This window comes from Intestinimonas sp., assembly GCF_026169115.1.
GTDB lineage: Bacteria > Bacillota > Clostridia > Oscillospirales > Oscillospiraceae > Intestinimonas.
In genome coordinates this window covers 1-40,991 of sequence record NZ_JAPFEA010000031.1, presented here as the reverse complement: position 1 = coordinate 40,991, position 40,991 = coordinate 1, and the positions used below count along the sequence as shown (strand labels likewise).

46 protein-coding genes, 1 tRNA gene, 1 other RNA gene and 1 other annotated feature are annotated in these 40,991 nt (G+C 64.2%); of the genes, 19 read left to right on the top strand and 29 right to left on the bottom strand.

All coding sequences use genetic code 11. The features are described 5' to 3' along the window. Positions 1-1,194: glycosyltransferase (locus tag Q0Y09_RS03180; protein WP_297717511.1), on the bottom strand; the 1,194-nt coding region annotated here is incomplete at its 3' end. 139 nt (positions 1,195-1,333) lie between these two features. Here Q0Y09_RS03180 and Q0Y09_RS03175 point away from each other — a divergent pair. The 3 genes from Q0Y09_RS03175 (at position 1,334) to Q0Y09_RS03165 (ending at position 3,216) form a co-directional block, all read left to right on the top strand. Continuing rightward, a complete protein-coding gene (locus tag Q0Y09_RS03175; protein WP_297717509.1) occupies positions 1,334-1,867 on the top strand; it encodes a DUF4330 family protein in 534 nt (177 codons plus the stop codon). A gap of 81 nt (positions 1,868-1,948) precedes the next feature. Next, positions 1,949-2,497: a phosphatase PAP2 family protein gene (locus tag Q0Y09_RS03170; RefSeq protein ID WP_297717506.1), complete on the top strand. Its 549-nt coding sequence runs from the start codon at positions 1,949-1,951 to the stop codon at positions 2,495-2,497. Then, the gene (locus Q0Y09_RS03165) at positions 2,494-3,216 is read left to right on the top strand and encodes a 5'-methylthioadenosine/S-adenosylhomocysteine nucleosidase (RefSeq protein ID WP_297717503.1); all 723 of its coding nucleotides are present in this window, start codon (positions 2,494-2,496) and stop codon (positions 3,214-3,216) included. The genes Q0Y09_RS03170 and Q0Y09_RS03165 overlap by 4 nt, the downstream gene beginning before the upstream one ends. A 76-nt stretch (positions 3,217-3,292) precedes the next feature. On the opposite strand, the gene Q0Y09_RS03160 is transcribed toward Q0Y09_RS03165, so the two are convergent. From Q0Y09_RS03160 to rplJ, 3 genes are all read right to left on the bottom strand, one after another. Further along, positions 3,293-3,790, bottom strand: coding sequence for a GNAT family protein (locus Q0Y09_RS03160; RefSeq protein WP_297717499.1), 498 nt, complete (start codon positions 3,788-3,790; stop codon positions 3,293-3,295). Positions 3,791-3,871: 81 nt separating this feature from the next. Then, positions 3,872-4,246, bottom strand: coding sequence for a 50S ribosomal protein L7/L12 (gene rplL / locus Q0Y09_RS03155; RefSeq protein ID WP_297717495.1), 375 nt, complete (start codon positions 4,244-4,246; stop codon positions 3,872-3,874). Positions 4,247-4,303: 57 nt separating this feature from the next. After that, a complete protein-coding gene (gene rplJ / locus Q0Y09_RS03150) occupies positions 4,304-4,840 on the bottom strand; it encodes a 50S ribosomal protein L10 (RefSeq protein WP_297717491.1) in 537 nt (178 codons plus the stop codon). A 40-nt stretch (positions 4,841-4,880) separates the two neighbouring features. Between rplJ and Q0Y09_RS03145 the strand changes: the two genes are divergently transcribed. Then, positions 4,881-5,249 (top strand): hypothetical protein, encoded by a 369-nt coding sequence (locus Q0Y09_RS03145; RefSeq protein ID WP_297717488.1) that lies wholly within the window; start codon positions 4,881-4,883, stop codon positions 5,247-5,249. Further along, positions 4,887-5,022 (bottom strand) — a sequence feature (ribosomal protein L10 leader region). (Overlaps the previous gene by 136 nt.) Positions 5,250-5,353: 104 nt before the next feature. Here the strand turns inward: Q0Y09_RS03145 and rplA are convergent. From rplA to rpmG, 5 genes are all read right to left on the bottom strand, one after another. Beyond that, entirely contained in the window at positions 5,354-6,046 is a 693-nt protein-coding gene (gene rplA / locus Q0Y09_RS03140) for a 50S ribosomal protein L1 (protein WP_297717467.1), read from the bottom strand. 18 nt (positions 6,047-6,064) lie between these two features. Beyond that, positions 6,065-6,490 carry a 50S ribosomal protein L11 gene (gene rplK / locus Q0Y09_RS03135; RefSeq protein WP_297717463.1) on the bottom strand — a complete coding sequence of 142 codons (426 nt, stop codon included), beginning with the start codon at positions 6,488-6,490 and terminating at the stop codon, positions 6,065-6,067. Between the two features lie 100 nt (positions 6,491-6,590). Continuing rightward, the gene (nusG, locus tag Q0Y09_RS03130; protein ID WP_297717460.1) at positions 6,591-7,115 is read right to left on the bottom strand and encodes a transcription termination/antitermination protein NusG; all 525 of its coding nucleotides are present in this window, start codon (positions 7,113-7,115) and stop codon (positions 6,591-6,593) included. A gap of 11 nt (positions 7,116-7,126) precedes the next feature. Continuing rightward, positions 7,127-7,426 carry a preprotein translocase subunit SecE gene (gene secE, locus Q0Y09_RS03125; protein ID WP_297717457.1) on the bottom strand — a complete coding sequence of 100 codons (300 nt, stop codon included), beginning with the start codon at positions 7,424-7,426 and terminating at the stop codon, positions 7,127-7,129. A 45-nt stretch (positions 7,427-7,471) separates the two neighbouring features. Then, positions 7,472-7,636: a 50S ribosomal protein L33 gene (gene rpmG / locus Q0Y09_RS03120; protein WP_033119311.1), complete on the bottom strand. Its 165-nt coding sequence runs from the start codon at positions 7,634-7,636 to the stop codon at positions 7,472-7,474. Between the two features lie 323 nt (positions 7,637-7,959). On the opposite strand from rpmG, the gene ruvX reads away from it, so the two are divergent. From ruvX to Q0Y09_RS03105, 3 genes are all read left to right on the top strand, one after another. After that, the gene (gene ruvX / locus Q0Y09_RS03115; RefSeq protein WP_297717454.1) at positions 7,960-8,379 is read left to right on the top strand and encodes a Holliday junction resolvase RuvX; all 420 of its coding nucleotides are present in this window, start codon (positions 7,960-7,962) and stop codon (positions 8,377-8,379) included. Positions 8,380-8,777: 398 nt separating this feature from the next. After that, the gene (locus tag Q0Y09_RS03110) at positions 8,778-9,899 is read left to right on the top strand and encodes an acyl-protein synthetase (RefSeq protein ID WP_297717451.1); all 1,122 of its coding nucleotides are present in this window, start codon (positions 8,778-8,780) and stop codon (positions 9,897-9,899) included. After that, positions 9,896-11,179 (top strand): acyl-CoA reductase, encoded by a 1,284-nt coding sequence (locus tag Q0Y09_RS03105; RefSeq protein WP_297717448.1) that lies wholly within the window; start codon positions 9,896-9,898, stop codon positions 11,177-11,179. Before Q0Y09_RS03110 ends, Q0Y09_RS03105 begins: the two co-directional genes overlap by 4 nt. Here Q0Y09_RS03105 and Q0Y09_RS03100 read toward each other — a convergent pair. The 7 genes from Q0Y09_RS03100 to Q0Y09_RS03070 all read right to left on the bottom strand — a co-directional run bounded on the left by Q0Y09_RS03100 (position 11,166) and on the right by Q0Y09_RS03070 (position 15,657). Further along, positions 11,166-11,537: a TSUP family transporter gene (locus Q0Y09_RS03100; protein ID WP_297717444.1), complete on the bottom strand. Its 372-nt coding sequence runs from the start codon at positions 11,535-11,537 to the stop codon at positions 11,166-11,168. The genes Q0Y09_RS03105 and Q0Y09_RS03100 overlap by 14 nt on opposite strands. Beyond that, a complete protein-coding gene (locus Q0Y09_RS03095) occupies positions 11,534-11,902 on the bottom strand; it encodes a TSUP family transporter (RefSeq protein ID WP_297717441.1) in 369 nt (122 codons plus the stop codon). The genes Q0Y09_RS03100 and Q0Y09_RS03095 overlap by 4 nt, the downstream gene beginning before the upstream one ends. Positions 11,903-11,985: 83 nt before the next feature. Further along, positions 11,986-12,612, bottom strand: a complete 627-nt coding sequence (locus tag Q0Y09_RS03090; RefSeq protein ID WP_297717438.1) for an NUDIX hydrolase — start codon at positions 12,610-12,612, stop codon at positions 11,986-11,988. Between the two features lie 14 nt (positions 12,613-12,626). Further along, positions 12,627-13,340: a tRNA threonylcarbamoyladenosine dehydratase gene (locus Q0Y09_RS03085; protein ID WP_297717435.1), complete on the bottom strand. Its 714-nt coding sequence runs from the start codon at positions 13,338-13,340 to the stop codon at positions 12,627-12,629. 53 nt (positions 13,341-13,393) lie between these two features. Next, positions 13,394-14,929, bottom strand: coding sequence for a peptidylprolyl isomerase (locus tag Q0Y09_RS03080; RefSeq protein WP_297717432.1), 1,536 nt, complete (start codon positions 14,927-14,929; stop codon positions 13,394-13,396). A gap of 209 nt (positions 14,930-15,138) precedes the next feature. After that, a non-coding RNA gene (ssrS, locus tag Q0Y09_RS03075) (6S RNA) lies at positions 15,139-15,339 on the bottom strand. A gap of 3 nt (positions 15,340-15,342) precedes the next feature. After that, entirely contained in the window at positions 15,343-15,657 is a 315-nt protein-coding gene (locus tag Q0Y09_RS03070; protein WP_297717429.1) for a DUF1292 domain-containing protein, read from the bottom strand. 250 nt (positions 15,658-15,907) lie between these two features. On the opposite strand from Q0Y09_RS03070, the gene Q0Y09_RS03065 reads away from it, so the two are divergent. Beyond that, on the top strand, positions 15,908-18,604 hold the full coding sequence (locus tag Q0Y09_RS03065; RefSeq protein ID WP_297717426.1) for a transglycosylase domain-containing protein: 2,697 nt from the start codon (positions 15,908-15,910) through the stop codon (positions 18,602-18,604). Positions 18,605-18,661: 57 nt separating this feature from the next. Here Q0Y09_RS03065 and Q0Y09_RS03060 read toward each other — a convergent pair whose 3' ends face one another. After that, positions 18,662-20,449, bottom strand: coding sequence for a CvpA family protein (locus Q0Y09_RS03060; protein WP_297717423.1), 1,788 nt, complete (start codon positions 20,447-20,449; stop codon positions 18,662-18,664). A gap of 35 nt (positions 20,450-20,484) precedes the next feature. After that, positions 20,485-21,057: a hydrolase gene (locus Q0Y09_RS03055; RefSeq protein WP_297717420.1), complete on the bottom strand. Its 573-nt coding sequence runs from the start codon at positions 21,055-21,057 to the stop codon at positions 20,485-20,487. Positions 21,058-21,213: 156 nt separating this feature from the next. On the opposite strand from Q0Y09_RS03055, the gene Q0Y09_RS03050 reads away from it, so the two are divergent. Then, positions 21,214-21,305: transfer RNA gene (locus Q0Y09_RS03050), tRNA-Ser, on the top strand. Positions 21,306-21,689: 384 nt separating this feature from the next. On the opposite strand, the gene Q0Y09_RS03045 is transcribed toward Q0Y09_RS03050, so the two are convergent. Together Q0Y09_RS03045 and rsmA are read right to left on the bottom strand one after the other, a co-directional pair. After that, positions 21,690-22,430, bottom strand: a complete 741-nt coding sequence (locus Q0Y09_RS03045) for an N-acetylmuramoyl-L-alanine amidase (protein ID WP_297717417.1) — start codon at positions 22,428-22,430, stop codon at positions 21,690-21,692. Positions 22,431-22,493: 63 nt separating this feature from the next. After that, positions 22,494-23,348 (bottom strand): 16S rRNA (adenine(1518)-N(6)/adenine(1519)-N(6))-dimethyltransferase RsmA, encoded by an 855-nt coding sequence (rsmA, locus tag Q0Y09_RS03040; RefSeq protein ID WP_297717414.1) that lies wholly within the window; start codon positions 23,346-23,348, stop codon positions 22,494-22,496. A 206-nt stretch (positions 23,349-23,554) separates the two neighbouring features. Here rsmA and Q0Y09_RS03035 point away from each other — a divergent pair, with 206 nt between their 5' ends. From Q0Y09_RS03035 to tsaD, 8 genes are all read left to right on the top strand, one after another. Then, positions 23,555-24,070, top strand: coding sequence for a sigma-70 family RNA polymerase sigma factor (locus Q0Y09_RS03035; RefSeq protein WP_297717412.1), 516 nt, complete (start codon positions 23,555-23,557; stop codon positions 24,068-24,070). Then, on the top strand, positions 24,045-24,626 hold the full coding sequence (locus Q0Y09_RS03030) for a hypothetical protein (protein WP_297717410.1): 582 nt from the start codon (positions 24,045-24,047) through the stop codon (positions 24,624-24,626). Before Q0Y09_RS03035 ends, Q0Y09_RS03030 begins: the two co-directional genes overlap by 26 nt. 140 nt (positions 24,627-24,766) lie before the next feature. After that, complete coding sequence (gene polA, locus Q0Y09_RS03025; RefSeq protein WP_297717407.1) at positions 24,767-27,427, top strand: DNA polymerase I; 2,661 nt, start codon at positions 24,767-24,769, stop codon at positions 27,425-27,427. A 10-nt stretch (positions 27,428-27,437) separates the two neighbouring features. Then, a complete protein-coding gene (locus tag Q0Y09_RS03020; RefSeq protein WP_297717404.1) occupies positions 27,438-28,025 on the top strand; it encodes a GNAT family N-acetyltransferase in 588 nt (195 codons plus the stop codon). A gap of 14 nt (positions 28,026-28,039) precedes the next feature. After that, complete coding sequence (gene rimI / locus Q0Y09_RS03015; RefSeq protein ID WP_297717401.1) at positions 28,040-28,498, top strand: ribosomal protein S18-alanine N-acetyltransferase; 459 nt, start codon at positions 28,040-28,042, stop codon at positions 28,496-28,498. After that, positions 28,476-29,063 carry a GNAT family N-acetyltransferase gene (locus tag Q0Y09_RS03010; protein ID WP_297717398.1) on the top strand — a complete coding sequence of 196 codons (588 nt, stop codon included), beginning with the start codon at positions 28,476-28,478 and terminating at the stop codon, positions 29,061-29,063. The genes rimI and Q0Y09_RS03010 overlap by 23 nt, the downstream gene beginning before the upstream one ends. A 23-nt stretch (positions 29,064-29,086) precedes the next feature. Beyond that, positions 29,087-29,350: a helix-turn-helix transcriptional regulator gene (locus tag Q0Y09_RS03005; protein ID WP_297717395.1), complete on the top strand. Its 264-nt coding sequence runs from the start codon at positions 29,087-29,089 to the stop codon at positions 29,348-29,350. A gap of 4 nt (positions 29,351-29,354) precedes the next feature. Next, a complete protein-coding gene (gene tsaD, locus Q0Y09_RS03000; protein ID WP_297717391.1) occupies positions 29,355-30,365 on the top strand; it encodes a tRNA (adenosine(37)-N6)-threonylcarbamoyltransferase complex transferase subunit TsaD in 1,011 nt (336 codons plus the stop codon). Between the two features lie 65 nt (positions 30,366-30,430). Here tsaD and Q0Y09_RS02995 read toward each other — a convergent pair whose 3' ends face one another. Genes Q0Y09_RS02995 through Q0Y09_RS02985 form a run of 3 tightly spaced genes read right to left on the bottom strand, consistent with a single transcriptional unit; the run spans position 30,431 to position 33,614 of the window. Then, positions 30,431-30,952, bottom strand: a complete 522-nt coding sequence (locus Q0Y09_RS02995; RefSeq protein WP_297717388.1) for a DUF4358 domain-containing protein — start codon at positions 30,950-30,952, stop codon at positions 30,431-30,433. Then, positions 30,949-33,429 (bottom strand): ATP-dependent Clp protease ATP-binding subunit, encoded by a 2,481-nt coding sequence (locus Q0Y09_RS02990; RefSeq protein WP_367184327.1) that lies wholly within the window; start codon positions 33,427-33,429, stop codon positions 30,949-30,951. Before Q0Y09_RS02990 ends, Q0Y09_RS02995 begins: the two co-directional genes overlap by 4 nt. A gap of 2 nt (positions 33,430-33,431) precedes the next feature. Then, a complete protein-coding gene (locus Q0Y09_RS02985; RefSeq protein ID WP_297717385.1) occupies positions 33,432-33,614 on the bottom strand; it encodes a hypothetical protein in 183 nt (60 codons plus the stop codon). 245 nt (positions 33,615-33,859) lie between these two features. On the opposite strand from Q0Y09_RS02985, the gene Q0Y09_RS02980 reads away from it, so the two are divergent. Both Q0Y09_RS02980 and Q0Y09_RS02975 read left to right on the top strand, forming a co-directional pair. Continuing rightward, the gene (locus tag Q0Y09_RS02980) at positions 33,860-34,030 is read left to right on the top strand and encodes a DUF362 domain-containing protein (protein ID WP_297717383.1); all 171 of its coding nucleotides are present in this window, start codon (positions 33,860-33,862) and stop codon (positions 34,028-34,030) included. A 121-nt stretch (positions 34,031-34,151) separates the two neighbouring features. Beyond that, the gene (locus Q0Y09_RS02975; RefSeq protein WP_297717381.1) at positions 34,152-34,628 is read left to right on the top strand and encodes a hypothetical protein; all 477 of its coding nucleotides are present in this window, start codon (positions 34,152-34,154) and stop codon (positions 34,626-34,628) included. Positions 34,629-34,737: 109 nt separating this feature from the next. On the opposite strand, the gene Q0Y09_RS02970 is transcribed toward Q0Y09_RS02975, so the two are convergent. The 6 genes from Q0Y09_RS02970 to Q0Y09_RS02945 all read right to left on the bottom strand — a co-directional run bounded on the left by Q0Y09_RS02970 (position 34,738) and on the right by Q0Y09_RS02945 (position 40,957). Further along, entirely contained in the window at positions 34,738-35,928 is a 1,191-nt protein-coding gene (locus Q0Y09_RS02970) for a coenzyme F420-0:L-glutamate ligase (RefSeq protein ID WP_297717378.1), read from the bottom strand. 103 nt (positions 35,929-36,031) lie between these two features. Beyond that, positions 36,032-37,036, bottom strand: a complete 1,005-nt coding sequence (locus Q0Y09_RS02965; protein WP_297717375.1) for an inorganic phosphate transporter — start codon at positions 37,034-37,036, stop codon at positions 36,032-36,034. A gap of 56 nt (positions 37,037-37,092) precedes the next feature. Continuing rightward, complete coding sequence (locus Q0Y09_RS02960) at positions 37,093-38,082, bottom strand: hypothetical protein (protein ID WP_297717372.1); 990 nt, start codon at positions 38,080-38,082, stop codon at positions 37,093-37,095. Between the two features lie 133 nt (positions 38,083-38,215). Next, positions 38,216-39,553: an MATE family efflux transporter gene (locus Q0Y09_RS02955; RefSeq protein WP_297717370.1), complete on the bottom strand. Its 1,338-nt coding sequence runs from the start codon at positions 39,551-39,553 to the stop codon at positions 38,216-38,218. Between the two features lie 26 nt (positions 39,554-39,579). Continuing rightward, a complete protein-coding gene (locus Q0Y09_RS02950; protein WP_297717367.1) occupies positions 39,580-40,389 on the bottom strand; it encodes a hypothetical protein in 810 nt (269 codons plus the stop codon). 4 nt (positions 40,390-40,393) lie between these two features. Then, complete coding sequence (locus Q0Y09_RS02945) at positions 40,394-40,957, bottom strand: GNAT family N-acetyltransferase (RefSeq protein WP_297717364.1); 564 nt, start codon at positions 40,955-40,957, stop codon at positions 40,394-40,396. Positions 40,958-40,991 lie beyond the last annotated feature (34 nt).

Genomic DNA, 40,991 nt, shown 5'->3' with positions numbered 1-40,991 from the left:
GGCGTCGTCGCCGGCGTTGCCCCGGCCGTAGGCGCCGCAGACCAGGGCGCCGTCCCGGCGGCCAATGGTGCGCGCGCGCTCCTGACGCCGGAGAATGGTGCGGTAGATGGTGAGCTGACGTTGAACAGTGGACTCCAGAGAGTACTCCTCCACCCCCTTCTGCCGCAGCCGCTCTCCCAGGTGCCTGCGCTGGACTGGGTCCATGGCCAGGGTGATGAGGTGGTGGGCCAGACCCTCGGCGTCGCCGGGCTCGAAGAGCAGACCGTTGATGCCGTGGTCGATGAAGTAGGGGACGCCACCCACCCGGGAGCTGACCGTGGGCAGACTGGCCCGGGCCCCCTCGGTGAGGGCGTAGGGGAAGGACTCGGAGAGGGAGGTGAGGGTGTTGATGTCGATGGACTGGTAAAAGGTATTGGTGTCGGAGATCCAGCCGGCAAAGCACACGCTGTCGGTCACCCCCAGCTCCCGGGCCAGGTTTTCCAGCATGGCGCGCTCCTCGCCGTCGCCGGCGATGAGGAGCCGCAGCTGGGGACAGGTCTCATGGGCCCTGGCAAAGCCCTTGATGAGGGTGGAGATGTCCTTGACCGGGTTGAGTCGGGCGGCGATGCCCACCACCACCGAGTTCTCATCGGCCTGGAGTCCCACCGAGCGGAAGTATTCCGCCCGGGACATGGCGGGGGGCGGCAGGGTAAAGTCGATGCCGTTGTAGATGGGAAAGAGCTTGTCCGGGTCGAAGCCTCGGGAGATGAGCAGGTCCACCATGGCGTCGGACACGCCGATGCGGTAGTCCAGCCTCCGCAGGGCGATGGTGTTGATGGTGCCGTAGGTGATGCGGGAGAGGGGGCGGCCCAGGTAGTCCAGGCGGTAGTCGGAGTGGACGGTGGTCACCACGGGCAGACCGGTGGCGCGGCGGAGGAGGGCCCCCATCATATTGCCCCGGGCGCCGTGGCAGTGGATGAGGTCATAGCCCTCCTCCCGGATCTTGGCCTTGAGGCGGCGGAGGGTGCCCAATACGTTGCGGCTGGGGTAGACTTCAGTGCGGATGCCCAGTTCTCTGGCCTCCTGGGCGAAGGGGCCCTCCATGAAGCAGACCATGGTCACATCGATGTGCTTGGAGAGGTTCTGCAAGAGGGAGAAAACATGGGTCTTGGCGCCGCCGCTGTCGCCGCCGCTGATGAGATGAATGACTTTCATAGCTGCCTCCACATAAGGGTTTCTTAAATTTCAAAATCCACCCTTGTATCTTCACGGAAAATATTATACAATGCTTGAGTAGTCCGGTCAACGGAAACGCCGGACATCCGCCGAGAAAAGAGATTTACGGAGGCATGACATGAAACTGGTGGACGAAAAAGGAAAGCTCTTTGGTATCCTCAATATCATCGACCTGCTGGTCATTTTGCTTTTGGTCGTTGCGGTAGCCCTCATTGGATGGAAGGTCTTGAAGAAGGACGGCGCCTCCAATGTCAGCCGCACCATCCTCACCTACACGGTGGAAGTGCAGGGCGTGGACAAGGAGGTCTATGAGGGGATCAAGGACTATGTGCCCGGCGAGAACGGCATCGGCGATCAGCTCATGGCCAACGGCGAGATGGTGGACGCCTATGTCACCAACGTGGCCGCTATCCCCCACGAGGGCGGGCTCACCATGACCGACGTCAACGGCAACAAGCTCACCTTCCCCATGGAGGACGACACCCTGGACCTCACCTTTACCATCCAGGCCAATGTGGTCAATGCCGTGACCAACGAGGTAGGGACCCAGGAGGTGCGGATCGGCAAGAACCACATTGTCAAGACGGTCCACTTCGAGCTCGTCAACGGCACCATCACCACCTGCGCGTCCGAGCCCTGGACCGAGGGCTGATTCCCCAGCGGAGAAAAAAGGGACGGGGCTGAGCCCCGTCCCTTTTTGCCTCAGATTTCAGATGAACGGAGGAGACCGGCTATGCTGGAGACCTTTTTGCACCTGGACGGAGCCTTCCTGCTCTGGCTCCAGGACCTGCGCACCCCCATTTTGAACGCATTTTTCTCTTTCTATACCCAACTGGGCGACGCTGGCCTGATTTGGATCGTCCTGTCGGCGGCGCTGCTCCTGCACCCGAAGACCCGGAAGGCGGGCTTCTGGGCCCTCATCTCCATGCTCTTCGGGTTGCTCTTCACCAACGTGCTCCTCAAACATCTGGTGTCCAGGACCCGGCCCTGGCTGGTGGTGGAGGGGCTGCTGCCCCTGGTGGCCGAGGGCGACCCCAACTCCTTCCCCTCCGGCCACACCTGCGCCGCCTTCGCCTGCTGTGTCACCTGGGCCCGGTTCGCCGCCCGGCGGTGGGCCTGGGTCCTGTGTCTCGCCGCCGCCGCTCTCATGGGCTTCTCCCGGCTGTACGTGGGGGTCCACTTCCCCAGCGACGTCATCGCGGGCTGCGCCGTGGGCTGCCTGTGCGCCCTGCTGGCCTGGGCGGTCCAGCGGAAGACCCGGGGCCTGGAGGGGAAGGCATGACGGGGCCCATTCTCATCCAGGGGGCCATGGATGTGGAGACCGACCGGACGGTGGAGCGCCTGGAGGGATTCCGGGCGGAGACCGTTGCCGGGTTCCGGTTCTGGCGGGGCCGGTATGCGGGTGCAGAGCTGGTGGTGAGCCGCACCGAGGTGGGGACGGTGTCCGCCGCCGCAGCCACCGTTCTGGGCATTCAGCGATTTTCTCCCAGGCTGGTCCTCAACCAGGGCACCGCGGGGGCCCACCGCCCGGACCTCCATGTGGGGGACATTGTGGTGGGCCGCACCTGTGTGGACATCCAGAGCGTCCTCATGCCCCGGCGCGGGACAGGGGAGGGGATGGCCCCCGCCGCCTGGCAGCTGTGGGACTTTGACGCCGACACGCCCCCGGCGGTCCTGGAGGGGGACGCTCTCTGGGCGGAGCGGTTCGAGACCGCCCCCTATACCGGGGGACGGGTGCTCCCCGGCCGCCTGGGGACCGGCGACGTCTTCAACCGGGAGCATGACCGCATCGAATGGCTGCGGGAGCGGGCGGGGGAGGACTGCGAGGACATGGAGAGCCTGGCGGCTTACCGGGTGTGCCGCCGGTTCGGAGTACCCTGCCTGGGCCTGCGCATCGTCTCCAACAATGAGCTCACCGGCGAGCCCTACCGCCGGGAGGTGGGGGAGGAGCTGCAGGAGTTTATCCTGTCTGTTTTGGCAGGCCGCGAAGACCAGCCATGAGACGGAGACGCAAGCCGCAATACGCCCGGAAATCGGAATAAGGAAGCAAAAAAGGACGGGGAAACCCGTCCTTTTTTCAGATATGCCGGTCATAGGCCAGTCTGGGGTAGTCGTCCTCCAGCACGTGGATGATCCCGCAGTAGGCAAAGCCGCAGGCTTTGACCACATTCTGCATGACACGGTTGTCCCCGTGGGTGTCCACCCGAAGGTGCCCGCACTGCTGAAAGGCCCAGTCCAGGCAGAACCGGCCCACACCCGTGACAGAGCCGTCCCCGGCCAGACGGTGAATCACGCCGTAGGGGCCGTCATAGTGCCAGCCGCCCTCCTGGATGTCCCGGTAGGTGGGCTCCACGTCCTCCCCCTGGAGGAAGCAGAAGGTTCCCACCACACGGCCGTCGTGGGTACATACATAGCTGCGGCCTGCTGCAATGTCCTCCCGCAGCAGGTCGATGGGGGGCCAGTTGGTGGGACCCCACTGGTTGGGATTGCCGGTCTCTTTCATAAACTGCCGGGCGCAGACATAGATCTCCGCCAGACGCGGCAGGTCCGCCGGAGTGGTGGGTCGGATCTCCATGATCGGAACCTCCTTGTCTCTGGTGTGAAAAAGGCCCATGGCATGACGCCATGGGCCTTTTTTGTGCAAATGGGAAGAAACTTACTTCAGCTCGACCTTGGCGCCGACTTCCTCCAGCTTCTTCTTCAGCTCCTCGGCCTCGTCCTTGGAGACACCCTCCTTGAGGGCCTTGGGAGCGGCCTCGACCATAGCCTTGGCCTCAGCCAGACCCAGGCCGGTGATCTCACGGACAGCCTTGATGACCTTGATCTTCTCGGAGCCGACCTCAGCCAGCACCACGTCGAACTCGGTCTTCTCCTCGGCGGCGGGAGCGGCAGCGCCGGCGGCAGCGGGAGCGGCCATGGCGGCGGCGGACACGCCGAACTCGTCCTCCAGAGCGTGAACCAGCTCGGAGAGCTCCAGAACAGTCAGACCCTTAACTTCCTCAATGAGGGCAGTGATTTTCTCAGAAGCCATGATATGTTACCTCCTAAAATTGTGATCTCAATCAATAGATGATGTGTGTTGCGCCGCTCACTCGGCGGCGGGAGCCTCGGCGGCGTCGACAGAGCCGCCCTTCTGCTCGCAGATGGCCTTGATGACGATGGCCAGGCTGGTGATGGGGGCCAGCATGGTGCCCAGGACCTGAGCCTGGAGGACTTCCTTGCTGGGCAGTTCGGCCAGAGCGTTGATCTCGTCCAGGGACAGGACCTTGCCGTCCATGAAGCCGGACTTGATGGTGAACTTGGCGCCGTTGAACTGCTTGGCGAACTTGGCGATGACACGCATGGGAGCGATGGGATCGCCCTGAGAGAGGGCCAGAGAAGTGGTGCCGTTGAGCACGGAATCCATCTCTTCCAGACCAACGTTGTTGATGGCAAAGCGGACCAGGGTGTTCTTCACTACGGCGTAGTCCAGCTCATTCTTGCGGCACTCGGCACGCAGAGCGGTGTCTTCCGCCACGGTGATGCCCTTGTAGTCCACCAGAACGCCGCTGGAGGCGCTCTTGAGCTTCTCAGTCAGCTCGGCCACGATGGCCTGCTTCTCACTGAGGACCTTTGCGTTAGGCATTTGGGATTCACCTCCGTTGAATTTGAGTTCAACTTTTCCGATGCAGTCACGCAACAAAAAAGCTGTTTTCGCATCCAAAGCAGCGAAAACAGCACAAAGAAACTTACTCCGTTGTGGCTGCATTCTCGGCAGGACTTATGGCTTGCGCCGCCTGCTGTCTTTGAACACGAATGATAGTATATCAGTCCGGACAGGCTTTGTCAAGCAAAACCTGTCCGGAAATGATATATTTTGTGATGCTGGTGTCACGCTGCAACTGTTTCGCGACGCGCGGCTTCCCTACGACTCGGGCTTGAAACAGGGCCGCCAGACGGCCCTTGGTTTCACACCCTCGCTCCGGTCCATCCGCGCTGCTCACGACGCCTCCGCGCTTCTTGTCACGCTGCGCGCCCTCCGCGACGGCGTCTAAGCCCCTCCGACTGCACAAGCCGGCCGCCGGTCCCTTCCGGGGCCCACCGGTCCGTTTGTTCCGCTGCGGGTCTTAGCCACCTGCTCCCGGGCGCTCCGCGCTTCTTACACCAGCTTGGCGCCGTTGACCTTGACGCCGGGGCCCATGGTGGAAGCCACCACGCAGCTCTTGATATACTGGCCCTTGGCGGCGGCGGGCTTGGCCTTGACGATGGCGCCCATGAGAGCGTTGAAGTTCTCGGTGAGCTTCTCAGCGCCGAAGGAGACCTTGCCGATGGGGCAGTGGATGATGTTGGTCTTATCCAGACGGTACTCCACCTTACCGGCCTTGATCTCGGTGACAGCCTTGGCCACGTCGGGGGTAACGGTGCCGGCCTTGGGGGAGGGCATCAGGCCCTTGGGGCCCAGGACCTTACCCAGACGGCCCACCACGCCCATCATGTCGGGAGTGGCGACGACCACGTCGTAATCGAACCAGTTCTCGGACTGGATCTTCTGGACCATATCCATCTCGCCCACGAAGTCGGCGCCGGCGGCCTTGGCGGCCTCAGCCTTGTCGCCCTTGGCGAAGACCAGCACGCGCTGGGTCTTGCCGGTGCCGTGGGGCAGCACGATGGCGCCGCGGACCTGCTGGTCGGCGTGACGGGAGTCAACGCCCAGCTTCACATGGAGCTCCACAGTCTCGTCGAACTTGGCGGGGGCGGTCTTCACCACCAGGGCCATGGCGTCGGCGGTATCGTAGAGCATAGCCTTATCGATCTGCTTGGCAGAGTCGGTATATTTCTTTCCTCTGAACATCGTTACTACCTCCTTCCCTTACTCTTCCACGGTGACGCCCATGGAGCGGGCGGTACCGGCGACCATGCTCATGGCGGCCTCGACGGAGGCGGCGTTCAGGTCGGGCATCTTGGTCTCGGCGATCTTGCGCAGATCGTCCTTCTTCAGCTGGGCGACCTTGGTCTTGTTGGGCACGCCGGAGCCGGACTCGATGCCGCAGGCCTTCTTGATGAGCACGGCGGCGGGAGGGGTCTTGGTAACGAAGGTGAAGGAGCGGTCGGCGTAGACGGTGATGATCACGGGGATGATCAGGCCCACGTCGTTCTTGGTGCGCTCGTTGAATTCCTTGGTGAAGGCGGCGATGTTGACGCCGTGCTGGCCCAGAGCGGGGCCGACGGGGGGAGCGGGAGTCGCCTTGCCGGCCGGGATCTGCAGTTTGACGTAACCAGTTACTTTCTGTGCCACAATGAGCACCTCCTACGAATGAATGTGGTTGGACGGGATGCGACGGCGCATCCCTCCCACTTGTGCCTTGGACGGCGGGCGGCCATGCCGCCCAGGGTACCTAATCCTGTACCAGCTCCACCTGGTCCAGCTCCAGCTCCACCGGGGTCTCCCGGCCGAACATGGAAACGACCACGCGGACCTTGCTGCGGTCCAGGTCGATCTCCTCCACGGTGCCCAGGAAGGACTCCAGAGCGCCGTCGGTGATCTTTACGGTGTCGCCCACCTGATAGGCCACCACGACCTCGCGCTTTTCCACGCCGAGGGCGGCGATCTCATCGTCGGTGAGAGGAATCGGTTTGTTGCCGGAGCCCACGAAACCAGTGGCGCCGCGGACGTTGCGGACCAGGTGCCAGGTCTCGTCGGTCATCACCATTTTCACCAGCACATAGCCGGGGAAGACCTTCCGCTCCACGACCTTGGGGCGGTTGTCGGTGATCTCGGTGACAGTCTCCAGGGGGATCTTGACCTCGTGGATGAGGTCATGCATGCTGCGGTTCTCCACGTGCTTTTCGATGGTGGCCTTGACGGTGTTCTCATACCCGGAATAGGTATGGACCACATACCACTTTGCACTATCCGACATACCGCTACCCCTTAACCCTTAAAGAGGTCGATGAGGGCGGCGATGATGCCGCTGGCAAGGGCGTCAAAGACCCAGATGAAGATGCCGACCACGATAACGCAGACGATCACGATCACCGTGTTGTTAACGGTCTGCTTGGGAGTGGGCCACACGACCTTCTTGAGCTCGCTCTTCATCTCGCGGAACCAACGGGCGACACGCTGGAAAAAGCCGGGCTTCTCGTCCTTCTTGGCCTTCTTGTCCGCCTTGGCGGGCTTGGAAGCGGCCTGGGCGTCAGCGCCGGTCTTTTCGATCTTCTCGTTGTCAGACATTCGGTTTCACCCTGCTTTCTTGTGACACTTCCGTAATCAGCATCATCACTTGGTTTCGGTGTGGAGCGTGTGCTTCCTGCAGAAGGGGCAGTACTTGTTTCTTTCCAGACGGTCGGGAGTGTTCTTCTTGTTCTTGTTGGTGACGTAGTTGCGCTGTTTGCACTCGGAGCATCTCAGGGTGATTTTCACCCGCGCACCGGCTTTTGCCATGTTTCGGCACCTCCTTCAATGGTTCGGACCCAACAAAAAATGCCGGGTCCGGCTATACCGAATCCCAGCACGTTCGAAAAAGGCACGGGCAGGGCCCGTCCCCAGTCAAAACACGGTAGGTTCGGCATGATCTGCCTCCCTATGTCCTCCTGAGAGGGAAAGGGTTTGTGCCCATTACACCGTAAAAATGCGCACAAAAATAAAGCCCTTTTTCATAGGTGCTAATAGACTATCATAAGCGGCTGGAAAAGTCAAGCATCAATTTCCAGGCTTGACAGGGCTTTCGGAAAACGGATATAGTGGTGGGGAAGGGAGGGAGGACCATGCGTATCATGGCCATCGACTACGGCGACGCCCGGACGGGCGTGGCCATCTCCGACCCCACGGGTCTGCTGGCGGGGTATACGGAGGTCATCCACAGCCGGAAGGGGGAGCAGGTGTGCGCCCGCCTTGCCGAGCTGACGGAGCAATACAAAGTGGAGGAGCTGGTGATGGGCTTTCCCCGGAACATGGACGGCACCGAGGGGCCCCGGGCGGAGCTCTACCGGACCTTCGCCGGTCAGGTGGCGGAGTCCACCGGTCTCACGCCGGTGCTCTGGGACGAGCGGCGGACCACCATCGAGGCCCACGATATCCTCCATGCCAGCGGCAAGAAGATGAAAAACCACAAAAAGACCGTGGACGCTGTTGCCGCTACTTTGATTCTGGAAGGTTATCTCACCCGGAAACGGACCCAGGGCTGAAACCAAGTGAGGGACGTCCACGGTGGGGCCCCGCGGAGCGGGGCGCGCCGTCAGGCGCGTCCAAGCAGCCGGCCTGGCGGCTGCTTGCCGCAGGGCGGATTCACTCCGCCCGAGGATGTGCAGAAGAACTGGGACCCCATGGGGGAAAAACCCCCATGGGAGGACGCCGTGGCGGCGACACTAATATTGGAGGGTTATCTCACCCGGAAACGGACCCAGGGCTGAAACCGGGTGAGGGGCGTCCACGGTGGGGCCCCGCGGAGCGGGGCGTGCTGTCAGGCGCGTCCAAGCAGCCGGCCGGCGGCTGCTTGCCGCAGGGCGGATTCACTCCGCCCGAGGATGTGCAGAAGAACTGGGACCCCATGGGGGTTTTACCCCCATGGGAAGAAGGGAGGAACATGGGAAATCGCATCAGACTCTTCACCTGGAAGGACCCCTATGACACGGCGGGGACGGAGGAACTTTTCGTCTCCGCCATGCGGGACAACTGCGCCTTCCACTACGCCCACTGCCCGGAGTACCGGGCCATTCTGGACCACTTTGGCTTCCGGCCAGACCTGTTGCGGACCACGGCGGACCTGAGCCGGCTGCCGGTGCTGCCCACCTTATATTTCAAATCGCACCAGATCTTCTCCGTACCCGAGCGGAGCATGCTCATCAAGGCCACCTCCTCGGGGACCCGGGGGAAGAAAAGCGTGATCGGCTTTGAGCTGGGGGGATTGTGGAGCGGCTTCCACATGGTGTGGCGCATCCTGCGCTACCATCACTTCCTTTCCGCGGTGCCCACCAACTACCTCATTCTGGGCTATCAGCCCCACAGGAGCAATCAGACCGCCGTGGCCAAGACGGCCACGGGCTACACCTATATCACCCCTGCCATCCACCGGGAGTATGCCCTCAAATATCGGGACGGGGGCTATCAGGTGGACTTTGACGGCCTTATCAGGACCCTGGAGAAATACAGCCGTTCCCGGTTTCCCACCCGCTTCATGGGCTTTCCTGCCTACACCTACTTCCTTATGGAGGAGCTGGAGCGGCGGGGGCTCCGCTATCCGCTGCCCAAAAACTCCAAGATCTTTCTGGGGGGCGGCTGGAAGCAGTTTTATCGGGAAAAGGTGGATAAAGAGACCTTCTATGCCAAGGCGTGGGACCGCTTCGGCATCCCGGAGGAGCACATCTACGAGTCCTTCGGGGCGGTGGAGCACCCCATTTACTATGCCGACTGCAAGTATCACCACTTTCATGTGCCGGTATACAGCCGGGTCATCATCCGGGACGTGCGCACCCTGGAGCCGGTGCCCAATGGCGCCGTGGGGCTGGTGAACCTCCTCACCCCCATGCTCCATGCCGTCCCGGTCCTGAGCATCATGACCGACGACCTGGGCATCCTCCACGACGGGGAGACCTGTCCCTGCGGGGTGAAGTCCCCCTGGCTGGAGATCATTGGCCGGGTGGGCATGGCCGACATCAAGACCTGCGCCGCCGGCGCAGACGAGCTGAGAAAGGGGGTGGGCCTGTGATCCTGTACCGGGGAGAGGTCCGTGATACCAAGGAGCAGAATCGGCTCCTGGACAGCCTGGAGGAGACCATCACCCGGGTGCTCCAGCGGCCCGCCCCCACTGCGGAGACGGTGGTAGCCGCCTGTGACGGCCTGGCCCGGCGGGTGCTCAGCGGGGAGTTTGACGGCGTCATCGCCGCCCTGGGTCTGGACCGGCGCTTCACCCTGGCCCAGGCGGCGGCCGCCGCCAACCTGCTCCGCCGGGAGAGCCTGGAATTCAAGCTGGCTTTGGAGCTGGGGCCGGACTGGGCGGGCCCCAGGCAGGTGACGCCGCCCCACTCCGGTCTCACCCTCACCAAGGAGGTCCTTCCCCTGGGGGTCCTTTTCCACATCGCCGCCGGCAATGTGGACGGCCTTCCGGCGTATAGTGCCGTGGAGGGGCTCCTCACCGGCAATGTGAACATCTTGAAGCTGCCCCAGGCCGACGGCGGGCTGTCGGTGCTGCTGCTCCACGCCCTCACCCAGGCCGCCCCGGCGCTGGCCGACTACCTCTATGTCTTTGACACCCCCTCTGACGACCTGCCCGCCATGCAGAAGATGGCGGCCATGGCCGACGGCATCGTGGTCTGGGGCGGGGAGGGGGCGGTGTCCGCCGTCCGGGGCCTGGCCCCTGTGGGCTGCCGCCTCATCGAATGGGGCCACAAGCTGAGCTTCGCCTATGTCACGCCGGCGGGGGAGACCCCGGAGGGGCTGGCCGCCCTGGCGGACCATATCGCCGACACCCGGCAGCTGCTGTGCAGCTCCTGTCAGGTGATCTTCCTGGACACGGAGGACCGGGAGGAGGTCCGGGCCTTCTGCCGCCGGTTCCTGCCGGTGCTGGAGGAAGCCATGGCGGCGGGGCCGCCCCTGGACGACGGCTCGGCGGCCCAGGTGACCCTGGCCCAGTACGAGCAGCGGCTGGAGTCGGTCACCGCGCCCGGCCCGGAGGTCTTTTATGGGAAGAGGTGCTCCCTCACCCTGGGGGAGGATGGGGAACTGGCCCTCTCCCTCCAATTCGGCAATCCCCTGGTGAAGGCCCTGCCACGGGCGCAGCTGCCCGCCATGCTCCGACGGCACAAGGGGGTCCTCCAGACGGCGGGGCTCCTCTGCGCTTCGTCCGAGCGGGAGGAGCTGGCCACGACCCTCCTGCGGGCGGGGGTGGTCCGGGTCACCGGGCCGGGGGACATGAGCCGCACCACCTGCGGGGACGCCCACGACGGAGACTATCCCCTGCGGCGGTATACCCGGGTCACCGAGCGGTAGCGGATGGCTTGCGGAAGAGCTCCCGGAGCCCGATGACCACCAGGAAGCCGCCGAAACACCGGCGGAGGAGGTCCGTGTCCAGGCCGGAGGCCGCCCAGGCGCACAGCCCGGCGGAAACCAGACCGGCCAGGATGGCAGGGAGGGCGGCGGCCCGGTCCACGTAGCCGTTTTTGAAGTGGGCGGGGAGGGCGGCGGCCGCCGCCGGCAGGAAGTAGACCAGATTGATGCCCTGGGCCAGCTGCTGTTCCATTCCGGCAAAGGCGGTGAGATAGAGGAGGAGCAGAGTGCCGCCGCCCACCCCGAAGCCGGAGAGGACCCCGGTGGCGGTCCCGGCCAGAAGGGCGATGAGGAAGCTCACAGGGCGAAGAGGGACTTGACGCCCCCGTAGAGGAGGAGCAGTCCGAAGCCCCGCCGGAGCCAGTCCATGGAGAGACCCTTGAAAAGCCAGCCCCCCAGCCAGCCCCCCAGCAGCCCGCCCAGCAGATAGGGGAGAGCGGCCATGAGGTCCAGCCCGCCCCGGAAGAGGTAGATGCCGGCGGAGAGGACGCACAGGGGAAGGATGACGGCCACCGAGGTGGCAAAGGCCCTCCGCTCCCCCAGCTGGCACCACCCGGAGAGCAGCGGCACCAGCACCATCCCACCGCCCCCGCCGAAAAAGCCGTTCACCGCCCCGGCCAGGGCGCCGGATACCGCCGGGCGCAGCCACATCCGTTTTTGAGCCATGAAAAAATCCCTCCTTTGGCAGTAGTTTGCCAGAGAAGGGATTTTTTATACGATTTTTGCTTTTGTGAGCCCAAAGCCGCTCTTTAATCGAACGGCACGGTCCAGTTGGGGTCGGCGTGGGCGGTAAAGCACAGGGCGATCTGCTCGGAGGTGGTCTTGTCCAAGTCCAGGGGCGGCAGGGAGGCGGGGGAGAACCAGCCGCTGCCCAGGGTCTCCAGGTTGGGGACGAAGCCGCCGCCCAGGGCTTCACAGAGGACGAAGAGCTGACACACCCCGTAGAGATAGGGGGTGGGGTGGTGGCGGTCCCGGTCCTGGACGGCGATGAGCCGGAGGGGCCGCACCTGGATCCCGGCCTCCTCCATGACCTCCTTCACGGTGTTGGAGGCGACGGACTGGTCCTCGTCCACCCAGCCGCCGGGGAGGGCCCACAGGCCGTTGCGCTCCTGGACCAGGAGGATCTGGCCCTCCCGGATGACGGCGGCCCGGACCACCAGCTTGGGGGTCTGGTAGCCGGACTCTCCGCAGAAGAGGGTCTTGACCCGCTCCAGAGGGAGCTGCGCGCCCTCGGCCACCATCTCGGCGGAGATGTCCCGGATGCGCTGGAACCGCTCCCGGTCGAAGGGATCTTTGGAATACTCCAGCCCCGCCTGGGCCAGGGCCTGGAGCTCCCGGGCCCAGTCTGTCCAGCGGGGGAGGGACTGCTGTTCCATGAAGACCCCTCCCTTCATCGCACGCCGGTCAGGTCCATGACCACCTCGCCGGCCAGGAGCAGCCCGGCGGCGGCGGGCACCCACATGACGCTGGCGGGGACGCTGCGGCGGCCGGGAGGCGGCGCCTCAGGCTGTTCGGCGGCATGGGCGGCCTCCGGGGACCAGACCACCTTGTGGTGGAGGATGCCCCGGCTGCGCAGCTCCTTGCGCACCACCCGGGCAAGCGGACAGCCCTCGGTCTTGGAGATGTCGGACACCCGCAGCAGGGAGGCGTCCAGCTTGTTGCCGGTGCCCAGGGCGGAGAGGATGGGGATCTTGCGGCTCAGAGCGGTCTCGATGAGGTCCAGCTTACAGCTCACCAGGTCGATGGCATCCACGATATAGTCGTAGTGGGTGGCGAAAAGGTCCTCCCGGGCGGCGGCCTCATAGCGCCCCTGGACGGGGTGGACCTGACAGGCGGGGTGGATGGCCAGCACCCGTTGGGCCATGGCCTCCGCCTTGGGCAGGCCCAGGGTGGACTCCAGGGCCTCGGCCTGGCGGTTGAGGTTGCTCACGTCCACGGTGTCCTGGTCCATGAGGGTCAGCTCCCCCACGCCGGAGCGGGCCAGGGCCTCGGCGCACCAGCTGCCCACGCCGCCCAGGCCCAGCACGCATACATGGGCCTTGGCCAGCCGCTCCATGGCGTCAGAGCCCAGGAGCATGCGGGTGCGGAGAAAACGTTCGTCCATCTGTGTACCTCCTAAAAAAATCCCCCGGAGGTTCTCTCCGGGGGATGGATGACTCAGCCCAGCAGGGCCAGGTTGGTCTCATTGGCGGTGACGGGGTAGGTCTCCTCAATGCCCTCGGTCCAGGTGTTGAGGGCGTCGGATCTGAGGGCCTTCTCCGCGGTGGCCTTCCAGGCCAGGGTGTGGTCCTGGAGGTACATCAGGTGCCAGCCGTGCTGACCCTCCTGGTCGTTCTCCACCAGACCGGTGTCGCCGACCTCACGGCCCTCGGCGAAGGTCCAGTCGATGAAGGCGGGCAGGAAGTTGGTGGCGGGGGTGATGCCCTCGTAGAGGCCGCCCTTCTCGGCGGAACCGGGGTCCTCAGAGAACTCCTGCGCCAGAGCGCCGAAGCTGTCAGCGGTCTTGTCGCCGGCGTTGTACTGGTCCAGGATCTCCTGGGCCTTGGCCTTGGCGGCGTCCATGGCCTCCTGGGTGGGGACCTTGCTCTCGTCCACATCCTCGGTGGCGGCGTCGTCGGTCTGGGTGAGCTCGGCCTTCACCAGGATGTGGCGCACGTCGGCGGCGCCAAAAGCCTCGGTGTCCAGGGTGCGGCCGGTGAAGCGGAGGACCCAATAACCCTTGTCGGCCACCTCGATGGTGGTGAGGTCGCCGTCCTTGCGGCCCTCGTTGGTGAGCCAGGAGACGCAGTCGGTGCTGCCGGAGGAGAAGCCGTTGGCCAGGCTGGCGCCCACCACGGTGGTCTCATAGCTCTTGTCCTCGTCCTCCTCGGACTGGACGGCCTCGGCGGCCAGGGCGTCGAAGTCGCCGCCGTCCTTTAGGTCCTGGAGCAGCTTGTCGGCAGCGGCCTTGGCGGCAGCCATGGCGGCGGTCTTGTCGGCGTCGGAGGGCTCCACGTCGTTGCCCTCGTCGTCGGCGGCGGGGACGGAGCCGTCGATGAACACAGCGGAGTAGGTGAAGGTGTCCATCTCGTTGGCGTGCTCTTCATAGTAGGCGGTCAGATCGTCGTCGGTGTAGGTCAGGGTGTCGGCGTGGGCAGCGAAGTACTCCTGGGCCAGGGTGTCCCGGGTGAGGCAGTCCCGCAGCAGGCCCTCGGTCATGTGGGGGCCGTACACGTTGCGGATATAGTTCTTGAGGGAGGTGAGGTTCTGGTCGGCATAGCCCTTGATCTGCTCGATGGCATCCTCCACGCTCTTGGCGCCCTCCTCGGAGAGGGCGAAGCCCTCGGCCTCGGCAGCGGCGGCCAGGGCGGCAGTCTGCTGGAGGGAATCGACGGCGCTCTGGCGCAGGGTCTCAGCGTCCACAGGCAGGCCGTACTGGGCGTACATGTTGGCGGTGGGGTAGTAATAGTAGCCCATCTCGGCCACGGTGTAGTCCTTGCCGTTGACGGTGGCGACTACCTTACCCTTGGTGAGGATGCCGCTGTGCCATACCAGCAGGGCGACGACCAGCACGGCCAGGACCACGCCTACTACGGTGTAAAGGAGTTTTTTGCTCCGCTCCTTGCGGGCGGACTCTGCCTGACGGCGCTCCTTTTCGGTGGGGCCGTTGGCAGCGGCGGAGTTGCGCTGTTTCTTTTCACGGGAAGCACTCATTACTCTTGCTCAGTCCTCTCAAATAGTGTGCTTTTTCTGTGCTTTGGTGACTCAATGATGCATTATACAGGAAATGCGGACAGCTTGCAAGTCCCAATCTTTCGCAGACGGGAAAGGGAACGGGGTTTTTACAGAAAATTCACGGTTATGCGGGGTCCGCGCCGTAAAAAACCGCCCCAGAGCAACTCTGGGGCGGTGTGCTGGTTAAAAGATCTCCCGCTCTGGCCGTGTGGCCCTGATCAAACCTGCACGAAGTGGCAGGTGGGTCGCCTCCGCACCGCTTTACTGCTTCCAACTTCCAGCGTTCCCAAGAGGGAGGCCGGGAGGCCTGCAAGCCACGGCGCGAGTCTGGCGTCCCGTTTCAGAGATGTGGGTTTAAAAAGAAACCATCACGAACCGAGCAGGAGATGCGGTTATTCCTCGTCTTCTTCGAACAGGGACTCCATGAACTGCTGATAGACGGCTTCCAGTTCTTCTTCGTCATCCAGGGTGGCCAACTGCTCCTCCCCGTCGATCTCCACGACCTTCAGGATGATGAGTCCGCCCTCCTCGGCGTCTTCCTCCGGGGGCTGGCCCTCCTCATCGGCCTCCTCCACAGGGAAAAAGGCCATATAGACTGCACCGTTATATTCAATGGTATCCAGGTGCTCCAGCTCGATCTCGTTGCCCTCCTCGTCGGTGAGGCTGACAAAATTGCTGCCGTACTCGTCGCTCATGGTGACTGGCACCGCCCTTCTTCTTTCTAGGCATATTGTACCCTGTACGCCGGAAAAATGCAAGGGCTGGACGAGCCAAATTTTACACAGGTCTCATTCGGGTGAGAAATGGAGGGACACAGGGTAGACAAAAGGGGGCTTTTCCACTATAATATATAAGTCTTATTCTGACCGGAAGAGGAGACAGACCGGCGGAAGGAGACGCTGCGCATACTTGCACAAGACCGTGCGGCCCCTGGGCCGGGAACGGAGGTATTTCATTTTGGCAGAGACAAAACACACCAAAAACCAGAGTGGGGAGCCATCCCGACGCCCCAGGCGGAAGGGCACAGCCGGCGGGGTGGCCCTGGGCATTTTGAAGGTCGTCGGCACCCTCATCCTCATCGGCTGCACCACGGGGGCCATCCTGGCCTGTTTTGCCGCCACCTATATCAAGACCGTCATCATTCCCCAGTCCGAAATAGACGCCAGCGCCTACGCCATGAACCTGTCCTCCACCATCTATTACACCGACCCAGCCACCGGACAGGCCAAAGAGCTGCGCACCCTCCACGGGGAGGAGAACCGGGTGAAGGTGGACCTGGAGGAGATCCCCGAGGATTTGATCGACGCCCTGGTGGCCATTGAGGACCAGCGGTTCTGGAAGCACCACGGCGTGGACTGGCGGCGGACCGGCGGCGCCTTCCTCAACATGTTCCTGGGGATGAAGGACACCTACGGCGGCTCCACCATCACCCAGCAGCTCATCAAGAACATGACCCAGAACGACGACGTGACAGTAAAGCGAAAGATCCTGGAGATCTTCCGGGCCCTGGAGTTTGAGAAGGACTACTCCAAGAAAGAGATTTTGGAGATGTATCTCAACTACATCTACCTGGGTGAGAACTGTTACGGCGTGGGCACCGCCTCCCTGGCCTACTTCGGCAAGCCGGTGTCCCAGCTCAGTCTGGCCGAGTGCGCCAGTCTCATCGGCATCACCAACAACCCCTCCCGCTATGACCCCTATATCTCTGACTACACCCGGGAGCAGAACAAGAAGCGCCAGGAGATCATCCTCAGCGAGATGAAGAAGCAGGGGTACATCACCGAGGAGGAACAGGAGGCCGCGGCAGCCCAGGAGCTGGTCTTTGTAGGCCGGGGGCAGGGGACCACCTCCACCACCGCCTACTCCTATTTTGAAGATCAGCTCATCCGGGACGTCATCGCCGACCTGAAGGAAGCCTATGACCTCTCCGACCAGATGGCCAGCCAGTGGGTATACAGCGGCGGCCTGTCCATCTACTGCACCCAGGACCCGGCCATTCAGGCCAAGGTGGACGCGGTGTATGAGGACCTGAGCAACTTTGACGCCCCCTCGCCCAACGGACAGCAGCTCCAGTCCGGCATCACGGTCATCGACAACGCCACCGGCAATGTGGTGGCCCTGGCCGGCGGCGTGGGGGAGAAGACGGCCAGTCTGTTGACCAACCGGGCCACTCAGTCCCAGCGGCAGCCCGGCTCGGCCATCAAGCCCCTGGCGGTGTATGCCCCCGCCCTGGATCTGGGGGTCATCACCCCCGCCACCGTCATCGACGACTCTCCGTATAGCTTTGATGGCGACGGCGGAGCCCCCTGGCCGGTGAACTCCTATGGAAAGTACCGGGGGCTCACCAATGTCTATGTCGGCGTTCAGAACTCGGTGAACACCCTGGCCGTCAAGGTCCTGGGCCAGTATATCACCCCCCAGGTGGCCTTTGACTTCCTGGTGAACAACCTGGGCTTCAGCACCGACCACCTGGTGGTCCAGGAGGAGCGCAAGGGCACCGTCTTTTCCGACATCGGCCTGGCCCAGCTGGCCCTGGGCGGTCTCACCGACGGCGTGACCACCCTGGAGATGGCGGCGGCCTACGCCACCTTCCCCCGGGGCGGCCTGTATATCGAGCCCAGGACCTACACCAGAGTGGAGCGGGTGGACCCCGACACCGGCGAGGTCCTCCTCCTGCTGGAGGACCAGGCGGAGTCCCACGCCGCCATGAAAGACTCCACCGCCTGGTATATCAACTCCATGCTCCAAAATGTCATCCGCAGCGGTACCGGTACTGCCGCCCGCTTCGATGGTATGACCATCGCCGGCAAGACGGGCACCACCACCTCCCGCCGGGACCTCTACTTTGCCGGTTACAGCCCCTACTACACCGCCGCCGTCTGGAGCGGCTATGACCAGCCCGAGCGCATGTCCTCCAGCCTCCAGAAGCAGTCGGCTGCCACCTGGAAAAAGGTTATGGCTTCCATCCATGAGGGGCTGGAGAGCAAGAGCTTCCCCGCCCCCTCTGAGGGCACGGTCACCGTGCCGGTCTGCGCCGACAGCGGCCTCCAGGCCACGGAAGCCTGCCAGCACGACGCCCGGGTGGACGCCGGCGGACGGATCATCAACATGACCTTTGTCAAGGGGGATGAGCCCACCGCCTTCTGCGAGGTCCACAAGGACGTGGAGATCTGCCTGGACGCCCCCTTCCTGGAGGCCGACGGCAGCCCCAACGGCATGTATCACCTGGCCGGGGAGTTCTGCCCCGCAGAGAGCCGCAGGACGGTGAGCATCCTGGAGCTCGCCCGTGAAGGGGCCGCCGCTGCGGTGACGGTGCAGGACAACCAGTTCACCACCGGTCATATCACCGCCCTGGGCGAGGCGGCCTACTGTGACGTCCACACTACCGCACCGGCGCCCGAGCCCACCGAGAAGCCGGCCATCGACCCCATGGACTACACCACCTGGCCGGGGCCGGAGGACTATGACAACCTGGAGGACTATAACCGCTTCAATCCATTTGACGAGTCCACCTGGCCGGAGAACGTGAACAGCTCCTCCGGAGAGCAGACGCCGCCGCCCAGCGAGACCCCTGCGCCGCCGGCCACCCAGCCGCCGGTCTCCACAGAGCCGCCCCAGACAGATATTGAGGAGCCCTTTGTCCCGGCGGCCTGAAAAAGCCAGAAAAAGACGTCCTGTTCTTTTGAACAGGACGTCTTTTTTGTGTCTGGTTCAGCCGTAGATGGGGACGGTGATGGCGCCGTCAGCCGGCTCTGTGCCGGCGTCAGGGCCGGGAGCCGGGTCGGGCTCCGGCACGGCGGGGATCAGGGGCTCGCTGGGAGCGGCCTTGCCGTCGATGGCGATGGTGTAGGCGCTGAGGATGGAGGAAGCGATCTCGCCGGTCTGGACGGCGTGGTCAATGGTGACCTGATCCCCCAGGTCCAGCAGCACCGCCACCGGGTTTTCGGCAGCGGAGACGGCGTAGTAGACCGCATCGCCCTCCAGGCGGACGAAATAGTAGGTGTTGCCGTCCATTACGGCGGAGCGGAGGTCGTCCACCACGCCGGAGATCCGGGTCTCAGGGCGCTCCTCCGGGTCGGTGATGCCCCGCTCGGCAAGCATGTCCACATATTTCTGCTCACACTGGGAGACGGAGCTGGCCACGGCCACGATCTGATACTGGGCCACATTGACCATGGCATAGCTCTTGACCAGCTCGGTGGCGTCCTTGAGGGGGATGAAGTAGGTGGGCTCCCCCGCAATGTTGAGGAGGAGGGGGAAGGTGGCGGCGTACTTGAGGTCCTGGACCTCGCCCTTGGCCGAGTCCATGGCGGCGTACTCAGTGGCGCCGGGGGCCTCATAGAACCGGGTCTCCTTGGTGCGCTGGTTGGAGAGGAGGAAGCCCAGGTTGGACTGGTCGGCGTTGGCGGAGGTGACGCCGGTATAGACGTAGACGTCGTCGTGGAGGGCGATGTAGTTATAGCCCTCGGTGGTCATGGTGACGCCCCGCTGACCCAAGATGGAGTTGAAGAAGCCGTTGATGAAGGTGCCGTGGTAGTCGTACTGCTCCATGATGAGGTCGGGGGTGTAGATGTTGTCCACCCAGGTGGGGACATCGGCAATATCATAGTACTGGCATTCGCCGGTGATGGCGTTGCACAGCACGGCGCCCTGAACGTCGGTGCCGCCGAACAGGCCGATGGTGCGGACGATCCTGGGGGCGATCCAGTAGGGGGTGCCCTCCTCGTCGATCTCGAACTGGGGGGTGTCAAAGAGATAGGTGGGGTAGCGGAAGCGCAGGTGGCGCATGATGTTGCGGTTGAGGGGCTCGGAGAAGGCGTACTTCATGCCCTGCCCCTGGGGGAGACGGACCACCTGGGCCTCCTGGGTGACCATGTCCACCAGCACGTAGGCGGGCAGACCCTCGCTCCGGTTGGTAAACCACTTGATGAGGTCGGCGTAGGCGATGGGAGCCACCCGGACGGGCCGGCCCTGGTAGTTGATCTGGGTGGAGTCGTTGGAGTACTCGAACTGGCTGACCATGTCGCTGAGGGTGCCCATCTGGCGGTCTCCCAGGTACTCGGCGGAGGAGCGGTCCAGGGTGGGGATCTTATCGAAGGAGATCTGGGCGATGTCCTCGGCGAAATTGCCGTTCTCCACAGTCAGCAGGTCCCGGTAGGCGGAGGCCCGGAAAATGGGCATGGAGATGAGGGTGCCGATGAGCCCCACGGCAACGAGCAGCACCATGAGGATGCCGGCCGGGAGACACTGGTTCTTCACAAAGCGGAAGTACTCCTTCACGCCGGAGCCGGGCTCCATGCGGAAGCCAGAGGCGAAGAGGGAGGACACCACATAGACCAGACACAGCAGGAAGAAAAAGGAGTAAAAGTTGGTGTCCTGGAGGTTGAGGGCGGGGAGGGAGAGGTAGAAGTAGACGAGGCCAAAGACCAGGGTGATGGCCAGGCAGGTGAGGATGCGGGCAGCTTTGCCCATGGGCTTGCGAGGTCGTTTTTCGTTCATAGTGGACTCCTTTGATAAAAATATGGTTTCCGGGATCAGGCCATCTGGGCCTCGATATCGGCCTCGGTGGCCTGCATGGCCCGGAGGGTCAGCTCCAGCAGCTTGTCCAGGTCCCAGCCCAGCAGCCCGGCCCCCTTCTGGATGATGTCCCGGGAACAGCCGGCGGCGAACTTCTTGTCCTTGAATTTCTTTTTGAGGGACTTGAGCTCCATGTCGGCACAGCTCCTGGAGGGGCGCATGAGGGCGGCGGCGCCGATGAGACCGGTGAGCTCGTCGCAGGCGAAGAGGACCTTCTCCATCTCGTGCTCGGGGGTCACGTCGCACACCTCGCCCCAGCCGTGGCTGGCGGTGGCGTGGATGAGGGCCTCGTCCAGCCCCAGCTCACGCATGAGGGCCTGGGACCTGACGCAATGCTCCTCGGGCCACTGCTCAAAGTCCAGGTCGTGGAGAAGTCCCACGAGATACCAGAACTCGGCGTTGTCGCCGTAGCCCAGCTCCCTGGCAAACCACTCCATGGCGGCGGCCACGGTGAGACCGTGGCGGATGTGGAAGGGCTCCTTGTTGTACTGCTTCAGCAGGTCCAGCGCCTGCGCGCGGGTGAGTTCCATGGTCATACACTCCTTGCATTTGGCGGTTTCGGATGGTACTGTTATAGCATAGTTATGGGGGGATTGCAATGACGTCAAATTTTTTCAAAGAATTGCATTTTCCCTCTTGACGAATGGAGGTAAAGCGGTTATAATAAGCAACGTTGTCCAGGCCATGGAGAGATGGCTGAGCTGGTCGAAGGCGCACGATTGGAAATCGTGTAGGCGTTAATAGCGTCTCGAGGGTTCGAATCCCTCTCTCTCCGCCAACGTCGGAGCAAGCGTGAATCGCTTGCTCCGACGTCTTTTTTTGCCTGTGGCCTTTTGGGGCGGTTATCATCAAAATCGGAGCAAGCGTCATATTGCTTGTTCCGATTTTTGTATTGGTGTGGGGGCGTTTGTTGTGACGCTTGGACGTTTTTTCTCACAAAAAAACGCCGGCAGCCAGGCTGACGGCGGAAGTTTTGGTCTGTCTCCCCGGAGCGGCGGCTGCCGCTCCGGGGAGCACAGTGTTGACTGCAAAGAGAGAGAGGGAGGAGGTTGGATTGGTTTGGGTTTGGTTCCTTGCTGATATTAGGATACCACACCCCGGGAAGAAGTGATGGACAGATTTAGAACGCTCTGTGAATTTTCTATGAACGCCCGAAGGGACTTCAGAGCAGGGTGATATAGTCGCCGCTGGCATAGCCGGTGACCTCCCCGAAGCGGACCAGATACCAGCCCTGCCACTGGTTGAGGATGGCGAGCCTGGCCCCGTCGTAGGCACGGGCCAGAACGGGGGCGGACCGGTCGGGGCGGGCGCGGATGTAGAGGGAGCCCCAGGACACGTCCACCACGCCCTGCCGCTCCGGGACGGGGGTGAGGAAGGGGATGCCGAAGTACTGGCACAGGGCCTCCACCAGGGTTTGGGCGATGAGGTCCAGCTGGCTTTTGACCCAGGCGGCGTCGTCGGGGTTGTCGTGGTAGCCCAGCTCTAAAAAGACGGAGGGGGCGCGTACCCTGCGCACTTCCCCGATGGCGGTAGTGGCTTCCGTCCGGACCAGGTCGGGGATGGGATAGATCCGCCGGAGGTGTTCCGCCACGATCCCGGCGGCCCGGCGGCCTTTGGCGCTGCCGGGGTAATAGAAGACCAGGACGCCACGGATCTGCCCGTACCGCCCCTCCGGGGCGGCGTTGGAGTGGAGGGCCAGGTGGAGGTCGTAATTGCCCCGGTTGGAGGCGGCGATGGAGCTGGCGGCGGTCATGCCGGGGGTATTCCTGACATAGCGGATGCCGGAGGCGTCCAGATAGGGGACCATGGCGTCGGCCAGGCGGTTCATCCAGTACTCCTCGGAGCCGCCGCTCACATAGAGATTGTTTTCCTGGGTGGAGGGGGAGAGGTAGATGATGGGCATGGAAGGGCCCTCCTTTCCCTTCATGCTATGCGGGAAGGAGGGCCGGGGACACGGAAGCAGCCCTTAAAACTCCCCCAGGGCCCGGGTGAGGGCGGCAAATTCCGGGATGCCCAGCCGCTCGCCGCGGATACCCTCGGGCAGTCCGGCGCCGGCGATGGCGGCGCGGAGGCGGTCCTTGTCCACGCCGCCCAGACCGGCGGCGAGGGCGTTGAGGAGGGTCTTGCGGCGCTGGCCAAAGGCGGCCCGCACCACCCGGAAGAACCGTTTCTCGTCCTCCACGCCCTCCGGGGGGGCGGAGCGGGGGACCATGCGGATCACCGAGGAGGTCACCTTGGGGGCGGGGACGAAGCACTCGGGCCCCACGTCGAAAAGCAGCTCGGGGACGGTGTGGTACTGGCAGTACACCGAGAAAGCTCCGTAGTCCGCTGTCCCGGGGGCGGCGCAGATGCGCAGGGCCACCTCCCGCTGGATCATCACGGCGATGCAGGAAAAGCGCCCGGCCTCAATGAGGGCAGTGAGGACGGGAGTTGTGATATTATAGGGGAGGTTGGCGCAGGCCATGGGGGTGAGGCCGGGAAACTTCTCGTCCACCAGGGCCGGGATGTCCAGCTTGAGGATGTCGGCGGGGAGGATCTCCACGTTGGAGAAGTCCCGCAGGGTCTCGTCCAGCACCGGCAGGAGGGCGCGGTCCAGCTCCACCGCCACCACCTTGTTTGCGGCGTCGGCCAGCCGGACGGTGAGGGGGCCGATGCCGGGGCCGATCTCCAGCACGCCGTTTTCCGGTCCCACGCCGGCCCCATCCACCAGACCCCTGGGGACCCAGTCCTGGATGAGAAAATTCTGCCCCATGGATTTGGAGAAGCGGAAGCCGTGGCGGCCCAGCAGGGCCTTGACGGTATTGAGATCGCAGAGGTCCATAACAGCACTCCTAAGCATTTCAGCATTGATGTCGGCCCGCCGGAACGGCGGGACCATGACCATTATACCGCCTGCCGGCCAGGCTGCAAAGAGGAAGTTTTCCGGGGAGCGGCAAATATTTTTCGTCCGGGTGAGATATTTCGCCCCCCTGAGCCGTATTCACAGTGAAGGGCCTTTCACAAACCCCAACAGGAAGGGGAGTTCCCATGACAGACAAGAGATTTGAAGCGGTGGTGCGGACCTATGCCGACACCATCTACCGGGTCGCCCTCCACGCGCTGGGCAGCCGGGCGGACGCCGAGGATGTGATGCAGACGGTGCTGCTGAAGCTCTATGAGCGGCAGGAGGACTTTGAGGGTCCTGACCACCTCAAGCATTGGCTGCTGCGGCTGGCGGTGAATGAGAGCCGCAGTCTCCTGCGCTCGGCGTGGCGCCGTCGCAGGGTGAGCCTGGAGGATGGCCGGGAACTGCCGGTGCCGGAGGACCCGGCCAAGGCAGAACTGCTGGAGGCCGTCATGGCCCTGGAGCCCAGGTACCGACTGACGGTCTACCTCTATTATTACGAGGGCTGCTCCGTGGCGGAGACGGCCCGGGCCCTGGGGGCCCGCCCGTCCACCGTCCAGACCTGGCTCCACCGGGCCCGGCAGCGGCTGCGGGCCGACCTGGCGCCGGAAAAAAACGAGGAGGGATATGGCTATGTTCGACCCCAGATCCTATCGTGAGCTGTGCGGGGAGCTGACCGCTTCCGCCGAAAAAATCCAAGAGGTGATCGATATGAAAGAGCAGAACAGACCTGTGCGCAGACGCCGCCCCGTCCGTGTGCTGACCGCGGTGGCCGCAGTGTGCGCCGCCCTGGCCATCACTGCAGGCGCCGCCAACCTGGAGACCATCCAGAACTTTCTCATCAGCACCATGAATTCCATTCAGGTGTCGGGGGAGAGCGCGGAGGGGAGCTTCACCTCCCTCCGGCTGCCGGAGGTCTCTCTGGAAGACCGGGAGGGCCGGTCCATCCTGACCGTGGACGGCACAGAGACCGACATCACCAAGTCCCTGGCGGAGGAGGGGAGCTATACCTGCCGCCGGGACCTGGGGGACAGCAGCTATGAGGTGACGGTGGACGACCAGGGCGCCGTTACCGTCACTGGCCTGGACGCGGAAGGGGAGACGCTGTTCCAGCTCTCCTACGAGGCGGGGGCGGCCGGCGGTGCGGTATACGAGGTCGCCGGAGTGGAGACGGCAGGGAGCGCCGTCACCACCACTGTGACCGGCAAAAACTGAGCGCGGGGAGGACCCTCGGCGCGGCGCACGTACCCCGGAGCGACGGGGCGCGTGCGCCGCGCTCTTTTTCTTGCCCTGGGGACGGAAAGCTGATATACTATACTATACTTGAATTTTCACGCAGCGCGGAGGGAACTTCCATGAAGCTCATGGTCATCGACGGCAACTCCATCATCAACCGGGCCTTCTATGGCATCCGGATGCTCACCACCCGGGACGGTACCCCCACCAACGCCGTCTACGGCTTCCTCACCATCCTCCAAAAGTTGGTGGGAGAGGAGTCGCCCGACGCCCTGTGCGTCTGCTTTGACCGAAAAGCCCCCACCTTCCGGCACCTGGCCTACGAGGGCTACAAGGCCCAGCGGAAGGGGATGCCCGACGAACTGGCCGCCCAGCTGCCCATCTTGAAGGACGTACTCGCCGCCATGAACATCCCACGTTACGAGATGGACGGCTGGGAGGCCGACGACCTCATGGGCACCATCTCGGTAAAGGATACGGCGGCGGGCTGGGAGACCGTCATCGTCACCGGCGACAAGGATTCCCTCCAGCTCATCACGGAGACCGCCCGGGTCAAGCTGGTCACCACCCGCATGGGCCAGACCACCGAAAAGGACATGACGCCGGCGGCCTTCCGGGAGGTCTACGGCTTCGACCCCATCCACATCATCGACCTCAAGGCCCTCATGGGGGACGCCAGCGACAACATCCCCGGCGTCAAGGGCATCGGGGAGAAGACGGCCATGGACCTCATCCAGCGCTACGGCAGCGTAGCGGCCATCTACGCAGATCTGGACGGCGTGGAGGCCAAGCCGGCGGTGCTGAAAAAGCTGCGGGAGGGGGCGGACCAGGCCAGGATGTCCTACGACCTGGCCACCATCCGCACCGACGCCCCCCTGGAGTTCACCCCCGGAGACGCCCTGCGGCAGGCGCCCGACGAGGGGACCCTTTACGACCTCTTTTTGAAGCTGGAATTCAACAAGCTCATCGACAAGATGGGCCTCAAGGCCCCCCAGGGGGAGGTGCAGCAGGAGGAGCAGCTTGCCGGTACCTGTACCAGCGAGGTGGTGACCGACCCCGCCCGGGCGGAGGAGCTGCTGAACATCTGGCGGCAGCAGGAGAGCGTGGACGTGCTGGCCCTCCCCGATTTGAACGTGGTGGCGGTGGAGTGGCGGGAGACAGAGCAGGACAGCCGGGCCGCCGTGCTCCGGGCAGACCGGCTGGAGGGGTACAACGACACCCTGAAGTCCCTTTTCGCCCCCGACATCAAGAAGAACGCCCACGATGTGAAGAACCTCCTCTCCCGGCTGCTCTCTGAGGGCATCCAGGGGGGCGGCTTCGTCTTTGATACCGCCGTCGCCGCCTACCTCCTGGCCCCTACCGACGGCAGCTATGACCTGGAAAAGCTGTCGGTGACCTGGTTTAACCATGAGACGGCCAAGGCCAAGGAGACCTATCTGGCGCCCGATGCCTTCTCCCCCCTGGGGGATGAGACTGGGACGCTGGACGCACTTCTCTCCCACTGCGCCCTCATCGGCGCGCTGAAAGCGGCTATGGCCCCCCGGCTCACCGAGCTGGGCATGGACAGGCTCTTCTATGAAGTAGAGCTTCCCCTGTGCCCTGTACTGGCTGAGATGGAGCACGCCGGGGTGCTGGTGGACCGGCAGGCCCTCACCGCCTTCGGCGACATGCTGGAGGAGCGCATCCGGGCCGACGAGGCCGTCATCTACGACCTGGCGGGGGAGACCTTCAACATCAACTCCACCCAGCAGTTCGGAAAGATCCTCTTTGAAAAGCTGGGGCTCCCCCCGGTGAAGAAGACCAAGAGCGGCTGGTCCACCAGCGCCGAGGTGCTGGAGAAGCTGCGCGGCAAGCACCCCATTGTGGAGGCGGTGCTGGACTACCGGCAGCTGGCCAAGCTGAAAAGCACCTATGTGGACGGCCTCACCAAGGTCATTGCCGCCGATGGGCGCATCCACACCTCCTTCCAGAACACCGTTACCGCCACCGGGCGCTTGAGCTCCACCGAGCCCAACCTGCAAAACATCCCGGTGCGCACGGAGCTGGGGGCGGAGCTGCGCAAGATGTTCGTCTCTCCCAAGGGCTGGCAGCTGGTGGATGCCGACTACTCCCAGATCGAGCTGCGGCTGCTGGCCTGTATCTCGGGAGACGAGGCCATGCAGGCCGCCTTCCGGAGCGGGGAGGACATCCACACCGTGACGGCCTCCCAGGTCTTCGGGGTGCCCACAGAGTTGGTGACGCACGAGATGCGCCGGAGGGCCAAGGCGGTGAACTTCGGCATCGTCTACGGCATCTCCGACTTCTCCCTCTCCCAGGACATCGGGGTCACCCGGGCCGAGGCCAGGGAATATATGGACAAGTACTTCGCCACCTACCATGGGGTCCGGGACTATATGAAGGAGGTGGTGGAGAAGGCCAAGGCCGACGGCTATGTCTCCACCGTCCTGGGCCGGCGGCGGTGGCTGCCGGAGCTCCGGTCCTCCAACTTCAACCTGCGCTCCTTTGGGGAACGGGTAGCCCTCAACATGCCCATCCAGGGTACCGCCGCCGACCTCATCAAGCTGGCCATGATCCACGTCCGGGACCGGCTGCGGGCGGAGGGCCTGGCGGCCCGGCTGGTCCTCCAGGTCCACGACGAGCTCATCGTGGAGTGCCCCGATGGCGAGGTGGAACAGGTCAAGGCCCTTCTCACCAGAGAGATGGAGGAGGTCATGGCCCTTCCGGTGCCCATGCGGGCCGACTCCGCCGCCGGGCGGAGCTGGGCGGAGGCCAAGGACTGAGGGGGGGCCTATGGAATTACGACAAATTGCAGGGGAAGGGCTGGAAAGCTGGTATCATCGGGAGCTGCGGGAGGCTTTTCCGCCCAATGAATGTAAACCGTTGAACGACATCAGGGCGCTGGTGGCCGCTGGCAGGTATGAAGTATGGGGGCTGTTTGAAGGGGAAGCATTGTTGGGTTACGCCACGCTGTGGATGGACCCTGCCGACACGCGCTGTATTTTGCTGGACTATTTGGGCGTCACCGCTGCCCGGCGGAATGGCGGCCTGGGCCGCAGGATCGTCGGGATGCTGACGGAGCAGCTGGGGGACCGGTCCCTGCTGCTGATCGAGGCGGAGTGCCCGGCGGAGGGAGACGGGCTGGAGGAAAACGCCATTCGGCGGCGGAGGCTCAGGTTCTATGAGCGGTGCGGTTTTGTTCCGGCCTACGATATGGCGACCTGTGGCCTGCGCTTTACCACGCTTTTGCCCAGTTTGCCGGAAGATCTGGGGCTTGTCATGGACCTTCATCGGGCCATCTACGGGCCAGAGCGGACCGATGTGCGCATCCCCCTGGGGCCGGATGAGACGCCGCCCGGTCCACCGGCCTGGATGAGATAAGGAGAGAAGCAGATATGCATTATGATCTGGTCCCCATGGACCGCTCCCATCTGGCGGGGGTGCTGTCCATTGAACGGGACTGCTTTGAGCGGCCATGGTCGGAGCAGACCTTTGCCGACGCACTTTACAACGATGCCGTCTCCCTGATCGCAGCCCAGGGGGAGGACGGGACGGTGCTGGGCTACGCCGAGCTGTCGGTGATCCTGGACGAGGGCTGTCTGGAGAAGATCGCCGTGGCCCCCAAATATCGCCGCCAGGGCGTGGCGGAAGAGCTTTTGGGCGCCTTTCTGCGGTTCGGCCGGGCCAATCTGGCCTTTATCACCCTGGAGGTCCGGGAGAGCAACGCCCCTGCCATCGCCCTCTATGAAAAGCTGGGCTTTCAGCAGGTGGGGCGGAGGAAGAATTACTATGCGGAAGTCCATGAGGACGCAATTTTAATGACGGTGGAGTTTGATCGAATTGGAACAGTATGAGTTGAAAAAGCTGGATTTGGATGCCCTGCACCTGGTCTATCGGGACCATCTGACGCCGGATTTCCCGCCGGCGGAGCGCAAGCCCATGGCGGCTATGGAGAAGCTGCTCGATGCGGGGCGGTATGAGCCCTGGGGCCTTTACCGGGGAGAGGAGCTCATGGCCTACGCCATGATGTGGAAGGACCCCGAGGGGAGCTTTGAGCTGCTGGACTACCTGGGGGTCTGCCAGGGCAAGCCCCGGGGACAGGGCATCGGCACGGTGATGGTGGCCTATCTGATGGACCATTACAGCCATGTGGAGGGCATCCTGGTGGAGGCCGAGGCCGAGGACGAGAGCGTTTCCGAGGAGGAAAACGCCCTGCGCCGGCGGCGGCTGGCCTTCTACCGCCGGGTGGGCTTCAAGGACCTGAGCTATGTGGCCGAGATCTACGGCGTGCGCTACGCCATGTTCCTCTATGGCGACAAGAGCGAGGAGGAGGCCATGGAGGCCCACCAGCGCCTCTACCACTACGAGCTCACCCCCTGGCTTTACGACAGGTTCATCCACATCCCTGAGAAGATGTAAGGTGGTCTGGGGAGAGGTGTGACATGAGACCACAACCCATTCGACTGAAAGAACTGCGGGAAGAAAAGGGTCTGACCCAGGAGGAAGCGGCGGCTTTGATGGGGGTCGTACCCCGTCAGTATCAGCGTTACGAGCGGGGCGAGGGGGAGCCCAAGCTGGCGGGCTGGATTTTTCTCGCCGACTTCTACGGTGTGTCGCTGGACTATCTGGTGGGGCGGTCAGAGGGACCGGGGCGGCAAGGCACGGATTTGACTGCCCCCACGCTGAATTTCGAGGAAAAGAGCTGATACCATGAACATACTGGCCTTTGAGTCCTCCTGTGACGAGACCGCCGCCGCCGTGGTCCGGGACGGGCGGCAGGTGCTCTCCGACGTCATCGCCTCCCAGGCGGATATGCACGCCATTTATGGCGGCGTGGTGCCGGAGATCGCCTCCCGGAAGCATGTGGAGGCCATCGCCGGCCTGGCCGACGCCGCCCTCCAGAAGGCCGGACTCTGCAAGCGGGACATCGACGCTGTGGCCGTCACCTATGGCCCCGGACTCATCGGCGCGGTGCTGGTGGGGGTCAACTTTGCCAAGTCGGCGGCCTATGGACTGGGTGTGCCGCTGATCCCCGTCCACCACGTCCGGGGCCATATCTCGGCCAATTACATCGCCCACCTGGACCTGGAGCCCCCCTTTGTCTGTCTGTGCGTCTCCGGCGGCACCACCCTCATCGTGGACGTGAAGGACTACACCAAAATGCAGGTGCTGGGCGCCACCCGGGACGACGCGGCGGGGGAGTGCTTCGATAAGGTGGCCCGGGTGCTGGGCATCGGCTACCCCGGCGGCGCGCCCATGGACCGGCTGAGCCGGGGCGGAGACGATCAGAAGTATTCCTTCCCGTCGGTCCATGTCCACGACGCCCCCATGGACATGTCCTTTTCCGGGCTGAAAACGGCTGCCATCAACCTCATCCACAACGCCCAGCAGAAGGGGGAGACCCTGGACCTGCCCGCGCTGGCGGCCTCCTTTGCCGGGGCGGTCAGCGATATGCTGGTGCCCCGGGTCATGGAGGCGGCCAGACTGTGCCGGTACCGGAAGGTGGCCGTGGCCGGCGGCGTGGCGGCCAACTCCCGCATCCGGGGGGATCTGGAGCGGGCCTGCGCTGACGCGGGCATGGAGCTCTATCTGCCCCCCCTCTCCCTGTGTGGTGACAATGGGGCCATGATCGGCTGTCAGGGCTATTATGAATACCTGGCCGGCAGGCGGGGCGGGCTGGATCTGAACGCCTATGCCAACCTGGACATTGAAAAGGGATAAAAGAATAAAAAACGGCGGCCCCTTCCCGAATTGGGAAGGGGCCGCATTGGTTTAACTGGGAAATATTAGCCGTTGAGAGAGGTCTTGATGGCCTCCAGAACGGTGTCCTGATCCTCGCACATGACCAGCAGGATGGTGCCGTCGTCCAGGGTCTCCACCTTGGCGGCGTTGGCGATCTCATACTGATCGGCAAGATACTGCTGGAAGCTCTGCTTCTGCAGTTCCACAAAGGCATTGACGCCCTCCAGGACCTCCTCGCTCTTGCCCTCGGCAGGGAGGATGGCGGCCACGCCGTAGGCTTTGATGTTCATGGAGGAGATGGCCACGGCAAAGGAGGCGGCATTTTCCTCGGTGATGCCCAGCATGGGCAGGATCATGGCGGCCATGTCGTCCTCAGTGGAGGTGATGACAGGGACAACCTTGTTGAGCTCATCGTCCCGGGCGGACTCGATGGCGGTCTTGTAAGCCTCCGTGTATTCCTCGGGGGTCTTGTCAGCGCCGCCGGCGTTGTTGCCGGAGCCGCCGCAGCCCACCAGGGCGGCGAGGAGCAGAAGAGCGGACAGGGAAAGAGACAGCATACGTTTCATTGGGGTGATTCTCCTTTGGCTTTATTTTGGTTACAGTCTCCTTGGACGCAGGCCGCAGGATTTTGTTCCCTGGGCGCCGAAAAAATTTGAAATTTATTTTCTCCGGCCAGGACCATGGCGGTCTCCCCGGCGGAGAGCCTGCCGCTCAGGAGCAGCTCAGCGATGGGATCTTCCACCTGGGTGCGGATGGCGCGGCGGAGGGGACGGGCGCCGTATTCCGGGTCGAAGCCCGCATCGGTGAGACGGTCCAGGGCCTGATCGCTCACCTGGAGGGCCACCTGATGTGCTTCCAGGCGATGTCCCAGCTGGTCCAGCAGCCGGCGGGCGATGCGCCGCAGCTCCGGGCGCTCCAGAGGCTGGAAGACGATGATCTCGTCCACCCGGTTGAGAAATTCAGGCCGGAAGATCTGCGTGAGCTCGGCAAAAACTGCCTGCCGGAGCTCCTCCGGCGGACGGCCCGCCCCCGGCTGGGCGGTAAAGCCCAGGCGGCCCCCTTTGGCGGTGAGCCGCCGGGCCCCGGCGTTGGAGGTCATGACCACCACCGTATTCCGGAAATCCACCTTGCGGCCCTGGGCGTCGGTGACCGTGCCGTCCTCCAGGATCTGGAGCAGGATCCCCCAGACGTCGGGGTGGGCCTTTTCCAGCTCGTCGAAGAGGACTACGGAATAGGGCTTGCGCCGCACTCTTTCGGTGAGCTGTCCCCCCTCGTCATAGCCCACATAGCCTGGGGGAGAGCCCAGGAGCCGGGAGACGGTGTGCTTTTCCATATACTCCGACATGTCGAAGCGGAGAAGGGCCTCCTCGGTGCCGAAGAGAGCGGCGGCCAGCGCCTTGCACAGCTCGGTCTTGCCCACGCCGGTGGGTCCGAGAAAGAGGAAGGAGCCAATGGGGCGGCCAGGTTCCTTCAGACCGGCCCGGCCCCGGCGGACGGCGCGGGCCACCGCGCAGACGGCGGCATCCTGCCCCACCACTCGCCGGTGGAGCTCCTCCTCCAGAGCCAGGAGCCGGTCGGACTCGGCCCGGGTCAGGGTGCTTATGGGGATACCGGTGGAGTCGGCCACCACGGCGGCCACATCCTCCGCCTCCACCTGCCGGCTCCTGTGGTCCTGCCGCCAGGCACGACACTGGACCGCCAGCTCCCGGCGGAAATCCCGCTCTGCGTCCCGAAGCATGGCGGCCTGCTCGTAATTCTGGGCCCGGATGGCGGTCTCCCGGGCGGCTGCGGCCTGACAGGCCCGGGCTTCCAGACCCTGGAGGGCGGGGGGCGTCTCCAGACCGCCGATCCGCACCTGAGCGGCGGCCTCGTCGATGAGGTCCACCGCCTTGTCCGGGAGGAAGCGGTCCGGGAGATAGCGGCAGGAGAGGTCCACCGCCGCCTCCAGAGCCTGATCGGAGATGGTCAGCCCGTGGTGTCCCTCGTAGCGGCTGCGCAATCCCCGGAGGATGACCAGAGCGTCTGCGCGGCTGGGTTCCTCGACCAGAACAGACTGGAAGCGGCGCTCCAGGGCGGCGTCCCGCTCGATATACTTCCGGTACTCGGCCAGGGTGGTGGCGCCAATCACCTGGAGGTCCCCGCGGCTCAGGGCGGGCTTGAGGATATTGGCGGCGTCGATGGCGCCCTCGGCGCTGCCCGCGCCTACAATGGTATGGAGCTCATCCAGAAAGAGAATGATATCCCCCGCCCGCCTGACCTCGGACAGGATGTTCTTGATGCGCTCCTCAAATTCGCCCCGGTATTTGGTCCCCGCCACAGTGGCGGAGAGGTCCAGGGAGAGCAGACGCTTGCCGCGCAGACAGTCTGGGACCTGGCCGGCGGCAATGCGCCGGGCCAGTCCCTCAGCAATGGCGGTCTTTCCCACCCCGGGCTCTCCGATGAGGGCGGGGTTGTTCTTCTGCCGCCGGGAGAGGATCTGGATGACCCGCCGCAGCTCGCTGTCCCGCCCGATGACCGGGTCCAGGCTGCCGGCGGCGGCCAGACGGGTCAGATCCTTGGAAAATTGTTCTAACAGCTTTTTTTCGCCCCGTTCTGTGTGATCTCGTTCCGGGCGGGGCCGGGCCGTCCCTTCCCAGGGAAGGGAGCCGGCGGGAGTCACGCCCAGTGTCTTCCATATATCTGTGTAGAGCCTGCCCAGCTGTCCTGTGGAGGCCAGGATCCGGGCGGCGGTACATTCTCCAAGGCGGAGAAGGCCCAGCAGCAGGTGCTCAGTGTCCACCCGGCGAGAGCCGGCGCGCAGGCATTCGGCGGCGGCCAGCTCCACGGCCTGCCGGCAGTGGGGCGTCAGGCCGTGGAGGGGGAGAGAGACGGCGCTGCCGCTGCCGGATGTGCGCTGCACCTCCTCCTCCAGGCGCTGCGGTGTGAGGCCGGAGGCCAGAAGCAGCCGGGCGGCCACCCCCTGTCCCTCCCGGGCCAGGCCCAGCAGCAGATGCTCAGTGCCCACATAGCTGTGGCCCAGATTGGCCGACGCCCGCTGAGCCAGCTTCAGGGCTGCCTGGGCCCGCTGGGTGAATCGGTCTTCTCGGATGGTCTTTCACCTCGATTCCCCTTACTTTGTGCCGCCGGAGGGCTCCGGCGTCCGTGGGCCCGGCTGTGGGACGCGCCCTCCAGCTCCGGGGTCAGGGCCCCGGCCAGCTCCACGCGAAAACGGTCCTGCTCTTTCCGCATATGCTCACCTCCTGAGGGTTGAAAAGCGGCGCTACGCCGCATCTAAACTATATCCAGGACGGGGGCGGGATAAACCACCTTCCGCACCGGACTGGAAGATCCTAGGCCACAGCCCTAGTTTAACCAGTTTGGGCGTTCCTACCCATTCGGAGTAAAAAACAGGAGAGAATTTTGCAGAAATAAACGTTGCAATTTTTCAAAACTGTGGTAGAATGGTTTTACATTGAAAATTGGAGGTGTTCCCAATGGCCTATGTCATCAGCGATGCTTGCGTGAGCTGCGGCGCCTGCGCCGATTCCTGCCCCATGGGCGCTATTTCCCAGGGCGACAGCCAGTACGTCATCGACGCCAATACCTGCATCGATTGCGGTTCCTGCGCTGATACCTGCCCCACCGGCGCCATCTCTCAGGGCTGAGCTCCGGAGCATACTTAATCAAAAAACAAGGCGGCGTACAACAGTACGCCGCCTTGTTTTTACTTGACAGGGAGCGCCGTCTCCGGTATGCTGGAACAAATACATAAAAAGGAGCGGACCCATGCACCATCACCACGACCACTGCGGCTGCGGCTGCGGACACGACCATGAACACGAACACCGGCATGAGCACCACGGTGAGCACGCAGGCCGGCATGGAGAGCTGAGCCCTGCCCAGGCGGCCTTCCTCCACGAGCTGGAGCACCATCACTACCTGCCGCTGGCCAGATTTCTGGTGGAGAGCACGGTGGAGGACGACTTCTCCAGCGTGGCCCTTTCGCCAGTCTACCTCCGGGGGCCGGAGGAGACTATGGACCAAGTCAAGGAGACGGGCAGAATGCTCCTGGACCTGGAGGAGCGGGGCTGGCTCACCCTGGACTACGGCTACCCGCTGGAGGGCTACCCCTATACAGAGTACCGGGAGTCTGCCCTTTATGCCCTCTTTCAGCGCACAGTGAAGGAGGCGGCGGGCCGCCCCGGCTTTTTGGGGGATACGCCGGTGCTGGAGCTGGGGAGCATCGCCCCGGCGGAGGAATAAGGCGAGTGTAAAAACCGGGGGACCGCGTAGCTGCGCGGTCCCCCGGTTCGTTTGTCTGTGACAAAAAAACCCTCCCCCGGCGATACCGGGGGAGGGAACTTATAGGTCCTTACTTGGTGTAGTTGTCGAAATAGCCCTGAACGAGGATGATGGGAGTGCCCTTGTCGCCGCTGCCGGAGGTCAGATCGCACAGAGAGCCGATGAGGTCGGTGAGTCGGCGGGGCGTGGTGCCCTGGGAGACCATCTGACCCTTCAGATCGGCGTCCTTGTGGCGGATATAGTTGGAGATGGCCTCCTTGAGGGCGTCGCCGGACAGGTCGGCAAAATCGTTGTCGGCCAGATATTTCAGCTTGACCTCATTGGGCTGGCCCTCCAGGCCGGAGGTGTAGGCGGGAGAGACCACCGGATCGGCCAGCTCCCAGATCTTGCCCACGGGGTCCTTGAAAGCGCCGTCGCCGTAGACCATGACCTCCACATGCCTGCCGGTCTTTTCCTCCAGGGCCTTCTGGATGCGGTCCACCACGGTCTGGCAGTCCCGGGGGAAGAGCTTGACCTTGTCCTCGGTGGCCTTGTTGCTGCCCAGCAGGCCGTAATTCTCGTTGTAGCCGCTGCCGTCCACAGAGGCGGTCATGATCTCATCCAGACCCAGTACCAGCTCGGCGCCGGCCTTGGTCAGCAGACGCTTGGAGCGCGCCCGGGTGTGGATATCGCAGCAGAGGACGTGCTTGGTGTAGTCCAGGATGGCCCGGCAGTCGTTGGCCAGCACCACCTCGACCTCACAGCCGCAGCTGGTGATGAGGTCCTTGTAGTACTCGATGTAGTCCACGCCGGTGAAGACATGCTTGTGGTAGCCGAAGAGCTCCCGGTATTTGGCCTCGGAGAGGACGTCCTTGTAGGGGTCCACGCCCTTTTCGTCCACCAGGTCCATATCGATGAGGTGATTGCCCACCTCGTCAGAGGGGTAGCTGAGCATCAGAACGATTTTCTTGGCGCCGGTGGCGATGCCCTTGAGGCAGATGGCGAAGCGGTTCCGGCTCAGGATGGGGAAGACCACGCCCACGGTGTGGTCACCGAACTTGCTGCGGACGTCGGCGGCGATCTGGTCCACGGTGGCGTAATTGCCCTGGGCCCTGGCCACCACGGCCTCCGTCACCGCCACCACGTCCTGGTCGTGGAGCTGGAAGCCCGCGCTCTCGGAAGCGGCGAGCACGCTGTCCACCACGATCTGGGCGATGTCATCTCCCTCCCGGATGATGGGAGCACGGATGCCTCTGGATACAGTGCCGACTAATCTTTCCATGGTTTTTCCTCCGTTATCTGATTGCGGCTCTGTCGTCCCGGACGGCCCGCCGCTGCACATACATGTCTATTATATACGTTTGTTTCACGAATGAAAAGAGATTTTAGAGAAAAAAGAGAAGGAATTTCGCACAGAGGAAGCCCAGCAGGCCGCATACAGGGAAGGTGAGGGCCCAGGCCAGGGCGATGGACCCGGCGACGCTCCAGTTCGGATGCTGTCCCGCCCCCAAAATGGCGGCTGTTTTGGTGTGGGTGGTGGAGACAGGCAGACCCAGCAGGGTGCAGCCCAGGAGGCTCACAGCGCCGGCCACATCGGCGGCCAGTCCCCGGCGGAGGTCCAGCGCCACCATATCCCGGCCCACCGCGTCCACGATCCGGCGGCCACCCAGCGCGGTGCCCAGGGCCATGGCCCCGGCGCACAGGGCGGAGAGCCACAGCGGGGCAGGGCCGCTGGGGCGGCTCTGCCCGGCGGCCAGAGAGAGCCCCAGGAGGAAGACCCCCAGGAACTTCTGGCCGTCCTGGGCTCCATGGAGGAGGGCCATGGCGGCCGCCCCCGCCCGCTGGGCGCTCCGGTAAAAGGCGGTACTCCGGGGCTTCCCTGGCCGGGCGGTCAGGACCTTGGCCAGGAGCCAGCCCGTTCCCGCGGACAGGGGGAGGGCCAGCAGGACCCTGAGCCAGGCCCGGAGCGCCACGCCGCCCCCGCTCCTTCCCAGCGCCAGCGAAGCCCCGGCGAGGCCGGCCAACAGTCCGTGGCTCTCGCTGGTGGGGATGCGGAGGACCCAGGCCGCCGCCGACCAGGCGATGACGGCTCCCAGAGCGGCGCAGAGGGCCCACAGGGCCGCCCGGCTGTCCCCGTCGAACCGGGCCAGATCCAGCACGCTCCGGGCCACTGCGGGAAAAAAGACGGCGGAGAGCAGGGCCCCCAGCAGATCGCAGACCGCCGCCAGCGCGGCGGCGGCGGGGAAGGAGAGGGCGCCGGAGGCCACGGTGGTGGCGATGGCGTTGGGGGCGTCGGTCCAGCCGTTGACCAGCAGCACCCCCAGCGTCAGCAGGGCCACCGGCAGCAGACCGGGGACGGTCAGGACCTCTGCGAGAGAAGAAACGGACACGAAAACACCCCCTCCCCACAGCATACGGCGGGAAGGGGGCGAATATGTTGGGTGGCTCAGAACTCCGGCAGGGAGAAGGAAAAGTCGCTCAGGCCGAAGGCGGAGCCGGTATAGACCACGTTGGCGTTGAGCATGGCGGCGTGGACCCCTTCCACCGGCATGCCCTCCGCCCGGAGGGAGATACCGAAGGAGGCCCGGATGGCGTCGCCCTCGGTGGTGAAGAAGATCCAGTGGCCCAGGTCGGCCTCCATCTCCGACCCCAGACCGGGATACCCCAGGTCGGCGAGGCTCAGGGGGAGACTGGCGTCCCCCGCCAGAAGGGTGATCTGGTCAGTTTCCGGGTCGTAGGCGCTGGAGAGGGTCAGGTCCACAATGGCGGTGTAGTCGGCGGGATCGAACTGGAAGAGCTGCCATGCGCCGCTGGAGAAGTCCACCAGCGAGAGCCCCCATACGCTGACGCCGGAGCCGCCGCCCAGAAAGCTGACGACGGCCAGCTCCTCCATCCCGTCGCTGTCGTAGTCGCCGTAGGCCATGGCCGGCATCAGGGTCTGAGAGGCGAGGAAGGGGATGTCAAAGGACTGCCACAGGGTCCCGACCCTGAGAATGAGTCCCTGGGTGTTTTCAGCGTCGCAGTAGCCGTAGAGCCAGGTGTCCTGTTCGGGGAGCTGGCACACCAGATAGAGACCGGTCTCCCCCTCTTCCAGGGCGCTCACCCGGTCGGCCACATCCGTGCCGCTGGAGAGCTGAGTGGGGAAGTCGTCCAGGGTCAGGCTGTCGGGGTCGCCGTCCCAATCCGGGGGAACAGACGCGGTCACAGGGCCGGTCTCTGCCGGGGCGGGGGTCTCGGACGGCGGCTGCTCCGTGGGGGCGGCAGGTGTGACGGTGGGGGCGGGGGGAGCGGTGAGCGTGGGGGTGGGCGTCTCCACCGCCAGGGGGGTGGGGGAGACCGTCTCCGTCGCCTCCGGCGAGGGCGTGGCCGTCTTTCTGCCCATGCAGCCCGACAGGGCCAGCAGGCAGACGGCGCACAGGATGATGAGCTTCTTCAAAGGGAAAGTCCTCCCTTCCATATCTTGGAATGTAATTTCGGCTTTGTTTGTAGATTATACCCTCTCAGCCGAAAGAAAACAACCACAAAGTTATGAACATTGGGTAACGAATGGTTCCAATTCTGCCGGAGACTTACAGGGAAGAGAGTTGTTTCCGGCTGATCCGGCGGAACAGGAGCAGGGCGGCCAGGCAGGAGAGAAGCTCGGCGAAGGGGAAGGAGAGCCACATGAGCCCCGCGCTGAACCGGCCCAGGAGCCAGGCGGCGGGGAGAATGAGGACCACCTGCCGCAGCAGAGAGAGGGCCAGACTGACGCCGGCGGAGCCCAGGGCCTGGAAGACGGCGCACAGGATGGTGGTGACGCCGGCGAAGACCAGACCGACGGCGATCATACGCAGGGCGGGGACGCCGGAGGAGAGCACGGCGGCTTCGGCGCCGAAGAGCCCCAGCAGGGGCCCGGGGATGAGGAGGAGAAGGGCGGACCCCGCCGCCATGATGGCGGCCCCCAGGGCCAGCGCGAACCGGGTCAGAGAGAGGATGCGGCTTCGGCTCCGGGCGCCGTAGTTGTAGGCCACCAGCGGGGTGAGTCCGTTGGTGAGGCCGGCCACCGGCATGATGAGGAAGGTCTGAAGCTTGAAGTAAGCGCCCAGGATGAAGACGGCGCTGGGATCGTAGAGGGCCATGATCTTGTTGAGCCCCAGCATCATGACGGAGGAGAGGGACTGCATGGCGGCGGCGGGGATGCCCACCCGGCAGATCTCCGCCAGGATATCCTTCCTGGGGCGGAATCCTCTGGGGGAGAGGGGGAAGCGGCGGAGCCGCCGGAGGAGGAGGCAGCCGACTGCCATGCCGGTGAGCTGGCCTAGGACCGTGGCGGTGGCGGCGCCGGCCACCCCCAGGGCGGGAAATGGACCCAGGCCGAAAATGAGGAGGGGGTCCAGGATCAGATTGACCACGGCTCCGATGCCCTGGATCACCATAGGGCCGATGGGGTCCCCGCAGGCCAGGAGGATGCGTTCAGAGGCGAACTGCATGGTCATGCCCACCGAAGCGCAGGTGACGATGGTGAGATAGGTCCGGCCAGGGACGGCGATGGCGGGATCGCCGGTGAAAAAGGCCATAAAGGGCCGGGAGAGCCCCAGGCCGAAGGCGAGAAAGAGGAGCCAGCACAGCAGATAGAGGAAGACGCCGTTGAGGGCCACCTTCCGGGCCTCCTCCCGGTCACCCTCGCCCAGCCGCCGGGAGAGGAGGGCGTTGAGCCCCACCCCGGTCCCCACGCAGACGGCCACCATGCACATCTGCACCGGGTAGGCCAGGGACAGGGCCTCAAAGGCCGCGCCGCTGAGCCGGGAGACGAACATGGAGTCCACCAGGTTGTAGAGGGCCTGGATGAGCATGGAGAGCATCATGGGCCAGGCCATCCGCAGCAGCAGGGGCCGCACCGGCATGGTGCCCATACGGGTGTCATCCACGTTTTAACACTCCTTTTCTTTCAGATTCAGACCACCGTGGTGGGTTCAATGCGGATGTCCCGCAGGGAGAAATCCGTGCCCTCCCAGTCAATGGCGGCCAGTATGTTGGCGAAGCGGACGCCGGTGACGTCCAGCCGCGCGCCCAGCACCACGGTGAAGACGCCCTCCTCCTCCCGGAAGAAGCAGCTGTCCAGGACGAGCTGTCCAGAGGCCGAGCGGCAGGCGTCCGGCAGCTGGTAGACGGCGCTGGTGGCACCGTAGGACAGAGTGAACCGGTCACCGTCACGGTCCGTGGTTACCTCCGCCAGGGCCTTCCGGGCGCAGGCGTCGTGGGTGGCGGCGCAGTCGGACCAAGCCGCGCCATCCCATGTATAGAGATGGAGGTCATAGGAGATCCGGTCACCGTCGGCGGACATCAGATAGCGGACGGCCAGGGACTCTTCGCCGTCGCTGTCGGTGAGGTAGAGCTCCGGCAGGGCCGGGGCGCTCGGCGAGACAAATTCCTGGTCGAAGTGGGTGAGGACCTCACCCCGCCGCAGCAGGATGCCGCCGCCGTATTCCTGACCCAGGCCGTAAAGGAAGATCTCCTTCTCCAGCTTGCAGCCCAGGAGGAGAATCTGATCTGCGGCCCCGGCGGCCATGTCCTCCGGTTTGGCCAGGGCGGTGGGCAGGTCGGCTACGGTGAGGGCGGCCCAGGGGGCGTCCTCCGCCGCCGGAAGGCTGGCCGTGGGGGCCGGCACAGCGGGAGAGGGGGTCCAGTTCAGGGGCTCCTCTCCGCCGCAGGCGGTCAGGAGGGCCAGGGCGCACAGCAGGGCGGCCACGCTCATTTTCCACATGGTATCACAGCTCCCTTGTATATCTCAGGTCCACACAGACGGCGTTGGGCGGGAAGGGGATGTCGGCGTGGGTGCCGTCCCAGGCGAAGCCGTGGGCGGCATAGAACCGGCGGGCCTTCTCGTTTTCCCGGAGAACGAAGACAAAACAGTTCTGATAGCCTTCCCGGCGCAGGCGGTCCATGGCCTCCTCAATGAGCCGTCCGCCGTAGCCCCTGCCCCGCTCGTCGGGGTGGGTGTAGAAGGAGATGAGCTCTCCCCAGCCGGCGTAGGCGGCATTGGGGAAGTCGGAGCCCTCCCTGGTGCCGGCATTGTAGTTTTCCGTCCGGGCGGGGCCGTAGTTGATGCAGGCCACAGGGGTGTCATCCCTATAAAGCAAAAGACCGTGACATCGATTGAGCCGGTAGTCGTCCCGGAAGAAGGGGACCCACCGCTCATCGGTGATCTCCCGGGCCATATACTCCGCCGGCACCGCGTCCACATAAGTGTCCCGCCATCCCAGGGCGTGGATAAGGGACATGGCGCGAAAGTGTTCGTCGGTGCATGCGTCCACAAAGTGGAGCTGTTCCATGCTGGTGCCTCCTGTCTTGCGCCTGGGATAATGG

What these genes read in the sequence shown, in the direction of transcription:
- Q0Y09_RS03175 (WP_297717509.1), top strand. Translation starts at nt 1,334, where the DNA reads ATGAAACTGGTGGACGAAAAAGGAAAGCTCTTTGGTATCCTCAATATC.
- Q0Y09_RS03170 (WP_297717506.1), top strand. Translation starts at nt 1,949, where the DNA reads ATGCTGGAGACCTTTTTGCACCTGGACGGAGCCTTCCTGCTCTGGCTC.
- Q0Y09_RS03165 (WP_297717503.1), top strand. Translation starts at nt 2,494, where the DNA reads ATGACGGGGCCCATTCTCATCCAGGGGGCCATGGATGTGGAGACCGAC.
- Q0Y09_RS03160 (WP_297717499.1), bottom strand. Translation starts at nt 3,790, where the DNA reads ATGGAGATCCGACCCACCACTCCGGCGGACCTGCCGCGTCTGGCGGAG.
- rplL (WP_297717495.1), bottom strand. Translation starts at nt 4,246, where the DNA reads ATGGCTTCTGAGAAAATCACTGCCCTCATTGAGGAAGTTAAGGGTCTG.
- rplJ (WP_297717491.1), bottom strand. Translation starts at nt 4,840, where the DNA reads ATGCCTAACGCAAAGGTCCTCAGTGAGAAGCAGGCCATCGTGGCCGAG.
- Q0Y09_RS03145 (WP_297717488.1), top strand. Translation starts at nt 4,881, where the DNA reads ATGCAGTCACGCAACAAAAAAGCTGTTTTCGCATCCAAAGCAGCGAAA.
- rplA (WP_297717467.1), bottom strand. Translation starts at nt 6,046, where the DNA reads ATGTTCAGAGGAAAGAAATATACCGACTCTGCCAAGCAGATCGATAAG.
- nusG (WP_297717460.1), bottom strand. Translation starts at nt 7,115, where the DNA reads ATGTCGGATAGTGCAAAGTGGTATGTGGTCCATACCTATTCCGGGTAT.
- secE (WP_297717457.1), bottom strand. Translation starts at nt 7,426, where the DNA reads ATGTCTGACAACGAGAAGATCGAAAAGACCGGCGCTGACGCCCAGGCC.
- rpmG (WP_033119311.1), bottom strand. Translation starts at nt 7,636, where the DNA reads ATGGCAAAAGCCGGTGCGCGGGTGAAAATCACCCTGAGATGCTCCGAG.
- ruvX (WP_297717454.1), top strand. Translation starts at nt 7,960, where the DNA reads ATGCGTATCATGGCCATCGACTACGGCGACGCCCGGACGGGCGTGGCC.
- Q0Y09_RS03110 (WP_297717451.1), top strand. Translation starts at nt 8,778, where the DNA reads ATGGGAAATCGCATCAGACTCTTCACCTGGAAGGACCCCTATGACACG.
- Q0Y09_RS03095 (WP_297717441.1), bottom strand. Translation starts at nt 11,902, where the DNA reads ATGGCTCAAAAACGGATGTGGCTGCGCCCGGCGGTATCCGGCGCCCTG.
- Q0Y09_RS03090 (WP_297717438.1), bottom strand. Translation starts at nt 12,612, where the DNA reads ATGGAACAGCAGTCCCTCCCCCGCTGGACAGACTGGGCCCGGGAGCTC.
- Q0Y09_RS03085 (WP_297717435.1), bottom strand. Translation starts at nt 13,340, where the DNA reads ATGGACGAACGTTTTCTCCGCACCCGCATGCTCCTGGGCTCTGACGCC.
- Q0Y09_RS03080 (WP_297717432.1), bottom strand. Translation starts at nt 14,929, where the DNA reads ATGAGTGCTTCCCGTGAAAAGAAACAGCGCAACTCCGCCGCTGCCAAC.
- Q0Y09_RS03060 (WP_297717423.1), bottom strand. Translation starts at nt 20,449, where the DNA reads ATGAACGAAAAACGACCTCGCAAGCCCATGGGCAAAGCTGCCCGCATC.
- Q0Y09_RS03055 (WP_297717420.1), bottom strand. Translation starts at nt 21,057, where the DNA reads ATGGAACTCACCCGCGCGCAGGCGCTGGACCTGCTGAAGCAGTACAAC.
- Q0Y09_RS03045 (WP_297717417.1), bottom strand. Translation starts at nt 22,430, where the DNA reads ATGCCCATCATCTACCTCTCCCCCTCCACCCAGGAAAACAATCTCTAT.
- rsmA (WP_297717414.1), bottom strand. Translation starts at nt 23,348, where the DNA reads ATGGACCTCTGCGATCTCAATACCGTCAAGGCCCTGCTGGGCCGCCAC.
- Q0Y09_RS03035 (WP_297717412.1), top strand. Translation starts at nt 23,555, where the DNA reads ATGACAGACAAGAGATTTGAAGCGGTGGTGCGGACCTATGCCGACACC.
- Q0Y09_RS03030 (WP_297717410.1), top strand. Translation starts at nt 24,045, where the DNA reads ATGTTCGACCCCAGATCCTATCGTGAGCTGTGCGGGGAGCTGACCGCT.
- polA (WP_297717407.1), top strand. Translation starts at nt 24,767, where the DNA reads ATGAAGCTCATGGTCATCGACGGCAACTCCATCATCAACCGGGCCTTC.
- Q0Y09_RS03020 (WP_297717404.1), top strand. Translation starts at nt 27,438, where the DNA reads ATGGAATTACGACAAATTGCAGGGGAAGGGCTGGAAAGCTGGTATCAT.
- rimI (WP_297717401.1), top strand. Translation starts at nt 28,040, where the DNA reads ATGCATTATGATCTGGTCCCCATGGACCGCTCCCATCTGGCGGGGGTG.
- Q0Y09_RS03005 (WP_297717395.1), top strand. Translation starts at nt 29,087, where the DNA reads ATGAGACCACAACCCATTCGACTGAAAGAACTGCGGGAAGAAAAGGGT.
- tsaD (WP_297717391.1), top strand. Translation starts at nt 29,355, where the DNA reads ATGAACATACTGGCCTTTGAGTCCTCCTGTGACGAGACCGCCGCCGCC.
- Q0Y09_RS02995 (WP_297717388.1), bottom strand. Translation starts at nt 30,952, where the DNA reads ATGAAACGTATGCTGTCTCTTTCCCTGTCCGCTCTTCTGCTCCTCGCC.
- Q0Y09_RS02985 (WP_297717385.1), bottom strand. Translation starts at nt 33,614, where the DNA reads ATGCGGAAAGAGCAGGACCGTTTTCGCGTGGAGCTGGCCGGGGCCCTG.
- Q0Y09_RS02980 (WP_297717383.1), top strand. Translation starts at nt 33,860, where the DNA reads ATGGCCTATGTCATCAGCGATGCTTGCGTGAGCTGCGGCGCCTGCGCC.
- Q0Y09_RS02975 (WP_297717381.1), top strand. Translation starts at nt 34,152, where the DNA reads ATGCACCATCACCACGACCACTGCGGCTGCGGCTGCGGACACGACCAT.
- Q0Y09_RS02970 (WP_297717378.1), bottom strand. Translation starts at nt 35,928, where the DNA reads ATGGAAAGATTAGTCGGCACTGTATCCAGAGGCATCCGTGCTCCCATC.
- Q0Y09_RS02950 (WP_297717367.1), bottom strand. Translation starts at nt 40,389, where the DNA reads ATGTGGAAAATGAGCGTGGCCGCCCTGCTGTGCGCCCTGGCCCTCCTG.
- Q0Y09_RS02945 (WP_297717364.1), bottom strand. Translation starts at nt 40,957, where the DNA reads ATGGAACAGCTCCACTTTGTGGACGCATGCACCGACGAACACTTTCGC.